Genomic DNA, 57,671 nt, shown 5'->3' with positions numbered 1-57,671 from the left:
GCGGGCGTAGCCATAATAAAGGTGGTGGTTGTAGTCCGTGCCGATGCTCAGGTCGCGGCTGTAAGGGCGATACATCAGCACCTCGGAATATCCGTTGGGATTGGTGCTGGCAAACATGTCGTAATAATCGTTGGCTGGTTCACTGGCACTTTGCTGAATGGAACTGTTGTTGGGCGTCAACTGTACGGCATCAGCCACTTGCTTGGAAGCATCAATGGCTTGGTCGAGGAAGAATGCCACTTCATTCTCCGCACTTCCGCTGGGGAATTGGTAGCCTTTGTTGTATTCCTTCTCTGCTCCCGGCCATCCGCTGCCGTTGGGCACGAGGGCTGTTCCGGCATGATACTTTTCCCAAGTGGCTTCAAAGAGGGCTACGCGGGCTTTCAGTACCAGTGCCGCATTCTTGGTGATGCGGGCTTTGCCGCCGTCGGGATTGTTGGTCAGGTAGCTGATGGCTTTATCCAAATCTTCGAGGATGAAGCGTGCCACTTCGTTGCGCGGGCGGCGTTCGGAGGCTTTGGCCAGCACTTCCTGATTGTCGGGCAATACTTCCTTGACAATGGGGAAATCACCGAGTTTGCGCATCCGGTAGAAGTATTGGTAAGCACGGATGAAGTACCCTTCACCGATGTAATGCTTGATGTTGGTGGCATCACCCTTGATGATACCTGCTTCCAGGTTCTTCTCGGCATTGTTGATGAAGTAGTTCATCTCGTAGATGCGGTTGAACTCCCAGTCGCCACCGCTTGCGCCGACTTTCCATTCGCCGATGAGGTAACGGTTGTTGCTGCTGCGGGTGGTGGCGTTATCGGTAGCCAGTTCCGCACCGTAAAGATTGTTCAGTGAAGGAAAGTTGTCTGTATAATACTTGATGGTGTAGGCAGCCAACTGGCTTTCTTCTACCAGGTAAGTTTCGGGCGATACGCTTGAAGGTGGTGTGATGTCCAGATAGTCGTCACAAGCGGTTGCTGCCAGCAGGGTGCATCCCATCAGCAGGCTTTTCAGTATATTCTTGTATTTAATAGTTCTCATATTCTGATTGATTCTTTAGAAGTTAACACTTAAACCGAATGATATAGTCTTAGACAGCGGATATACGGTTCCGTTGGCATTCGAGTTGCTTTGATAGCCTGCTCCGCAAGTTTCGGGGTCCATGGTGTCGCTGAGGCTGGTGATGGTCAGCAGGTTTTCGCCGGAGACAAATACACGCAGGTTTTGCAACATAATCTTGTTGACCCATACTTTGGGGAAGGTATAACCTACTTGGATATTCTTTAGGCGCATATAAGCAGCGCTCTGTAAGTAGCGGGTCTGGCATTTGTTGTTTTTGGTGTTGAAGATGGGGCGGGGATAGTAGGCATCCAGGTTTTCGCCAAGCGGATGGTCGCTGGTACGGAAGTAATCGAGGTGATCTTTGAACGAAGTGGACCACCATTCACCGTCGGTCACACCCCAGAAGGCCATGTTCGTATCGCCTGCCCACCAGTCGCGTTTCAGCACGCCTTGCCAGAACATCTGCACGTCCCATCCTTTGTAAGAGGCGTCCAGATTGATGCCTGTCATGAAGCGCGGAGTGCTGTTGCCTATCTTCTTCATGTCGCCCATATCGTCTATGGTGTAGCTGCCGTTGTTTATCTTGCCGTCACCGTTGAGGTCGGCATACATGATGTCGCCGGCAGCCCATCTGTTGCCCAATGCGTCTTGTCCGCCGTTAGGCAAGGTAGCGAGGTGCTCTTGCATCTCTTCGTCGCTCTTGGCAATGCCGATGGTGGTATAGCCGTAGATATTTCCGATAAGCTCGCCTTCTATATATTTGGAGAGGCTTCCGGTGGGATTGCCGTAGCGCAGGATTTTGCTCTGCGAGTCGGAGAGGTTCACTCGGACGCCGTACTTCACGTCGCCTATCTGGTCGCGCCAGCCCAGTTGGAGTTCCCAACCGTAAGTCTTCATATCGGTGTTGTTGGTGGCGGGTACATCCGTTCCCAAGGTGGCGGGCAGCTCTACACCGGGACCCATCATGTTCTCGGTCTTACGGATGAAGTAGTCGAAAGATCCGGTCAGACGGTTGTTCAAGGCGGCTACGTCCATACCGATGTTGGTGCTTTTGATTTTTTCCCAAGTCAGGGTGGAGGTCACCAGCTTCGGAGCTTGCGCTGTGTTCGGCTTGACACCGTTCAGAGGCCATCCGCCGTTGGCGGTTGTCACTGTCAGGGTCTGGTAGCTTGGATAGAGGTTATAGATGTTGGCATTGGCCAGTGTACCGTAAGAGGCACGGAGCTTCAAGGTAGAGATTTTGTCGGCAAGAGGTTCCCAAAAGGCTTCGCGGGCAATGTTCCATCCTAAAGAGAAAGAGGGGGAGAGTGTCCAGCGGTTGTCGCGGCGGAAGCGTGAAGACCCGTCGTAGCGGAGGTTGCCTTCCACTAAGTAACGTCCGTCGAAGTCGTAGTTTACACGGCCGAAGAAGCCTACATTCGCCCATTCCTGCAAGTCACCCTCAATACCATAGGACTTGCTGCTGGTAGTCAGGTTCAGTACCGGCTGGTCCAGAGAAATCATGTCGGCGCGTTGTGCGGCAACGTTACGGTACTTCTGTTGCTCTATCTGCATACCGGCTGTAGCGGCAATGCTGTGTTTGCCTAATGTGATGTTGTAGTTGGAGTAGATGTTCGGGTTCAGGAAAAGCGACTTGTAAGCTTTTTCATATACTTTGTTTTCACTCGGTCCGGTCATGGTGGCGGCATACGTCTTTTCGGGGTTGTTGGCGTAGTGTGAGTAGATAATTTTGTGGTCGTAGTGCACCCAATTGTTATCGCTCTTGAAGTTGAATTCTCCGATGATGTTCCAGTTCTTCAGCGGGGTGACGGTGACGCGCAGTTGCTGTGACAGTCCTTCGCTGATTTCATCCTGACGGCCGCCGTTCTGCAAAGCTTCGATGTAGTTGATGTCGGACATGTAATATCCGTTGGGGTCGTATATCGGACGTACCGGGCGGCAACGGCGTTGTACATTATTGTAGAAGTCGTTCCATAATACACTTGGTCGATCGTATTCGTTGCGGGTGTAACGGCTGGAGTAGTCCAGCTTCACATAGTCCGTGATTTGGGCGGAAATCTTTCCGGTCAGGTTGTAGCGTTTGTTGTGTTCTGTTCCGTATCGTAAGAAGCCGTTTTGGCTCAAGATGTTGCCTGACATGTAATAGGTGAATTTCTCGGTTCCGCCACTGATGCTGGCATTGTGCTCCTGTGCGAAAGAGTTGTCCTTGTAATACTCCTTCAGCCAGTCCACGTTGCCCCAGGTATTGTCATAATCCCATTTGCCATTGGCGTTTGCTTTGGCAACGTTGTTGGGCTCCAGTTTGCCGTCCAAGTAGTCTTTTATATTCTGTTTTTGGACAGGGTCAGTAAAGAGATGTTTACTGGTGTTGTTGAACTGTGCGTCGTCAAAGAAGTTCATGAATTCCCACGAGTTCATCATCTCCGGCATCTTTACGGGTGAGTTGAAGCGGAAACTGTTGTTGTAGTTGATGACGGGGCGGCCTTGTTTGCCGGCTTTCGTAGTTACCAGCACCACGCCGAATGGCGCGCGCGAACCGTAGATGGAAGACGCGGCGGCATCCTTCAGCACGGAGATGCTTTCGATGTCCTGCGGGTTGACTGTGTTTAAGTCGCCTTCCATGCCGTCAATCAGGATAAGCGGAGAGCCGTTGGCGTAGGCGTCACCGTTGGAGTTCTTGCCTACCGTGCCGTTACCACGGATGTTGATGCTCTTGGTGGCGTTCAACTCGCCGCCATGCCCGCTGTTGCTGATGTTCAGGCCGGGGATGACACCCTGCAAGGCCTGCACGGCATTGGCTACCGGGCGTGCTTCGAGGTCTTTGGCGGAGGCGGTGGCTACGGAGCCGGTCAGGTTCACTTTCTTCTGTGTACCGAAACCTACCACGACCACTTCGTCCAGCGTCTTGCTGTCTTCTTTCATCAAGATGGTTCCGCCTACTTTCTGTGCCGGAATTTCCTGTGTGATGTAACCCACGTAAGAAATCTGTACCACCGCATTCGGGGCAACCCTTAATGTGAAGTTACCGTCCATGTCGGTAATAATTCCGTTGGTAGTACCTTTTTCATGAATGGTGACACCAATCAGCGGTTCCTTACTGTTGGCATCTTGCACATTACCTCTGACGGTAATGCCGTTTTGGGCGAATGCCCCTAAATCAGAGAGGAAAAGCATGAAGCAGAGAGTAAGCAACTGCATCAACTTCCAAGAAAAAATCTCTTTTCTCATAATAAGTAGATTTAATTAATTAATAAAAATTAGTGCGTTTAAGCGATGGCAAATGTATTATGATATGGCATCCGCCGTCTTCAATCCGTTACGTCCAAACTTGCTCAAGCGTTGTCTTTGATTACTTCTGCACTTTCATTTACTGTTTTTATAATGTTGATATACAGGGGTATGTTGTGTGATAATGCAAATATTTATGTTTATATAGGCAGAGGGGGGAGTATGCATTTGTGTACCTCTGATAATGGCAGAAGTTACGGCTCTATTATGTACAATATAGGGATGAGCACCTCTTTTATCCTTGTAAAGATATGCTTACTGATAAATAATCCTCATTGATGTTCAATCCTTTCAGGAAAAGACATTATCTTTGTTTCGTCAATGATGCATGAAGTTAACCATTATGAATAAAGAAACCTCTTCCCTGCTATTTCTCCTTTTCTTAGTGTGCGCTCCTCTCAGGGCGGGCTGGCAGCGTCCTGTGACAAACTACACCCGACATATTTATAAAGCCGGTACACAAAATTGGAGCATTCAGCAGCACGACAACGGCTGGATGTATGTGGCGAATAACAAAGGTTTGTTGGAATTCGACGGCGTGGAGTGGAACACCTATCCCATCCGCAATGCCAAGACCCGTGCCGTGAAGATGGGGCACGACGGACGGATTTATATCGGTGGAATGGGGCAATTCGGCTATTTCACCCCCAACCGCCTGGGAGGATTGAGCTATACCTGCCTTTCGGACAGCCTATCTCCCAAGACCAATGTGGGCATTATCTGGAATATACTGGAAGATCGCGACAGGGTTTACTTCCAGTCGGACGTATCTTTTTTTGTCTTGAACAAAGGACGGGTGGAGAAGCTCAAGCATCCGTCCGAAATACAGGCTTCCCTTATCCTGAAGAACCGCTTCTATACGGTTTCTTCAGCCGGACTGATGCAACTGAATGGAAAGAACTTCCAACTGCTTGCCACTTCTCTCGAAATGGGGGCGATGGTAAAGGAGGGCGGACTGCTGCCTTACGGTGACAAAATCCTGTTGGTGAGCCGTCAGAACGGTCTGTTTCTGTACGACGGCACTGCCATCCGCAAGTTTGCCACGGCAGCGGATGACTTTTGCCGGAAAAGCCAACTGTTCTGTGCCGCACTGAAAGATTCGCTCCTGGCACTGGGCAGCATACAAGAGGGCGTGTGCCTGCTGAACCTGAAGACGGGAGAAACCGAAGTCGTCTCCATCGGAAACGGCTTGCAGGACAAGACGGTGCTGAACATGGCTTTCGACCGCGAAGGGCAGTTATGGCTCGGTCTGGATAATGGTATCGACTGCATTCATCTCAATGCGCGCCTTGCGTCGCTCTATGGCGGCAGGGCGGTGGTGGGGGCAGGCTATGCGTCTTGTTGCTATCAGGGGAAATTCTATCTGGGAACCAACCAGGGATTGTATCGCACCGCCGTGCCCACCCGCCTTAACGGAACGGAAGCCACGGAATTCGTGGCAGGCACAAGCGGGCAGATATGGTCGCTACATGAGTTTGACGGCAAGTTGTTCTGCTGTTCGGACAACGGTATCTTCATCATGGCAGGCGAGCACATGGTGCAGCACATAGCCAAGCCCCGCGGAGTATGGGGAGTGGTGCAAGTGCCCGGACGTACGGACGTGCTGATAGGAGGAACCTATGGCAGCCTGTTCCTGCTTAGGAAGCAGGGGACAATGTGGGTGCATGACGTGACCTTGAAGAACTTTAACCACTCCTGCAAGGAGATGCTGATGGAAGATGCCTCGAACCTGTGGGTGGCCAACAAGGAAGACGGTGTGTGCCGCCTCACCCTCTCTGCCGACCTCAAAGAGGTGGTCAAATCACGCTATTACAATCAGAAGGATTTCCCTTCGGGCTATGACGCTTGCCCCGCATTGATAGACCATGAAGTGGTGATAGCCTCCCATTATGGAATCTGGCATTACGACCATGCGCGCGATAGTCTGGAAGAATATCCCGGACTGGAGAAGCTGATGGATGGAAAGACCGCCTATACTTATCTGACGGTAGATTCCCTGCACAACATCTGGTATGTGGCGAACGGATCGCTGAAACTGCTGCGCCATGATGCCGCCTCCGGCGGTTATCACCGCTATCTGAACGAAGTCTTCCTGCGCGGATCGCTGATAGAGAACTTTGAAGATGTGCACTTCTGCAATCGCGGTCAGGTGATAGTGGGTACGGAAGAGGGTTTCTCGCTGATAGACATCGACCGCCTGCGTAAACCACAGCCGCCTCTTACGCTGCAAATCCGGAAGGTCTATCTGACAGGACAACGGGATTCTCTGGTCTATGGACGTAGCTACGTATATGACGACGCGCCGTTGATGATTCCCTATTCACGCAATTCGCTCCGCATAGAATACAGCGCCAATAACTACAACCGTTCCCAGCCCACGCTGTATGCCTATAAGTTGGGCAATGGCAGTGAAGAAGGCAAGTGGAGTGGTTATAGCGAGAACTGCGTCAAAGAGTTCACCGGGCTGCATGAGGGGAAATACGTGTTCAGCGTGAGGCTCTTGGCAGACCATGGGCAGCAACCTGTCATCACGAGCTTTGCCTTCGAAGTGTTGCCGCCCTGGTATCGCACTTGGTGGAGCTACTTTATTTATATGGCGGTATTCGGTCTGCTGGTATTCTATGTCTATTTTCGCATCGCTGCCTCCCGCAAGCGTCTGTTGATGAAGCAGGAACTGGAACTTTATCATAAAGAACAGGAGTTCAAGCAGGAACGCGACTTGCAGGATCGGAAGATAGACTCCCTTCAGGCGGAGAACCTTCAGGCGGAGTTGCGGCACAAGTCGGAAGAACTGGTGCAGACCACCCTGAATATCGTGCGGAAGAACGAGATGCTGCTGGACATCAAGAAAGAAGTGCTGGGCATCTCCCATTCCATCAATGAAGAAAATCTGGTCGCTCTCCGCCGCAAGACGCTCCGCCTGCTGGGCAAGATAGACACCAACTTGGAGCATGACGACGGCTTGCAGGCATTTCAAAGCACTTTTGATTCCGTGCATCACGATTTCTTCAGCAAGCTGGAGGAAGCTTACCCCGAACTCAGCAATAAAGAGAAACAACTCTGTGCCTATATCACCATGAACCTGCTTTCCAAGGAAATTGCTCCCCTGATGAACCTTTCCCTGCGTGGAGTGGAGATAGGACGTTTCCGCCTACGCAAGAAGCTGGGATTGGAAGAAGAGGAAAATCTGGCGGAATTCCTGCAACGCTTTTCAAGGAAGTAAAATATAATTAGTTTTCAGATGCAATCATTTATCAAATAAATTCTCTACCTTTGTTAGCTGACAGAACATTATGTTTTTATGCCGACAAGAAAAACTACATATTGCTTCATTTTCCACTTGATTTTTCTCCTTCTTTTAGCAGGTCATACTGTCTCTTTGCCTGCCCAGAACAATCCTTATAAGATAGCCGATTCGCTTTATCCCATTTTGCAGCGTGCCGAACGTCTGCGTGCCGATGCCCGATGCCTTGCCGTGGTGGATACGCTCTATAATGAAGCTGTCCGGCTGGGCGACAAGAAGGCGCAGTGTCTGGCTCTTACCGTTCCGCTGCGCCATTACATCATAACGGGTGACAACAACCGTATGAAAAAAGCCTCGGAGAAACTGAAAGCCGTATCGCGCGCCAACGACTGCCTGCAATACTATTACTATGCCTGGAATCAGGAAGCCATACAACTGCTGAACAGCGGGCATTCACTTGAAGCTCTGCAAAAGGCGGAGGAAATGAAGAAACAGGCTTTTACGGACGATCATCCCTTTGGCATCTACTCCTGCATCCGCAATATGGGCTATATACAGACCTCCCGCAAGAACTTCAAGCTGGCAAACCAGTATTATCGCGAGGCTTTGGACTATATGCTGAAGAACCTGCCCGACCAAGACCCCGCACCTATCTACAACAATCTGGCGTCTTACTGCCTGGGGCGAGACGACAAGCTGGGGCTGGAATATTGCGAAAAGGGCATAAAGAGTGCGCGGATCACCAATAACCGGATTACGGTCATGCTGATGAAATGCCGTCTGCTGTACTCCATGAAGCGGTGGGATGAGTTCAGAGCTTACTGTGCCGAGACGATGCAGGCGGTTGAGCAGAACAAATATCCACAGACCAGAGTCGATGTGCTCATTGTACAGATATATAGCAGTGTATTGGGCCGGAAGTATGAGGAGGCTCATACCTATGCCGACCTGGTAATGAAGATACATCGGGAAGACGGCATTAAATATCATGCGTTCATTTGCGAGAAAGCCGGCGACTACCAAAGAGCCCTTAGCTATCAGACTGTTTATATCCGCGGCATAGACTCCCTCAGCAATCTGGCGCAGGCATCGGACATAGCCGAGCTCAACGCCCAGATAGGCAACGAACGGCTGAAGCAGGAGAATGCCCGGTTGGATTTGAAGAATGCCGGTCTGCTGATGGAGCAGATGCGTCAACAGATAGCCTTGGATCAGAGCAATGCCGAGAACAGCCAACTGCTGCTGGCAAATCGTGAGCTGGAAGTGCGGAGGCTCAAGGCCGAAACCGAACGGCAGCGGGCTGAGACGGAACGGCAGAAAGCCGAAACCGAACGGCAAAAGAGTGAAACCCGGCGGCAGAAGGACTTGCTGAAGCAGGAGCAGGATGCCTCGCTCTACCGGATGACGATTGCCTGCATACTGATAGTATCATTGCTGGCTCTCGTGGCGTTTCTGATATTCTACCTGCAACGCCGCCGCAAGAGTATGCGCCAGTTGCAGAAGAAGAACCAGGAACTTGCCGTGGCCCGCGATGAGGCACAGTCCGCCAACCGCATGAAGTCACTCTTCATACAGAACATGAGCCATGAGATACGCACTCCTCTCAACAGCATCGTGGGCTTCTCGCAGCTCATCGCCAATCCCGACATGGAATTAGAACCTGAAGAACAGCAGGAGTACAGCGAACTGATAGTAAGCAATTCCGAGCTGCTCACCACGCTGGTCAATGACCTCCTGGGCCTCTCCGAATTGCAGAGTGGCAAGTACGTCACCAAGATTGCTTCGCACAGTTGTGCGGATTTATGCCGTGAATCCATTGCCACCGTCACCCACCGCAAGCCGCAGGACGTGAAGCTGTACTACACCTGCGATACACCTCCGGACTATACCATCCTCACCGACGGACAGCGTGTACGCCAAGTGCTAATCAACTTCCTGACCAATGCCGAGAAGCATACCGAAAGGGGAGAGATACATCTGCACTGTTCCCTTACGGAAGTTCCCGGCAGCGTCACCTTCTCTGTGGCCGACACCGGCTGCGGCATTCCTCCGGAGCAGGCGGAGCATATCTTCGGGCGCTTTGAGAAGCTGGACGACTTCTCCCAGGGCTTTGGCCTCGGCCTTAGTATCTGCCGCCTGATAGCCGACTATATGGGGGCTGCGGTGAAGCTGGATACAAGCTACAAGGGAGGAGCAAGATTCTTGTTCGTGCTGCCGGTGAATGATAACTTGTAGAACCGCATTGCGATTCGTAGACCGGGAGGTAATCGCCCCAATCTTCTTTCGGGCTTCTGCGCACGGATTTCTAATTCTGTCAACGGATTATCTGATGTTTAGTTCATCATTTTAAAATAAATTCTCTACCTTTGTTAGCTGACAGAACATTATGCCTTTATGCCGACAAGAAAAACTACATATTGCTTCACTTTCTACTTGATTTTTTTCCTTCTTTTGGCAGGTCATACTATCTCTTTGTCCGGGCAGAACAATCCCTACAAGATTTCCGATTCCCTCTACACCCTCTACCACCGCCTCTTTCTGCTGCGCACCGACGCGCGTTGCATCGCCCTTACCGATACCCTCTTCCGCGAGGCAGGCAAGCAGGGCGACAAGAAGGCGCAGTGCCTGGCGCTCACCGTTCCCGTGCAATATTACGCCTCTCTCCGCGACTATGCCCATAAGAGGGAAGCCATAGAACGGCTGAAAGATGTGTCGCGTGCCAATGGCTATCTGCAATACTACTATTACGCCTGGAACGAGAAGGTGGTGGATCTGCTCAATGCCGGAAACAGCCTCCGGGCCTTGCAGGAAGCCGAGCTCATGAAGAAGCAGGCTTTCACCGACAATCATCCCTACGGTATATTTATTTGTCTGCGCCAGATGGGGCACATACAGATTGCCCGCCATAACTTTGCCAAAGGTAAGGAGTACTATAAAGAAGCGCTGGACTACATGCTGAAGAACCTGCCCGACCAAGACCCCAGCCGTCTCTACAACGATGTCGCAGCTTGTGACTTGGATGTCGATCCTCGGAATGCACTGGAATATGCCGGGAAAGCCGTGGAATGTGCGCGTACCGATGCTGCACGGGTCACGGCTCTGATCACGAAATGCCGTGCGCTGAGCTGGTTGAACCGGCCGGAGGACTTCAATGCCTGCTATGAGGAAGTCCTCAAGTTGGCCCGGAAGATTCATTATCCCGATTCCTCTCCCGGCATCCTTGCCCTGAATATATACAAGGCTATGTACGACAAGGACTTTGCCCGTGCCCATGCCTTGGCCGACAAGTTTTCGGTCAAAGGCGAATCTCTCATGCGCCATTCCGACATCTGTTTCGATGCCGGAGACTACTTGCAGGCTTACCGCTATTTGCGGAAATACCATGCTTATCAGGACTCCATCAATAATCTGACACAAAGTTCGGACATCGCGGAGTTCAATGCATTGATGGGCAACGAACGGCTGAAATTGGAAAACAGCCGCCTCGACCTGAAGAACGCCGGGCTGATGATGGAACAGATGCAACAGCAGATGACCCTTGAACAATATGATGCCGCCAACGATCGCCTGACGCTTGAGAACCGTGAACTGGAACTGAAAAGCCTCCATGCCGATGCCGACCGCAAGGAAGCCGACATCCGTCGTCAGAAAGCCGAGAATTTGCGACAGAAGGATTTGCTGGAGCAACAGGAGGAGACTGCACACTATCGTCTCATTATTTTCTCTATCGTAATTTTCTTCTTGCTGGCTCTCGTGGCGTTTCTGATATTCTACCTGCAACGCCGCCGCAAGAGCATGCGCCAGTTGCAGAAGAAGAACCAGGAACTTGCCGTGGCCCGCGATGAGGCACAGTCCGCCAACCGCATGAAGTCACTCTTTATACAGAACATGAGCCATGAGATACGCACTCCTCTCAACAGCATCGTGGGCTTCTCACAGCTCATCGCCAATCCCGACATGGAATTAGAACCTGAAGAACAGCAGGAGTACAGCGAACTGATAGTAAGCAACTCCGAGCTGCTCACCACGCTGGTCAATGACCTCCTGGGCCTCTCCGAATTGCAGAGTGGCAAGTACGTCACCAAGATTGCTTCGCACAGTTGTGCGGATTTATGCCGTGAATCCATTGCCACCGTCACCCACCGCAAGCCGCAGGACGTGAAGCTGTACTACACCTGCGATACACCTCCGGACTATACCATCCTCACCGACGGACAGCGTGTACGCCAAGTGCTAATCAACTTCCTGACCAATGCCGAGAAGCATACCGAAAGGGGAGAGATACATCTGCACTGTTCCCTTACGGAAGTTCCCGGCAGCGTCACCTTCTCTGTGGCCGACACCGGCTGCGGCATTCCTCCGGAGGAGGCGGAGCATATCTTCGGGCGCTTTGAGAAGCTGGACGACTTCTCCCAGGGCTTTGGCCTCGGCCTTAGTATCTGCCGCCTGATAGCCGACTATATGGGGGCTGCGGTGAAGCTGGATACAAGCTACAAGGGAGGAGCAAGATTCTTGTTCGTGCTGCCGGTGAATGATAACTTGTAGAACCGCATTGCGATTCGTAGGCCGGGAGGTAATCGCCCCAATCTTCTTTCGGGCTTCTGCGCACGGATTTCTAATTCCGTCAACGGATTATCTGATGTTTAGTTCATCATTTTAAAATAAATTCTCTACCTTTGTTAGCTGACAGAACATTATGCCTTTATGCCGACAAGAAAAACTACATATTGCTTCACTTTCTACTTGATTTTTTTCCTTCTTTTGGCAGGTCATACTATCTCTTTGTCCGGGCAAAACAATCCCTACAAGATAAAAGATTCGCTTTATGCCCTCTATCAGCGTGCCGGAAAGCAGAGTGACACGAAGCTGTGCATCGCCCTTGCCGACACCCTCTATCGGGCAGCCTTGGCTGCGGGAGACAAGAAAGCCCAGTGCATGGCGCGCATTCTTCCCGTGCAGCGCTACTTCTCCCTGCCCGACAAGGAGGCGGAGATGGCAGAGGCGGTGGAACGGCTGAAAGAAGTGTCGCGTGCCAACGGCTACCTGCAATATTACTACTATGGCTGGAACCAGAAGATAGCCCAACTGCTGAACAATGCGCATTCGGTGCGGGCGCTCGAAGAAGCCGAACAGATGAGGAAGCAGGCATTCGAAGATAATCACCCCTATGGCATCTACCTCTGCATCCGCGAGATGGCGAACATACAGTTGGCGCGGGGCAACTTCATGTTGAGCAACCGGTACAACCTGGACGCGCTGGACTACCTGCTAAAGAACCTGCCCGAACAAGATCCCGCACCCCTCTACACTTCCATCTCCGAGTACTACCGCGGGCAGGGACGCGACTACCCCAAAGCACTGGACTATTGCGAACAGGGCATCAAGAGCGCCAAGACGGGCTACAACCTTAGCGAATGTCTGATTCAGAAGTGCCAGGTGCTGTTCGAGATGGGACGCTTCAACGACTTCAACACTTGTTACGATGAAGCCATGCAGCAGATAGCCCGCAGTGAGTATCCCTCGGAGCGAGCGCTCTTGCTCCTTTTAAAGCTGAAGAAATGCGTCCTTGACGGAGACTTCGAGGGAGCGCACAAATATGCCGACCGCATGCTGACCCGGATGGATGCCACGAGGCAACATGCTTATGTTTACTACGAACAGGGCGATTACCGGTCAGCCTATCACACCCTCAGACGTGCGCAGGTGATAGCCGACTCCATCCGTCAGGTGACGCGTGCCTCGGAGATAGCCGAATTCAATGCGCTGGTGGGAAACGAACAACTGAAGCTGGAGAATTCGCAGCTCGACCTGAAGAACAGCCGCCTCGACCTGAAGAACGCTGACCTGCTGTTGGAGCAAGTGCGCCAGCAGATGGAACTGGAGCGACGCAACGCTGAGAACAACCAACTGATACTGGACAACCGTGAACTGGATGTACAGCGGCTGAAGGGTGAAGCAGCCCTGCAACAATCCAAGGCCCAGCAGCAAGCCCTTTTGCTCAAGCAGCAGCAGGAAGCCTCGCACTACCGCATCATCATTTTCTGCACCGTCATCTTTTCGATGGCGGTCTTCATCGCCTTTCTTGTCTATCACCTGATACGTCGCCGGCATCACGTCAGACAGTTGGAAAAGAAGAACCTGGAGTTGTCCGTAGCCCGTGACCAAGCCCAGTCTGCCAACCGCATGAAGTCCATCTTCATACAGAACATGAGCCATGAGATACGCACTCCTCTCAACAGCATCGTGGGCTTCTCGCAGCTCATCGCCAATCCCGATATGGAATTAGAACCTGAAGAACAGCAGGAGTACAGTGAACTGATAGTAAGCAACTCCGAACTGCTCACCACCCTCGTCAACGATCTCTTAGGACTGGCCGAACTGGAAAGTGGGAAATACGTCACCAAGCTGGTTTCGCAACGTTGTAACGAGCTTTGTAGCCAGTCCGTCGCCACCACCATTCACCGCAAGCCGGAGAGTGTGAAACTCTATTACACCTCTGATGTTCCTGATGACTACGAAATCCTTACCGACGGACAGCGTGTACGCCAAGTACTTATCAACTTCCTGACCAATGCCGAGAAGCATACCGAGAGGGGAGAGATACATCTGCACTGTTCACTTACCGAAATGCCGGGCTGCGTCACCTTCTCTGTGACCGACACCGGAACCGGCATTCCCGCTGAACAGGCGGAGCACATCTTCGGGCGCTTTGAGAAGCTGAATGCTTTTGATCAGGGCTTCGGCCTCGGACTGAGCATCTGCCGCCTGATAGCCGATTATCTGGGAGCTGTGGTGAAGTTGGACACAAGTTACAAGGACGGCGCAAGGTTCCTGTTTATCCTGCCTGTCAGTCCCCCTAACCTCCCTGAAAGGAAAGAATAATAGTTTTAGTTATAATAATTCCTTGGTACAGACAGCAATATATCAACCAATAGCCGTATCTTTGTACAACCTTTTGAATATACGCCTCTTATGCCGACAAAGCGCCTTACATATTGTCTCTTTTTCCTGTTCCTCTCTTTGACTGGTATTGGCGTAACATTGTCCGCCCAGAATAATCCCTACAAGATAGCCGATTCGCTTTACCCCTTCTACCAACGTGCCACCCGTATGCGCTCGCGCCCCGAAAGTCTGCTGTCGGCAGACACCCTCTATCATCAGGCTGTGAGGCTGGGAGACAAAAAGGCGCAATGTCTGGCACGCACCATTCCCGTGCAATACTACACCGACCACAAGGATGAACAGGCCCTGCGCCGTGCTGTGGAGGATCTGAAGACACTCTCGCGTACCAATGGCTATCTGCAATACTACTATCATGGCTGGAACAACCTCATTGTCTATCTGCTGAACAGCGAACACTCGCTCACCGCCCTGAAGGAAGCCGAAGAAATGAAGCTCCAAGCCTTCGAAGATCACAATGATTACGGTATTTACACCTGCATCAACTCCATTGCCAATATCTATCAGGCGCGCGACAATAACAAGATGGCTACGGGCTACCGCGAGGAACTCCTCAAATTCATGTTGGAGAAGCTGCCCGAACAAGACCCCACACTGCTTTATCTCAAAATAGCCGCCTACTACCGGACCGATTCGCAGGATAGCAGTAAGGCCCAAGAATACATAGGCAAGGCTGTAAGAAGTGCCAAGACGGAAAGCATACGCATACGCGTGCTGGAGGAAGAGTGTATGTACAGTTACGCACAGAAGCGGCATGATGATTTCAACCGCTACTACGACCGGCTGATGAAGGCATTCGATGGACAGACCGTTGACCCCATCTATCTGAACATTTTGATATATAAGAAAGTGCTGGACGGGGATTATGACGAAGCGCATACATTGGCCAATGACGTGTCAAACATTGCTCAGAGGTGGGCGCTGCACGTTCTGATATACGAGGCGGAAGGAGATTATCAGGCTGCCAATGCCGGACGGAAGGCAATGGCCGAGGAAGCGAAGGAGAGAATAGCGCAATTACAATCTACCGACATTGCCGAATTGAACGCCCAGATAGGAAACGAACGCCTCAAGTTGGAAAATGCCCGTCTGGACTTGAAGAACTCCGATCTTCGTCTGGCTCAGGTGCGGCAGCAGATGGAGCTTGAACGACGCAATGCCGAGAACAACCAGCTCATGTTGGATAATCGTGAACTGGAGGTACAGCGCCTCACTGCCCAGACCAAGTTGCAACAGGCCGAAACCGAACGCCAGCGTGCTGAAGCCGAACGGCAGAAAGCCCTGTTGGAGCAGCAGCGCACTTCTTCACACTATCAGATTATTCTTTTGGGCATTATCATTGCTTTTCTTATTCTTATCCAGTTGCGTCGCCGCCACAACATGATGCGGTTGCGCAAGAAGAACGAAGAACTTGCCGTGGCACGAGATGAGGCACAGTCCGCCAACCGCATGAAGTCCATGTTTATCCAGAACATGAGTCATGAGATACGTACTCCGCTTAATTCCATTGTAGGCTTCTCGCAACTCATAGCCAATCCCGAAATGGAATTGGAGCCCGAAGAACAGCAGGAATACAGCGAACTGATAGTGAGCAACTCCGAACTGCTTACCACCCTTGTCAACGATCTCCTTAGCCTGGCCGAACTGGAAAGTGGGAAATATGTCACCAAAATGGCGCCGCAGCGCTGCAACGATCTGTGCCGGCAGTCACTTGCCACCGTCACCCATCGCAAACCGCAGGACGTAAGGCTGTATTATACTTCCGATGTTCCCGATGATTACGAAATCACCACCGACGGGCAACGTGTACGTCAAGTGCTCATCAACCTTCTCACAAATGCGGAGAAGCATACCGAGCATGGCGAGATACACTTGCATTGTTCTCTCTCGGAGACACCCGGCAGCGCCACCTTCTCCGTCACCGACACCGGAACCGGTATTCCCGCCGAACAGGCGGAGCACATCTTCGAGCGCTTTGAGAAGCTGAATGCTTTTGATCAGGGCTTCGGCCTCGGACTGAGCATCTGCCGCCTGATAGCCGATTATCTGGGAGCTGTGGTGAAGTTGGACACAAGCTACAAGGACGGTGCAAGATTCCTGTTTATTCTTCCGGGATAGTACAACAATAGGGAACTTTCGATATACTTTTATTCAGTACCAGCAGACTCTCCGGCCCCATATTGAAAAGCAGGTCGATAATGCTGAGGTTGGGCAAGAAGCCAAGCCTTTCCTGAAAGACCTGGTAATAGGGCTGCACTTTGAATTCAGGGTCTTCTGCCCGGAAGTCTTTCTTAGGATGGATGCGTTCACGGAAGTCTGCTTCGCCTGCCGTGAGTCCCGTACGGTATTCGGCAGTGCGTTTCATGTCCGGCTGAATATCTATCAGGGAACAGACAAGACGGCAGAGTTCTTCGTTGAAGTCGATCAGAAACTCATATTTTTTCTCATAAAAAGGACGGAAGTCATCTTTATAATACTCAAAGAAGGGAGTGTGGTTATAAGCCGATTCGATGGCATTCCAATGCAGATGCCGCCAATTGCCGTGATCGGAGATACGGATATCACACATGGGGCATTTCAGGCTGTCAGGCTTGACGGTAGGTATGGAAAGTGCCAGTTCACCGTCGGGTGCGGCAATGGTGCAACGGTTGCGGTATGTCTGTTTTGCATAATGGTCGTGCTGCTCCACGAATACTTTATCGTAAGCGGACAGTTTGGTATAATATTGCACGGGAGCCAGATAGGCTGAAGAAAGAAGTGCGGTTCTCATCTGTTGTAATTTTCGGTTTGTAATAAGAGAGCCTTCCGGTTACTTTACTGCTCTCCACATCCTGTTCCACCTATATCCCTTCCAAATCCCCGTATCTTTCTCTTTGGAGAACCAGACGAGAGATGCTTTGCCTATGATGTGGTCTTTCGGCACAAAGCCAAACAGGCGTGAATCGGAAAGGTTGATGGAGTTGTTGGCGCTCATCCAGTAATAATCTTTCGTGAAATAACAATGCTGCACAGGACGGCCTTCTATGTAAAGGGTGTCGTTTTTTATCTCGGCACGCTTCTTTTCATGCAGAACCAGAGTGTTTCGTAGCAAAGTCATGTTCCAGGGATATACGCGTATGGCTTTTCCTTTTCCCGGTACTATTAGGGGCTTCAGAGATGTGGCGGTATTTTCTTCGGTGACAGGCACTATCCAGCAATTGCCGGATAGTGCCTGCTCCAGCAGGTAGTACTCGTAGCGACTGAAACTGCGTACATTTTTTGTGGAGTCCTGTCCCATCACTTTGTTGGGAGTAATGGATAGGATGGATAGGAGTGAGTCCAGTTGGCATTCTTTGCCTTTGGGATAGGCGTAAAGAAACTTTTGGTCGGGCGCATTCTTTTCAGAAGGGATCACGGAGAAAAGTGAATCTATCAATAATGTGTCTCCGGGAATTCCAATGCAACGACTGATGAAAACCTCCCGGCGGTCAATGACCGGTTCCGAAAAATTGGCGGGGTTATTGAATACGAGAATATCCTCTTTCTGCACAGGACGCTCTGCCCACCGATGGTAATCCCATAACCTCATGAACGGCAAGCGCAATCCGTAACTCCATTTGTTCACGATAATGCGTTCGCCGCAATACAGGGAATTTTCCATTCCGGTAGAAGGAATCAGATAGGAAGTTGCCACACATCCCCGGAGCAATACGACTATAAGTATCACTCCGGCTACCATACAGGCTGTCTTTCCTATTTTCATCGTTTCACCCGAAATTGATTTATTTGATATTGTCCACCCACTTGAATATCCTGTTCCAGCGTATCTTTCCGTCAAACCATCCACGGTCTTTGTCCAATGACAGCCACACTACAATGGGTTTACCCACCACATGATCCTCTGGCACGAAGCCCCAGTAGCGGGAGTCGGCGGAATTGTGGCGGTTGTCGCCCATCATCCAATAATAGTCCATCTTGAAGGTATAGCTGTCAGTTTTCTTACCATTGATATAGATGCCGTCCGCCTTCTGCTCCAGCTTGTTTCCTTCGTAGGCCACGATGCAACGCTCGTACACGGGCAGGTTGTCCGAAGTCAGCCGGATGGTACTGCCCTTGGCGGGAATCCATATCGGGCCATAGTTGTCGCGTGTCCATCCGGTGTGCAGGTTCAGTGGATACAAAGGGCCGGAGAAATCTCCCGATTCCATGACGATGTGGCTGATGAGCTTCTTGTTACCGGCCAGCGTGTCATGCATTTTTTTGGTAAGTGGCAGGTGATAGACGGGAGTCAGCCTGCCTTGTTCATTGCGGCGGTCCAGCCCCATTTCCATCAGTCCTTCCTCCCAGTTGAGGTCATTGGTCATCAGCATCTGGTCGTCTTTGCTGATGCCTAACTCACGGAACATGTCTTCCTGGATATACGGTCCGGTAGTCTGCACGAAATAGTTGAGCTGCATCTCTTCCGGATTTTTGATGGCTTTACCGTCGATGTAAACTTGCGTGTTTTTTATTTGCAGTGTATCGCCGGGCAGACCGACGCAACGCTTCACGTAATTCTCGCGGCGGTCAACGGGGCGCACCACGATGTTGCCATACATTTGCGGGTTGGAACGTATGAGGTTGCGTCCGGCGTTATAGTAAAGATCGTAAACCGTGCGTTGCTGTTCGCGTGTCAGGCTGTCCATGCTTACCTTGTTGGGATAGACACGCTGTCCGGCATCGTAGGCAAGGCTGTAAAAGTCTGTCTGTTGGTAGTTGAGTGCTACCGTGTCACCGGCGGGAAAATTGAACACAACGATGTCATTCAGTTTGACTTGGCCGAATCCCGGCACGCGTTTGTATTTCCATTGGGGCCATTCGATGTATGATTTTGTATTCAGCACCGGCAATGTATGTTGCGCCAATGGCATGGAAAGCGGTGTATTCGGTACACGGGGACCGTAACTCATCTTGCTCACGTAAAGAAAGTCGCCCACCAGTAAAGACTTTTCCAGTGAGGAAGAAGGTATCTGGTAATTCTGGAATATGTAGATGTTCACGAAATAGACGGCTACCAAGGCAAAAATGATAGCGTCCACCCAGCTCATGATGCTGCGCACAACGGGATTTCCTGACTTCTTCCAGAATCCCCAGGGTATCTTTTTGCTGATATAAATATCGAAGATGAAAGGTAATACAACCAATCCCCACCAGCTTTTTACCCAAACAAGGAATGCGAGATAAAGCAGGGTAATGATACCGAACTTGATCCATTGAGCATGTGTTGCTTTTCTCATAATGTCTTATTTTAAAAAATGAAACAAATCACTCATTCCTAAGAATCCTTGTTCGCCGACTGTATATTCGGCGGCAAGAACGGCGCCCAATGCAAAGCCTTTCCGATTCTTTGCATCATGGGTGATGGTAATGCTGTCCGCTTCAGAGTCATAGCGGATGCTGTGGATGCCCGGCACTTCGCCTTCACGGATGGAGTTTATCGGCAGTTCGTTGGCCGCATGTTGGGTAGAACCGGAGATGCTTCCGTCCGGGGCAAGGAAAGTTCCTTCCACCCATTTGTCTTTGCGGTCGAGGTTTTCGAGGATGCCTTCGGCAAGAGTGATGGCTGTGCCGCTGGGTGCATCCATTTTATGGATATGGTGTGTTTCGCTCATGGTTACGTCATAAGCGGGAAACCGGTTCATGATCTTTGCAAGATACTTGTTTACGGCAGAGAATATAGCTACTCCTAAGCTGAAATTGGAAGACCAGAACAAGGTTTTTCCGCCTTCCGTACAGAGTTTCTTTATTTCCTCACCATGTTCGGCCATCCAGCCCGTACTGCCCGATACCAACTTTACGCCGGCTTTGAAAGTTTTCATGTAGTTGCCGTATGCTACCAGGGGATTGGTGAACTCTATGGCGACATCAGCGCTTTTGAATGCTGCCGATTCGAAGTCTTCCTGATTGTCAACATCGATGATGCTGACGATTTCGTGTCCACGGCTAAGGGCAATCTTTTCTATTTCCTTGCCCATTTTCCCGTAACCGATTAATGCTATTTTCATTGTTTCTATTGTTTTTATTCAGTTTATCAACAAACTATGGGACGCAAAGATAATCTTTTTCTTACATTTGCGCCCTACATTAACGTCTTGTTAACAATGGAACAACTACTGCATTACGTCTGGAAGCATAAAATATTCCCTTTGCAAATGCTTCGGACAACCTCCGGACAGCCGGTCGAAGTGATAGATCCCGGTTTGCCCAACAGGAATGCAGGCCCCGATTTCTTCAATGCCAAGATTAAGATAGGCGGTACGCTATGGGTGGGAAATGTCGAAATACATACCTTGGCGTCCGACTGGCTGCGGCATGGGCACAATTGCGACAAGGCGTATGACACCGTCATACTGCATGTGGTGGGAGAGTCTGATTGCACTGTCTGCCGCACGAATGGCGAGCCTATTCCCCAAATGAGGCTTTCTTGTCCCGAAGATGTTTGTCTGCGCTATGATGAGTTACGGCAGACGGAAATTTATCCTCCCTGCTACTCCATCCTTTCCTCTCTTCCCCAGTTGGTGGTTCATTCCTGGCTTTCGGCTTTGCAGGTGGAGCGTTTTGAGCAGAAGTCACGTGCCATTTCCCAAAGGTTGGAACGCTGCAATAATCATTGGGAAGATGTCTTTTTCATAACCCTTGCCCGTAACTTCGGCTTTGGACTGAACGGAGATGCTTTTGAATCTTGGGCGAGCAGTCTCCCTTTTCGTGCGATTGACAAACATCGGGACAATCTGTTTCAAGTGGAGGCTTTCTTCTTCGGGCAGGCGGGGTTGCTGGAAGAAGATGAGGCCGAGGGTGAAGCCTATTATCAGAAACTCCGGAAGGAGTTCCGCTATTTGCAGCGTAAGTTCGAACTGCCTTCTCCGATGTCTGCCGATCAGTGGCGTTTTCTGCGTCTTCGTCCCGGGAACTTTCCTCATATACGTCTGGCACAGTTGGCGTATTTGTATCACGAGGAACAGATACTCTTTTCACGCATTATGGAGGCTGATGATACGGAGGCAGTGAAGAAAATGCTGGCTGCCCGTACTTCCGCTTACTGGGAAGATCATTTCAGTTTCAGAAAAGTATCTCCGCGACAGGAAAAGCGGGTAGGCAAAAGCGCTCTGGACCTGCTTGTCATCAATACCGTCATCCCTTTTCTTTATTCCTATGGTTTGCACAGAGCCAGTGAGGTGATGTGCGAACGTGCCACCCGTTTCTTGGAATCTCTGAAGGCGGAGAACAATCACGTCACCCGTTTATGGGACGGTGCGGGCTTGCCTGTCTATACGACTGCCGATTCTCAGGCTTTACTCCAGCTCCAAAAGGAGTATTGTGACAAAAGGGATTGTCTGCGGTGTCGTTTCGGGTATGAGTACTTGAGGCATAAAAGATAAATTCCCGTCTTGTTTTGATAAGGATATCAGCAATATCTCTTATCTTTGCCCCTTGAATAATAATGCATATATATGAAGACAATTCATTGCGTTTTTTGTCTGTTTACAGTGCTTATGCTGACGGCTTTGAACAGCCGGGCGGCCGTAGAGGACTTCAATACGTTCCTCCAAAAGTTTACCACCAGCGCTTCATTCCAGTATTCCCGTATCAAGTTTCCGTTGAAGTCCCCCATCACTCTGCTGAAAGACGATGGCGAGACAGAGCAGACTTTTCCTTTTACCCGCGAAAAGTGGGCGTTGCTGGATGAGGAGACTTTGAAAGAGGGAAAAACCACGGAAGAGGAGGGAGGAGTCTATATCTCCCGTTTTACGGTGAACGATTCTGCACACAAAGAGTTTGAGGCAGGTTATGATGAGTCGGAACCTTCTTTGCGTGTAGTATTTGATCTGGTGGGCGACAAGTGGTATGTCACCGATTGCTACAATGATTGGTACAACTTTGATTTGCCCATCGGCGAACTGAAGGAAACCATCCGTACGGTGCAGGAGGAGAACAAGGCTTTTGAGGAATTGCATCCTTAAGAAATGCATATCAGGGGGACGCAGTCCCCTGTCACTATTTTATCCTTCTTCTGTACGATTTATGTCCCTTCTTTTCCGGAAAGTGAGGTTCCTTTGTAGTGTGCTGATTTTTTTAGAATCATTAATACCTTGAAATATGCGACTACAAATTCTTTTTGCAGGAATCTTTTCCTTTTTGATGTTATTGCCGGTTACTCTGGAGGCACAGATTGTGAAGAATGAACGTTTACTTTCCTTTGAAGAAAGGCGTGTCCCGTCATTTGTCACTGCAACTGATTCGCGGCTGACTGTCAGCAACGAGCATTACAGAGACGGCACGCAAAGCCTGTGCTGGTCTTTCGGGCCGAAGTCTATCCTCTCTATAAAGAAAGACCTGAAGTTTGAGCCGAAAGACCCGACTGGAAAAGATACCTACCTTTCCGCCTTCATCGTATGGGTCTATAATGAGCAGGCACAGGACAAGACCATAGAATTCGAGTTCTTGAGAAACGGAAAGAAATGCACTTCCTTTCCTTTCGGAATCAACTTTATCGGCTGGCGCGGGGCATGGGTGTGTTATGAGCGTGATATGCAAGGCACTCCGGAGACAGGTATGGATGAAATCCGCGTTGTGGCTCCGGAGGTGAAGGGAAAACTTTTCATAGATCATCTGATTACCGCCAGCAAGGTAGATGCCCGCCAGCAGACCGCCGACCTACAAGTGCCTTTCGTGAACAAAGGTACTGATAATCACTGGCTGGTAATCTATGAACACTCTCTGTGGAAACCCGACATTGCTCTGACTCCTGTAACCGAAGCGCAAAGGCGGGATATCCGTATCATAGAAGAACGCTTCCGCAACATGCTTTACACTCCTTCCGTCCTTTCGGAAAAGGAAATGGAAGCTATCCGCAAGAAGTACGATTTTTACAAGATCACCGACAAGAATGGAAAAGTTTCAGGACTGCCTATCTGGTTCGTACGCCAGTCCGAAGCATACGAGCGTATGATGCCCGGCTGGGACAAGGATATGTTCGTCCGGCTGGGCGTAGAAATCAGCGATTACTTCAATTTGATGAAGCGTATTTCCATAGCCTACCACAATACCACGGATGCGGCTTTGAGGGAGGAACTGAAGCAGAAGTTTCTTGCCATGTACAACAATGCTACCGACCAGGGCATAGCCTACGGCAGTTGCTGGGGAAATGTTCATCACTACGGATACAGCATGCGCGGGCTTTTCGTTTCTTATTTCCTGATGAAAGACGTGCTGCGTGAGGCAGGCAGGTTGGAGGAAGCCGAACGCACCCTGAACTGGTATGCCATCACCAATGAAGTATATCCTGAACCCACAGCCAACGGTATTGACATAGATACTTTCAACACCAAGCTGCAAGGCCGCATAGCCAGTATTCTGATTATGGAGGACACACCGGAGAAATTACAGTACCTGCGCTCTTTCACCCGATGGCTGGATTATGGTTGCCGGCCGGCAAAGGGCTTGTCAGGTTCGTTCAAAGCAGACGGTGCTTGTTTCCATCATTGCAACAATTATCCAGCCTACGCTGTAGGCGGACTGGATGGAGCGACAAGTATGATTTATCTGCTGAGTGGGACAGAGTTCAGGTTGTCCGAACAAGCACATGAGACCGTGAAGAACGTGCTTCTCACCATGCGCTTCTATTGTAATCTGAAGCAATGGGCACTTTCCATGTCGGGACGTCATCCCAACGGCAAGGGAGAGCTGATTCCTATGCATTATGCCACAATGGCCGTTGCCGGTACGCCGGACGGCAGACAGAAATATGATCCGGAAATGGCAGCCGCCTACCTGCGCCTCGTGGCTTATACGACTGTTCCGGATAAAGATACTCCCGAATATCTTCCTAAAGCCTCTGCCGGGAAAGAAGCGGCGATGAAGAAGTTGCTCGAAGCGCAGGGATTCTGTCCTGAGCCCGATCCGCAAGGTAATATTGCTTTGGGCTATGGCTGCGTATCCGTACAGCGACGTGACAACTGGGCTGCCGTTGTACGCGGGCACTCTCGCTATCTCTGGGCAGCCGAGCATTATCTCCCTGCCAATTTCTACGGCCGCTATCTGGCTCATGGCAGTATGCAGATTCTGACGGGAAAACCCGGTGAAGCGGTTACTTTTTCTACCGGTGGCTGGCAAGAGGCCGGTTTCGACTGGAACCGCATTCCGGGTGTCACGAGCATCCGTTTGCCTTTCGACCGATTGCGTGCAAAGGTTTTAAACGTGGATCGTTTTTCGGGTATGGAAGAGATGCTTTATTCCGATGAAGCCTTTGCCGGAGGGCTGTCGCAAGCGCGCCTGAATGGGAACTTCGGCATGAAGCTGCACGAACACGACAAATATAACGGATCGCACCGTGCCCGCAAGTCTTTCCATTTTTTTGATGGAACCATCGTGTGCCTTGGTACGGACATTGAGAATACCAATACGGACTTTCCTACCGAAACCACAGTGTTCCAATCGGCTGCCATCACTCCCGATGTCCGCCACTACTGGGACACTTACCGGGATAATGGGCAGACTTATATTGATCCTAACGGTGTGGGATATTGTCTTTCGGAAACTTCGATGAAATCGGCGCTTTTTGAAAAGAATTTCCCGCAGGTAACCGTAGGCGAACGCAGTGTCGAGCCGACTTCGGGCGACTGGGTGTCGTTGGTATTGCAGCACGGCAAAGCCCCAAAGGGAGCTTCTTATGAATATGCCGTACTGCCACATACCGATACGGCTTCTTTGAAAGCATTTGCGCGTAAACCCACTTACAAGGTACTTCAGCAAGATCATAATGCCCATATTGTCCGTTCACTGACGGACAGTCTGACTTCTTATGTCTTGTTTGAAACTCCACAGGAACTTCCCGGAGAAGGCTTGTTGCAGAAAGCGGACACTTCCTGTCTCGTCATGATACGCGAGAACAAGGGCAAACTCTTGCTGACCGTCTCGCAACCCGATCTGGCATTGTATCGTGGTCCCAGTGACGAGGCTTTCGGGGAAGACGGCAAGCGTGTGGAACGCAGCATTTATTCCCGTCCGTGGATTGGCAATGACAGTGAGGAGATACCCGTGACCGTTACTTTGAGAGGTTTGTGGAAGGTTGCTGAAACACCTTATTGCAGAGTGCTTTCGGCAGACGGGAAACAGACAGTGTTGCGTTTTAGCTGTAAGGATGCAGCAAGTTTTGACGTGGAGTTGAAGAAGAACCGTGCCGGAGATTGATGATAACCACACTGCTTCTTGATATACAAAATATCCCCATGTTTTATCCTGAAACAAGGGGATGTTTTCACCTAAAACATCTGGATGTTGTGGGTGTTGGATAGCAATGATCCTCCTGTCTGTTATTGGTAAGATCCGAGCAGATTACTGACGGCTGCCTGATAATTAGCCAGTTTGCTTGTCTTATGGATCGTCTTTCGCGCTTTCTTGTCAGCGCCTGGCAACAGATATTCCCAAAAACTTTTCATTTTCATGAGCAACTGTATGTCTCCGCCTTGTAGCTGTTCTTTATAACTGTTGAAAACTTCGGCATGCAATCGACTTACTTTTCTTGCCATTTCATCGGAAGAGAGGGGCTTTCCCTGAAGGTATTCCAGCGCTAAAGCAGGGCTGGCAAGCAGTCCGCGTCCTATGACGATGCCAGCCAGTTGGGGGAAACGTCTGGCGATGGAATGAATATCTTCCGGAGTGTTCAGATCTCCGTTGTATAGCAAAGGTTTACTGCATCCGTTATAGAATGCCTCAAAACCCTTCAGATCTATTTCCCCTTTATATTGCTGTCTGCCCAGACGGGGATGCAGAATGATGTGTGAAAGGGGTAATTCGTTGAAGATAGGCAACAGGGCGAGGCATTCCTCCGGATTGTCCCAGCCTAACCTCAGTTTGACGGAGAAGCTGATGTTCGGATGTTTCTTTACGGTATCAGTCAGCAAAGCTTTCACTTCTTCGGGATAGGGTAGCATGCCTGCACCATTGTGCCGTTTGGCAAGCATCGGGAAGGGGCAGCCTAAGTTAATGTCCGCTTCCTGGTAGCCTTTCTCTGTGAAAAGGGCTGTTATCCGTTCTGCCTTGTCTGCTTCCGATGCTATGAGCTGGGGGATGAGGTGCAGATCCGGGTTGTTTTCGGGCAGGATGTCCCGGATATCCTTCCTCCGGATTTCTCCGTGTTCTATACGCACGAAAGGAGAATAATAGGTTTCAATGCCACCGAAGATTCGGACGTGTGCTCTCCTGTAAACGGCATCGGTATAGCCTTGCAGCGGAGCGAAATGGATGGGTAATAACTTCTCGTTCATGGCTGCAAATATACGCATTAATATCTCAGTGAAACACTCATTCCCGCCATTTCTTGCCGGGGCATTGTGAATGAGAGGGTGACGGGGCTTCCTTTTCGGACGAGGGTGACCCGTACGGTTTCGGGATTCATGGATTCGCAATATGGATTGGCTATGTTGATTTTCTGCTCATTCTCATCCCATAAAAGTGTGCAGGGAGCATCGACCGACAATATGTCTCCGTTATCTGCCTTCAGTTCTCCGGACTGATAGAATACGGCTTCCGTCAGAGCCAGCGTTTCGTGGCGGACGGCTTGGACCTTTTCTGTATTGGCAAGTATTTTGACGGGGATGTTCTTGGCATATTTCATGGCTTCAGAGGCATTTGATAGTCCCGGATGCACCAGATATGCGTATGTTCCGTCTTGTGGGCGAATACCGTGGCTGATGTTCAGGCTGAATAGTGCTGTGTCGCATGCAATCAGGTATTCTGTGCCAGGCAACAGGTTGAAGTAACCTGTCCGTCCATGTATGATCCAGTCTGCATTTGTCTGTGCCTTATCCTCTTTTAAGATGAATTTTTTGCCGTTCTGCATGTATTGCACCTTGCCGTCTCTGTTACATTGGTTAACGGTGGTAAATACTTCGGCCTTGCCTCCGGGAGTCCGGATGCCCACGCCCAAACATATAAACTCATTGTCGAAATAAAACCAGGATTTTCGGGCTTCCAGACCTCTGCGGTTCAATATCATGCCACATGCGCCGTATATGCTGTCGCTGACGCCACCGGCGAATATGCTGCCATTTCCTCCTCCTTCTCCCCAGTTAGGCACGGGTAAGGGATCGTTGTCCTGTTCGGCAGTGATGCCGGGATACTGGCGGTTGTTGAAGCGCTTGAAAAAGTCGCGGTCATACTCTTTTCCGGTAACGAAGAGGTAGTTTACACCATTCGCCGCATAGTAGTTGAACTCTCCGTCACCGTTTCCGGCTTCATTGCCTACGGTGCGGGTGGAAGTCATGCGCGAACTGGTCATATATCGGGTACGGCGGTGAACCATGTAGTCGAAGCGCCAGAACATGCGGTTACCTTCCAGGCTGTTTTCACCTGCAATGCGTTGCAAGGCGAGTTTGATGTTTTTTCCGGTTTCGGGTTTGCTCAGTTTGTAAACTCTTTCGGTCAGTGCCTTGATGGCGGAAGAGTATTGGTCGGGACTGATGAAACGGCCGGCGTTGTTCGGGTCGTATTGTTTGCTATAGAAGATCCATTGCACTCCGTTTATAAAGAGTTTCTGCAACAGTTCTGTTCCGGAGCTTTGGTATTTGGTGTCTTTGCAGAATTCCAGATAAGAGAGCATGGAGTTGACAAACTCTTTTCCGTAGCTGGTGAAGTAGAGTTGGCGGCCGTTTCCGCAGTGCTGTCCGAAAAGATAGTCGGGCTGAATGCCTTCTACATGTTGTATGGTCAATAGCTGTGTCATTTTCTCTTTGAATTCCTCCATTTGTGCATCATTCCGAGTCAGGATACTCGCTGCAAAAGCCCCCATGATGATGTCTGCACCATTGGCGCCCGTCATGTGTGAGGGAGCTGCGTTTTTGTAGCTCCAACGGAGGTATTCCATCGTTTTGTCAAAAAGTTCTTTGTCCGGCATAATTTCCTTGCTCATAAGGATGACTCCGGCAGACATTTCTTTGGGATAAGGAATGTATCGATACCACCAGTTTTTGGCTTGATGGTCGGTTTCTATCCAAAATCTGAGTCCTTTCAGATAGGCCACTTTCAGCTCCTTCTTGTGATGGTATATGTTCTGTGGATGCTGGTAGGCACAGGCCATGGTTATCAAGTTTTGTAGGTGTTTTCGGGGCGATCCGTCGGTAGTGTGGTAGTTGATGTTCACAAAGGCTCCTTCGGAAGTCATGAGTGCTATCAATCCGTCTATGGTTGTTTTGGAGGGATTCTTGGCGAGATATGTCTCGTACATGCGTGAGTATATGATATCGAAGTCGGAGGCATGTGCTTTTGCACTTATGCTTAGAATAAATATGGCGGTTATGATGATAAGTTTGCTTGGATTCATTGATTTCATAGTTATACTGATTGTGTCGCACATTTGTGCGCTGATTGACAATTGAATGGCCTATGACTTTGCATAGACATGGATTGAAAAGAGGAGGGGAGAAGCCGTGAGGCTCCTCCCCGGCAAAATTGATTAAGGTCTGTATGAATATTAAGGTCAGAAGTATTGTGCCGGTCAATGTCATTCTGTTACTACCACTTTGTATTCGCGTATCACGGATTTCTCTTGTTTGTAGTTTCCGTTTGTACCCACAAAAGTGGCTGTATAGGTTCCGGGTTCGTTGTAAGCATATCTATAGGAATTGAGGCTTTGAGTGACATTCTTTATACCTGTGCCGAAGTCGGGGGAGCATGCGTTTACAACAAAGAGGTTGGATACCAGCCAACTGTACTTTAGGGCAGTGTTTGCATTGGAACTATGTATGAAGAAAGTATTCCAGTCTTTGGCATTCCATATTCCGGAAGTATTGTTGGTGACAGTGCCGTAGGCACGGTTGGCAGTCATGCTTTTCTGGTCGGGCAGATTGTGTCTGTTCAGCATGTTGACGGGTGTAAAGCCAAATGAACCGGCGGCGAATACCGTTTTTTGTCCATTGCTCATACTGTTGACTATCTGCATATTGCTGAATGTGAACTTGCTTTGTGCCACATTTTTGTTTTGTCCCTTGTAGCAAATGGCTATTGCGATTCTTTTGCCTATGTAGGACTTCATGTCGATTTCGTAAGTTTTACTCTTGAGAGTCGTAGGGAAGTCGGTTGGTGGAATAAGCACTTCCCAAGAATGCTGTTCTACCAATATGGAGTCGGAGGTAAAATTTCCTTTTTCTATTCCGGGGAAACTGCTTGACACATACATTGTCAGTATGCCAGCAGGATTTCCGTACTGGGGAGTGAGAGTGAACTTCAAGGTGGAGCTTTCTATCTCACTTTCATCAACAGTGGTACGTTCCCTGTATTCATATTTCTTTCCGTTTTCACCGCTGAAGAAAGTAAGAAAATCAGGATTACCGCTGAAAAGGAACTCCACCGGGGTTCTTTTCTTAGCGGTAATGGTCTGACCGTCGAAGTTAACGCTTTCATTGGTCATGACATTCACATTAAGCTCGGCATCTTTGGTGAATTCGCTTTCGCAGGAAGCAAAAGCAAGGCTTGCTATGCTGGCAGCCATCAAAAGTTTATTTAGTTTCATAATTTTGTTCGTTTTAAAATGATTTTGGAGTGGTGATTACCAGCCTGGATTATTCTGAGTGATAGCGTTATTTACGGACATTTCACTATCTGGAATCGGGAAATAATTGTATGCATCGGTAATCTGGAAATAGGTGTAAACGCTGTAATTGGGTCCTGTCGCCCAGTTGGCATTAGCACCTTGCTGTGCACGTGATGACAATTCATTCATGTTCTTCACATATTCGCCCCAACGGATTAAGTCATAACGGCGTGTGTATTCGAAACAAAGTTCCATGACACGCTCATCTTTCACGGCTTGACGAAAGGCTTCTTTGCCGAGGCTGCCTTCCGGATAAGTGGAGATACCCGCGCGTACGCGCACTTTATTGAGACATTGGTAAGCTATGGTGGTAGGCTGGTTGTTCACTTCATTCTCGGCTTCGGCCACCATTAGCAGGACATCGGAGTAGCGCAGCAAAGGAAAGTTGAGAGAAGTGTAATTCTTGTTCTTCTTTGAACCGTAGAGTTCATACTCTCTACGGTATTTGCCGCAGGCGCGGGAATAGTTTTTTTCGGATTCGGCCTCTGGCTTTTCATAATCTCCGGTTTTCTTAGCCATATTCCCTATACCATAGCTATAAGATATGTCCCAGTATTGCTTCTTTACTTCGGCCATTTTGCCGTATTCAAACTGGCGTCCGGTTACTCCCTTTCCTGATACCGCCGCAATGTATTCGAACGGAGCAATATTCCAGTTCATGCGGTTTATGTCCTTGTTGTTCACATAAAGTTCATATAGTTTCGGTGTTGACCAAAAGTAAGCGTAACCGAAACCAGGGTCTTGTTTATCTATCAGTGACTGGTCGCTTGACTGGTCCGGACATTTGATGCCGATCAGGTTGCCAATGCGTCCTTCCGATCTCACCTCGGAGGTATAATCGCCCGCAAACTCTACTTCCCAGATGCTTTCGTTTTTTCCGGTACTGTTGTATTTGTTGGAACAAAGGTCTATGAATACATCCCAGTAGTTATCAGCCAGGTCGTGTCCCTGTCCCATAACTTTCCGGGCATAATTGCTTGCCTGCTTGAAGTATTCCTTGTTGGCTGTTTCGTTGACTGGGGTTTTGTCACGGAAGTGTTCACCTGCTCTGAACAAATATACGCGTGCCAGGATGCCCCATGCCGTTGATTTGGAAACGTGTCCCGGCTTATAGCCCAATTCGGCCGCTGTACTAAGTCCTTCGGTGCATTCGGCCATTTCCGTAATGATGAAATCATAGATAGTTTGTTTGTCTGTGCGCGGGATGTCCAGACCAGTCACACTGTTGGTTGAAGATGTCTTGAAAGGAACGTCCCCCCAACCTTGTACCAGTGTGAAGTAGTAGTAGGCACGCATAAAGCGAGCTTCGGATTTGTATTGCAAGCGCAGTTGGTCAGAGATTCCGTTAGCCTTGTCTATATTTTCAAGGAATGTATTGGCACGGTCGATTCCGGTATAAAGGGTTTGCCAAAGGTTGCTGAATTGCGGTGAACTTGAATTGGCGTTGTTGCAGGCTATCGCACCGCTGCTTTGGGGATTGCGTCCGCCACCAAAGTGCGATAGGTCATCACCGCATACCATGAACATGTATTCGTTTCCATAGAAGTTCTGTGAAGCCAAAGGGGCATATACGGATGTCAGGAAAGAGGCAGCTTCTCCAGTATTGTTAAAATAAACTCCGGGGGTTAGCTTTGTAGGCTCTTTGTCCAGAAAATCACAGGATGTCACTGCCAGACAAGCGAAAGATAATATAATTGTTTTTAAAGTTTTCATGTATTTTGAATGTTTTGTGAGATTAGAAACCTAAATTAATACCGAAACTGACGGAAAAAGCTCGCGGATAGGACGAGAAATCAAGTCCCGGAGTGAGACCGCCCTCGCGTATGGATACTTCAGGATCGTAACCGGAATAGCCAGTGACGGTCCATAGATTTTGTGCAGCCAGATAGAGGCGTGCATTGTCTATTCTGAATTTCTTCAGGAAGTTTTTCGGTACGTTATATCCCAAAGTCACGGTTTTCAGACGCAGGAATGAAGCGTCTTCCACCACACGTGAGGAGATCACGAGATTGGAACTGGAATTAGTAGCTGCCGGAATGTTGCTGTCCGGGTTTTCAGGGGTCCAGCGGTTGGCGTAGCTGGCATACTGGTTCAGTTCCCTTTTCTTTTGGAAGCCACTTTCAAATAATAAGCGGTTGGCGTTCAGTACATCGTTACCGTAAGACCATTGGAAAAAGATGCTCAGGTCGAAGCCTTTGTACTCGAAGTTGTTGGTAAAACCACCGGTATGGATAGGCAAGCCACGGCCGATCATGGTACGGTCATTGGTGTCGATGATGCCGTCGCCGTTCAGATCTCTGTACTTGGGCATGCCTGGCTGGGTATTGCTTTCACTTACATAGTGGGGGATATTCCCTTTCAGAGAGTAAGTGTTGCCGGACTTGTCAAAATCGCCATATTTATAAGTACCTTCATATATGTAGCCATATATCATTCCCATGGGATAACCTATTTTGGCAATATAATTGGGCTGGCTGTTGAAATTCTGGTCAAACTTGGCTGTACTCAACAGTCCAATCTGGTTTTCGGACAGTTCCAATACTTTGTTCTTGTTGAAGGATATATTGGCGTTAGTTGTCCATTTAAACTTCTTGTTATCTATGTTGATTGTATTCAATGTAAGTTCGAGACCGTCATTGCGTACTTTTCCGATATTCTTTATGGCGGTCAGATAGCCTGACGAATAGGGGAGAGTTGCATCCAGCAATAAGTCACGGGTAGTTTTTCGGTAGATATCGGCAGTCAGAGTGATGCGTTCGTTGAAGAATCCGAGGTCGATTCCGAGGTTCCATTGTTCGGTAGTCTCCCACTTCAAGTCTTCGTTGGGTAATGATATGGGAGCCACGCCTACGCTGGCGTTGTTATTGTCAAATGGATAAACGGTGTTGGGCAGTCCGGTGGTGACATGGCTTTTGATCATGTCTAATAAGGCCAAATAGTCATATTCTCCGATACGGTTGTTCCCCGTAAGCCCCCAGCTTAAGCGGAGCTTTCCGCTTGACAGCCACTTTTTATAACTGGACATAAAGCCTTCCTCGGAGAAATTCCACGCCAGTGAGCCTGAGGGGAAGTAACCGTAACGGTTTTTCTTGCTGAACTTGGAGGAGCCGTCGGCACGGAATGATACGGTAGTGTAATATTTGGACTTATAGTTGTAGTTGATGCGGCCCAAATAGGAGAGCATAGACCAAGAAGACAAGGTGGAAGCACTCTTGTCGAAAGTGCCCTGTCCCATGCCTGCCATGCCTAATGATTCATTAGGAATCTGTTTCATGCGGTATGAGTAAAACTCATAGTCTGAGTTTTGTAAAGTAACGCCGACCATCGTATTCAGAAAATGCTTTTTCCGGAAGTTGGTCTGATAGGTCAATATATTTTCGTTCAGCCATGTGAGGCGTTGTTGGCGTACGACTTCCGCATTCACTTTATCGGTGGAGGTAGGGCCACCGTAACGTGTTTTTGAGTTATTGAAAGTATCTGTATGGCGGTTGTCGTAAGTGTAACCTCCGGAAACTTTTAATTTCAATCCTTTGATGAATTCGTATTCGATATATCCGTTCAATTGGAGGTTGTTGATGTAATACTTGCGGTAGGCATTCTTCAAGTCGGCAATCGGGTTGAAGCGATAGTCATTGGAGGCGTCTACGTCATCATCTATAAGATCTTCGAGAAGGGCACTCAATGGCTTTCCTGGATAATTTACCGGACGATAGCCCCATACACTGTAAAACAGGTTGTTCATGCCCGAATAAGAGCTGGAGGAAGGAGAAGCTCCGTTTTGGATGGAACGTGAGAAGTTTGTGTTGAAATTGACAGTCAGTTTGCCACGCTTGACCAGTGTGTTCATACGGGCTTGTAGGCGCTGGTAGTCAGTATTCAGTAAGATACCTTCCTGATCATAATAGGAAAGGGATGCATTATATCGTATGCCTTCCGATCCGCCCGCCAGGCGTATGTTATGGTTTTGTTGCCATGCTGTACGGAAAATCTCGTTCTGGTAATTGTTCTGTGCCGTACCGCGGTAGTCTTCCGGTGTCCATTGGTGGCCTTCATATAGAGGAAAATATTTTTCGGAGGCTCTGGCAGGTTCCACCTCGCTTTGCAGCTTTACATAATCGTAAGCACTCATCATGTCCAGTTTTTTAGATACTGTGGATATACCGAAACTGCCGTCGTAGGTAAGTTGAGGTCTGCCCACTTTTCCTTGTTTGGTGGTGATGATGATGACACCGTTAGCACCTCGGGCTCCATAAATGGCTGTAGCGGAGGCGTCTTTCAGTACATCGGTGGAAGCGATATCGTTGGGATTGATTGCTGCTGCTACGGCCGGATCTTCTACCGGAAATCCGTCAATGATATAAAGCGGTGTATTGTCTTGTGTCAATGAATTATTGCCACGGATGGTGATGTTCATTGTACTGCCTGGCATGCCTTCACCCGAAGACACGTTTACGCCGGCAATGCGGCCTCCCAAAGTCTGGTCGAATGAAGCGGCAGGGGTTTTCAGCAGATCGTCCATATTCACTTTTGATACAGATCCGGTCAGGTCTTTCTTGCGTACTTCCTGATAACCTACTACCACGACTTCATCCAGTGCTTGTGCGTCTTCTGCCAGCGTGATGTTGAAATGTTTTTGGTTGCCTGCTTTTACTTCTTGCGTCTTATAACCGATGAAAGAAAACTGAAGCACATCGGAAGGTTTTACATTCCGTAAGATGAATTGTCCGTTCAAGTCTGTGGTGGTTCCGTTGGTAGTGCCTTTCACTACAATGCTTACACCTGGGAGTTCTCCCATGGCATCGACAACTTTACCTGTAACTTGACTTCCTGTCTGTGCCTGTACCGTAAGAACACAACAGAGAAAAATTGCCAGCAACATCAAGGTTACTTTCTGTTTCATAAATATTAATTCAGTTAATTAGTTATTAATAAAGGTTGGTCTTGCATTTGGTACTTGCAAAAAACAATTAAACCATGCTGCAAATGTATGTGATAGATATATGATAAATATTGGTTAATTGTTCGCAAATGGTGCGAATTTGTACAAAAACAGCGAGCGGCAAGTTGTCGGTGACTTTAAAGAGATGGAGTAAAGCAAAAGAGAAAAGGTCTTTTAAAAGGCCTTTCCTCTTCTTTTATAGTTGTACTATAATTCTGGTTTTGTTAATAGCCTGCGTTATTGGTCCACTCTGTGAGCAGTATTTGCTGGGAGGGGACAGGGAAGTAGTAATGGCTGTTGGCTTTGAACAGAGAACCTTCCCACTCGGTCGGCTTGACTTCAGATAATTTTTGCAAGCGAACCAGGTCAAACCAGCGTTTCATTTCGGCAAAGAATTCCCAACCCCGTTCATCGAATACCGCATTTATAAAAGATTGCGGATCGGTAGTCTTGGTCAAGCTGCTATGTGCGCGGCTTTGTACCTCTTCCAGAGATTTTCGAGCTAACGGGTCTATGGTATTGGTGGCTCTGACCGAAGCTTCTGCATACATTAAGAGTACGTCTGCGTAGCGGTAGATGCAGGTGATTCCATTGGCCTGTGCGCTTTTGCCGGGAGCACCTTCATTGTAATTATAGTATTTGGAGATGGCGGGCAGTCCGTCGGCGCTTTCTTTATAGTTTACTACTTTACTTTTAGAAACGGGCCATTTGACCATGAAGTTATGGGCTTTACGATCGTCATCGGGGTATTTCAGGTAGAAAGATTCGTTGGCGTAATAGTCGGACCAACCTGCGTTGGGGAAGAAATCTGCCGGATAATATGACTTGCCGTAGTTGCTGGCCGTTTTCTGTTTGGCATTGTGATGGAGGGCGAACAAATGCTCATTTGCTTCTTCCTTTTTGTCTTCCATCCACAGGTTGGCATATTTTTCCGTCAGTTTGAGTCCGGAATTGAGAATGATGTCTTTTGCCGTTACGGCAGCTTTGCCGTAATACTCTTGTCCTTTGTTTAATGGCCATCCTGCCATTGTGATGTAGGCGTCTGCCAAACAAGCCTTCGCTGCCCACTGTGAAGGAGTGGAGCTGAAACCGCTACGACTTTTGGAAGGAAGCCATTCGGCTGCTTTTGTCAAACTTGGAATGATGGCCTTATCATAGATTTCGGCAACGGAAGTACGGGGAACACCCTCTTTTATGTCGGCTTTGGTGAGCATTAAGGGCACTTCACCGAACAAACGCACCAGATAGAAATAAGACAGTCCGCGCATGAAGTATGCTTCACCGAGTACCTGTTGCATTTCTTCGGGTTTTGTGGTAGGAATGGGAGTACCTTCTATTATCTTGTTGGCACTGCTGATGACTTTGTAGAAGAAAATCCAAGGGTTTGAGAAGTCTGCATCATTGCCGGATATGCTCGGAGTAAGCGATTCGAATAAACCTAACGGATTGTTGGCTTTGGTCGGTGAATAAGTAATATCATCTGCTGATACGCTTAATCGTTGCAGACGGGTATTGAAGCCGTAGTTTCCGCCCCACAAATCATGATAAAGGGCAGTTACGCCTTTTGCAGTAGAAGCCACATCTTTGGGATATTCGATGTATTCTTCTTCAGTGATGAAGGATAACGGTTCCTGATTTAAATCTACGCAAGATGCCGTTAAAAGCAAGCTGCTTGCGAAGGTCATGTATAATATCTTTTTCATGTTACTTTTTTATTTATTGGATTAGATTAGAATGAGAAGTTCAGGCCGATTAAATAATTGCGGCTGTTGGGATAAGCGGCCCAATCTACACCTTGTGTCAAGGGTGTGCCCATGGCAGCTTCAGGATCCAGACCTGAATAGTCAGTGATGTGAAATGGATTTTGGATAGAGGCATAGATGCGCAGATTATTGATGCCCATAGCTTTGCAGGTATTTGTCGGCAATGTATAGCCTATGGTGATACTTTTCATCTTGATGAAGCTTCCATCTTCCACGAAGCGGTCGCTGAAAACTTTTAGATCTCCCTTGCCATAAACGAAGCCCGGAATGTCCGTGTTTGTATTTTCTTTGGTCCAGCGGTTCAGGAAAGCCTTTTTGGGAGTCACGCCGAATACGTTTTGTCCGTTGATATTATTATATCCTATTTGGTCAGTGGCATTGTATATGTCAAAGCCATGAAAACCTACGATGAAAAATGAGATGTCAAAGTTCTTATAATTGAAACTGTTGTTCCATCCCCAGTTAAATACGGGCTGTCCACATCCGATGATACTTGCATCATTATCATTGTAAACACCGTCTTGATTGGTATCCAGATATTTGGCATTTCCGGCCTGTATCTTGTAGGTTTCACCCACGGTTTTGCCGTTGGCTTTTCCATTTGCATCGACAAAAGGAGCTTTCACTTCGTTTTCTTGCCATACACCAAGATATTTATATCCCCAGAATGTACCTAACTTTTCGTTTTCGATCATTTGGAATAATTGGTTCTCAAAGTTTCCGGCTTGTTGCTGGCGGTGGTTATAAGTGGGAATTTTATTGAAGGTTCCTTTATTATGTGATAAAGTTAAGTCGGAATGCCAACTGAATGCTTTGCCGGTGATGGGATCGGCGCTTACGGTGAATTCGATACCTGTATTCTTTATTTCACCTGCATTTTTCAATAAGCCGGTGAACCCCATGTGGGCCGGTTGGGCTACTTCAAGGAGGATGTCTTTGGATATTTTACTATACCAGTCGGCGTTTATGCGTAAGCGTCCGTGCAGAAAGCCAAGGTCAACTCCTACATTGAACTGGTCATTGCGTTCCCACTTCAGATAAGGGGCGGCAGGACGTCCCACGGAGTAAGATGTGCTACCGTCGGAATTGACTACTGGAGTCATTTGGGAATAGATGCGGTAGGCTGTCACTGATTGGTTGCCTACGGAACCGTAGCCTACGCGTAACTTTAATTGATCAATTACATCCGTTTCCTTCATGAAGCTTTCCTGTTTGATGTCCCAGGCCAGGGCGGCAGAAGGAAAGTAAGCCCATTTGTCTTTTAAGCGTGAGGAACCATCGGCGCGGATGGAAGCAGTCAGCATATAGCGGTTCATGAATACATAGTTTACGCGCAACATGCCGGACATGAGGGTGGTAATGGAAGCTTCGGAACCTATTCTGGCCATATCGGCTTCAGAATAGCCCAAAGCATTCCAGCCTAAACGGTCGGGATATGCTAAATTGGCAGCTATGCCCGTGTGGCTATAATCATTGCCGTATGCTTGCTCGAATACAGCGGTTGCATTGATGCGGTGGTTTGCATTGAACTCTTTTATATAGCTTAGTGTATTGGTGTTTAACCAACCACTGTTCCAATAGCTGCGGGCTTGGGCTTGTGTTTGGTTGTTCTTGAAATAGTTGTAGCTTTTCTCATTTTCTGCCGAACGGTTTAGGCGGTTCTCGAAGGTCACACCCAGTTGCGAACGGAAACTCAGCCCATCTATGATATCGAATTGTACATAACCTTGCATACGGTTATTGAGGGTTTTGTCACAAGTCTTACTTTCCCAGATCATTCCCATGGGATTATAGCTTTTGTTGCCGTCGGGGAAAGTATTGTTGTAACTTCCGTCTTCTTTTTTCGGCATAATGGTATTAGGGAAATACATCGCTTGTTGTATCAAACCGTCGTATTGGGTGATACGGGGTTTTGACGATTCATTGTAGTAACCGTAGATATTCATTCCCGCTTTTAGCCACTTTTTTATTTTGGTATCTACTTTCAAACGCCAACTGTAAACACTGTTTTCTGATTCTTTAATAGTACCTTGGCTGTTTTCATAGCGCAAAGATGCGAGGAAAGTAGTTCTTTCACCACCACCTGAAACAGACATCTCGTAGTTTTGGGTCAGAGCCGGACTTCGGAAGATTTCTTTGGAATAGTCGAAACCGGGATTTGTTCCGTTTTTGAAAGTCTCCAGTTGTTCTGGAGTATAATATACTTTGGCCGGTTTGCCTTGGGATTCAAAATATTCTTTGCCATAGTCATTGGCCAGTTGAGCATATTCGTATGGAGAAAGGTTATCTGGATATTTGGAAACCGTTTTGAGGTTGGCAAAGGTGTTAAATGATACGGTCAACTTATCTTTGTTGGGAGTTTTGGTTGTGACAAGAATCACACCATTGGCTCCACGAGAACCGTAAACAGCAGTTGCCGAGGCATCTTTCAAGACCTCTACGGATTGGATGTCGGAAGGATTCAAGGATTTCAGGGAGCCGCCGATAAAACCGTCGATTACTACCAATGGACCTGTCTCGGCAGTAATGGAATTGATGCCACGTACACGGATGGTGTTGTCGCTGCTCGGGTCGCCTGAGCCCGAAATTACGGACACACCCGCCATACGTCCTTGCAAGGCATCCGAAACATTGCCGGAGGGGGTGCTCTTCAAGGCTTCGGTAGCTTTTACCGATACTACTGAGCCTGTCAGGTCGCTTTTACGTTGCACGCCGTAGCCAACAACTACTACTTCCTCCAATAATTGACTGTCTTCCGCCAATTTCACATTGATCTTTGTTTTTCCGTCCACTGAGATTTTCTGTGTCCGATAGCCAATATAGGAGAATACGAGAATTGCGTCGGAAGATACGTTGTGGAGGGTGTAGTTTCCGTCAATGTCCGTGATGCAGCCGTTGCTGGTTCCTTCTACTTGGATGGAAGCACCTATTACCGGACCTAAGTTGTCGGTTATTGTACCGGTTACCGTTAGGTTCTGTGCATTTGCCTGTGTGGCAAATAGTACAGAAAGTAGCATGATACCTAAGGATTTTAAAAAGATGGATTTTTGTCTCATAAATATTAATTTAATGGTTATTAATAAAGGTTGATCTCTTGTTTATCACTCAGAAAACAATTAAATCACATTGCAAATGTATGGGAAGAGAGGGGTATAAGCATTAGTCAATTGTTCGCAAATTGTACGAATCCGTACAAATCCGCGAACAATTATCTTACCAGTGTTATTTTCTTTCCTTTTGATTCTTAGCTCCTTTAACGTCTTCTAATAGTGCAGAGAGAGCTTTTGCTTTGTCCGGATATTCTTTTGCTACATTGTGTTTTTCAGAAGGATCGACAGATAGATTGTACAGTTGGGGGTTAGGATCGTTACCTGTTTCCGTCCGGGTCCAGTATTCCAAGGCGGGTTTTTCACTGGGTTCTATGTACTTCCATTCATTTCGGATGATAGCCAGTGTATTATTCAGGTTTTGCTGTATCACATAGCCGCATCCGGCAGTATCTGTTCCCATAAAGTTGCCCGACTGGTCGCGGCTGTCCGGTGCAGTACCCGGTTGTAGGGGATGGTTGAGCAGTGCTGCCAGGGTAGCATAAACATCAATCATGGAGAATAGGGCCTGTTGCTTGCCCGGTTTGATTCCATTGGGCCAGCGTACGATGAAAGGAATGCGCGTTCCTGCATCAAAGGCACTGTATTTTCCACCGCGGTAGTGCTTCATCGGGGTATGCCTGTTCAGTAATTCGCGGGCTTGGTCTTGATAGCCATCGTCAATGACAGGACCGTTATCGCTGCAGAATACGAAGATGGTATTGTCTGCAAGATTCAAACTGTCCAGTGTGTGTATAATTTCTCCGACTGTCCAGTCCAGTTGCAGAATGACATCACCGCGTACACCCAGACCACTTTTGCCGGCAAAACGAGGATGAGGAATACGGGGGACATGAATGTCTTGTGTACCCATATATAGGAAGAAAGGTTCGTCTTTGTGGGCTGCAATGAAGTTTTTGGCTTTGTCGGTAATGATGTCAGCAATGTCTTCGTCTATCCAAAGGGCGGATTTGCCGCCGATCATCCAGCCGATGCGTGGAATACCGTTGATAATGGTATTGTTGTGTCCCTGGCTTGGTTTCATTTTCACGAGTTCAGGATTCTCCAGTCCGGTGGGCCAGTTTCCTACTTTGTGGTCATAGCTTACGGTGATGGGATCGTTCGGGTCGAGCCCGTCCACATATCCGTTTTCGACGAATACACAGGGAACGCGGTCCACGGTGGCAGGTATGATATATTCGTAATCAAAGCCTATATCCTGTGTATTGGGGCTGATGCGGTGGTTGAAGTCTGTACCGTCTTTTGGTCCTAATCCCAGATGCCATTTTCCGATAGCGGCGGTTGCATAACCTTCTTCTTTGAACATATCGGCCATAGTGATGCATGCTGTGTCTATGATCAGTTCGGAGTTGCCGGGAGCGATACCTGTATTTTTCTGTCTCCAAGGATATATTCCGGTCAGTAGCCCGAAGCGGGATGGGGTGCTGGTGGAAGATGTTGCATAAGCGTTGGTGAACTGCAGGCCCTGGCCGGCAAGGCGGTCAATATTTGGGGTGCTTATTTGGGTAGCGCCGTAACAACTCAGGTCACCGATACCAAGATCGTCCGCAATCAAATAGATTACGTTCGGCTTCTGGAGCTGATTGTTTTTGGCTTCTTGTTTGGAAGCATTTCCGCATCCGGCTAAAAGTGCTGCGCTTGGAAGTAGAAGTGAAGAAAGATGTCTCATGTTTTCGGACTTTAAAAGTTTGATTTTTGAGTCCAAAGATAAAGCAGAGTTTGATGATGCATGTGTGAAGAAGTACGGAGGAGGGGAGAAAACGTACAAAAGCGTGGTTGTCCTAATGCAGATGCTTCCGGATATATCTCATCCTTTCTCTTCTTTGTCAGAATCTTCACCTTTGCGATAGGCCAGCGGACTGACATGATATACGTCCTTAAAGCATTTCGAAAAGTAGCGTGATGAACTGAAACCTATTCTGTCAGAGATTTCGGTGATGTTCAGTTCCGGATTGTTGCGCAGCATCAATGCTCCTTTTTTCAAACGGATGGTGAGTATGAAGTCATTCGGAGTCTGTCCGGTGATTGCTTTCAATTTGGTGAACAGGTTGGTACGCGCCATTGCCATCTCGCGGGCAAAAACATTGACATTAAATTCGGTGTCATCCAGATGCTTCTCTATGACAATCATGGCCCGGTCTAAAATTTCCTTATCCATGGGGTTGGTGGCAAGCATTTGTGCAAAAGCTTGTGGTTGCCTGCTGAACTTTTCTTGCAACAGGATGCGTGAATTCACCAAATTGTTGCAACGGGATATCAGCAGGTTGGTGTTGAATGGTTTGGTGATATAGTCATCAGCTCCGATGCGCAGACCCTCGATGTTTTGTTCGATGGCTGTACGTGCCGTCAGCAATACTACGGGGATGTGGCAGGTGTTGAAGTCACTTTTAATATGCTTGCACAGTTCTGTTCCTGACATTTGGGGCATAACCACGTCACTGACCACGATGTTGGGCATTTCGCTATGTACAAGGGTGAGTCCTTGCCTGCCGTCTGAGGCGGTCAGCACTTCATAAAAAGGCTTGAATATGTTTGCCAACATTCCGCGTATGGAATCATTGTCTTCTACAATCAGAATTTTGGCATCCGGTAGGCGTTTGTTTGGGGCGTTTTCTTCCAGTTCGGCTTTCAATAAGGCGTCTGTTTCTGGTCTGGAGACTTCTATTTGATGTACGCTGTCTGCATGTTTGTTGATTTGGGCCTCCTCAAACTGCTCGTTGCCCAGTTGCAGGTTTACAATGAAACTGGTTCCTTTGCCAAGTTCACTTTCCACGCGGATGCCTCCGTGATGCAGTTCGACAATACCTTTGGTCAGTGCCAGCCCGATGCCCGTACCGGTTTTGCCCGAATCGGCGGAATCTATTTGCTCTATCTGGTAAAATCGGTCGAATATTTTGTCTACTTCCCCGGCGTCCATGCCGCTGCCTGTATCGGTTACTCGGATCACTGCATTATCGCCTTCCGTCTTGATGCTGAGGGTGATGGTGTCTTCTGCTACCGTATGTTTGATGGCATTGGAAAGCAGGTTGTTAATTACTTTCTGCATTTGTTTCTGATCGTACCACACTTCCAGACTGTCACTTTCTTTTTCAAAGTTGAAACAGATTTGTTTGGTGCTGGCGTATTCCAGAAATAACAGGTAATTCTCATAAAGGAAGTTCACTATATTGTGTGGGCTTACTTTTATCTTCATGTGGCCTTGTTCCTGTTTGCGAAAGTCGAGCAACTCGGTGATCAGTTCTCTCAATTGGATACTGTTTTTGTAGATACTCAATACCTTATTATATATGGAAGGAGTGAAGTTTTGCAATTGTAGCAATGTCTCCACTTGGGCTACAATCAATGTCAAAGGTGTGCGGAACTCATGTGAGATATTGGTGAAGAAGCGAAGCTTCGACTGGTTCAGGGCTTCTACATCCTGAATATGTTTCTGTTCATACTTCAGGGATTCGCGCAGCTTGATTCTTGATTTGTAAGTACGTACTAAGTACCACAGCAATGCTCCAGCCACTACCAGGTAGATAAGGCAGGCAAGGGGAGTTTTATAATAAGGAGGCAGTACATGGATTGTCAGGTGTACCTGCGGACAGAGACTTTCGCTTTTTCTATCAGGCTTGATAATCAGGTTGTAAGTACCTGCATTCAGATTTGTATAGGTGATGGTATGCAGGCCACGGGTGTTGTTCCAGTCGTTGGAGAAACCTTCCAGTTTGTAGATGATGTCGTCTTTATTGGCAGCTACATAGTTGGAGGTGGCAAACTCGATACTGAACATGGATTGGTTGGCATTGAGGGTAATTTCGGACGTACAGTACAATGATTGCCGCAGGATGCCCGTGTTATCTCCTGTCTTTATCTCCGTTCCGTTCACGATGAGACGTGAAAGGATAATCTTGTATGGTTTCGGCGTAAAGTTCAGTTGTTTTTCATGGAAAGAAATCATGCCTTGTGTGCCACCCAGAAATATCTCACCATCATGAGTCACGCAAAGTGCGTTTTCATTGACGGCTGTCAATGGAAAGCCGTTTTCCGTGCTGTAATTCTGGAATTGTTTAGTCCGGTAATTGAAGATGGAGAAGCCTTCATTAGTAATAAGCAGCAGCTTGCCACTGGTTGGTGACTCTTGCGTCTCGTAGATGCAGTCACTGGCAAGCCCGTTTTGTGCCTGATCGAAGTTCTCGAAATCATTGGTGGCAGGGCGGTACATATCCAGTCCGCTGCCTGAAGTGGAGAACCACAAGTTGCCTTTGCTATCTTGCGTGATGTTGTTCACATTGTTATTGCTGATACTGTGCGGATTGTGCGGATCATGGCGGTAGTTGGCCAGCCTTCCTGTGTCAAAGCGATAGCTGAACACGCCTTCTCCCGTGGCTGCAATCCACAGGGTTTCCTTGTCGTCAAAAGTGATATCCGCCACCATCTTTATTTTCTTGCCTTCTTTGGTGTCCTGAAACAACTGTCGGCATTTTCCGTTTTCAGGGTCGAAAAGGCATATGCCATTCTGTGTTGCCACGATAAGGAAATTCTGGTATGGGGCAATGTCACGGATAATGTCTGATGGAAGCGTTTCGGGGTTGTCGGTTTCCATGCGATAGTGCGTGAAGCGTCCGGAAGGAATTTCCAACTTGTTCAATCCTCCCAGATGAGTGCCTATCCAGATTATCTCTTTGGAAGCGTCGTAATAGAGTGCTTTTATGTTGTTATGCGAAATGCCGTTCGGAGTGTATCCGGTGCGGAACCACTTGAATTCTCCTGTATGGCGGTCATAGAAATTGAGTCCGCCGCCTTCTGTTCCTATCCACAGGTTGCCGTTTTTATCTTCTATGGTTCGTCCCACCACCGGATTGCTTAAGCCGGATTTTTCTGTTGGTGAGTAGGTGTAGCGTGTGTAAATCTCGTATTCGGGATTGAAGTAGTTGACTCCGCCGAAGTATGTACCCAGCCACAGAGTACCTTGATTGTCCTTGACAATACACCAGATGGAAGAGTGTGTCAGTCCGTCGCTCTGTGTGTCACCGGCAGTATGGTTCTGGAAGTATCCTGTATTCTTGTCGTAGCAGTTCAGCCCATTGAAAGTGCCAATCCAGATGTTTCCCAGATTGTCCTCGCAGCATGCCCTTACAAAGTCCGAAGAAATGCTGCGGGAATTGTTGGGATCGTTCCTGAAATTGCTGATTTCCCCGTTTGTCTTTACCCTGTACAGGCCTTCTTTCCAGCTTCCTATCCATAACTCGCCTTTGCTGTCCTGATAGATGTTGGTGATATTTCCTTTCAAGATGGGATGGCTCAGTTCTTTGCTGTTCAAATTCAGTCGATATACTCCATTGCCGGTAGTTCCGAGCCAAAATTGTCCTTTGTCCAGATGCATGCAGCAGATCTCCAGATTCTCGCCTGCCAGTTGGTAGTAGAGATTGAAGTTTCCGGTTTGTTCGTTGTAACGATAGAGTTCGTTCTTTTTTCCAATGAAAAGCCCGTTGTTATAGTAGATACTGCTGATATTTCCCTGTATCAGGGTGGTGAATTTCTGTGTGGCAAGGTTGAACTCAGCTACACCTTCCGTACAGAGCAAGTAGATTTTTCCGTTATGATTGCCTGTCAGACGCAGCACTGTATTGCAGAAGAGACTGTTGGGATCGTTCTTCCTCAGCTTGTAGGTTTGTATATCTTCTCCGTCATATCGGTTCAGTCCTTCACGCGTACCGATCCATAAAATGCCGTTTTCATCGGTATAAAGACTGTTGACGGAGAATTGCGACAAGCCGTCATCTGTTGTCAGATGGCTGAAAGTAATATTTTGTCCTTGCAGGGTTGTGGAGACCATGCATACTGAAATTAGGTATAGCCAGATGATGAACTTCTGCACTTTTGAGGTCTTTATTAAGATTTCAGTCACAAATATATGAATATTTTGTGCAAAAGTTTCCGGTTGTCCGTATGTTTTTGAGGTTGTGTCTGCTTAAATGTATTATTTCGGATGCCTGCTGAACGATATTGGCTTTTGGGAAAATCAAGAAAAGTACAGCCGCATATCTGTAATAAATTGGAGCATGGCCGATGCTCTTTCATTTTCGTAATCAGATATTTTTCTGTATATCTGTATATATTGAAGAATACCTGCTGTGTAGGCATTTTCTTGCTCTACATTTCGCTACTATAGGCAAAGAACAGGATGCTTATGACATCGGTACTTTGAGGAGTGTAAAGGTAGCATTTGTCAACATCGGTTTTCTCTACGCACATGTACTTGTCGGTATAGACGGGCACGATAGCCGTATCGGCTCTCGACATGGATCAATAAAAGGAAGGTGCAGCTTGTCTGTTTAATCATGATTCTTCTATTTTATACAAGATTTCCCAATTATTCATCCCTTTTTGTCGATATATCTGTATAAATGTATAAATTTGAAGGCTCGATGGCTTATTGGCCCTCTCGACAGATTGCAAGGAACATATTTATTGTATAATATTTTAAATCATTTAAGTTGTCATGAAAGACCTTTTATCTATTGTATCTCACTTCCAAATGGAAGGTACAGTTCAAGAAATCAAACCTTTGGGAGCAGGACTGATTAATGATACCTACAAAGTATCCACACTCGAGGCAGAAGCTCCGGATTATGTGCTGCAACGTATCAACCATGCTATTTTTCAAGATGTGGAGATGTTGCAGGCCAACATTGATGCCGTGACCAGACACATACGCAAGAAGCTGGAAGAAAAAGGAGAGGCCGACATCGGGCGCAAAGTGCTTCATTTCCTCTCTACTGCCGAGGGGAAGACTTACTGGTACGATGGTGAGAACTATTGGCGCGTAATGGTTTTCATTCCACGAGCCAAGACCTTTGAAACTGTCAATCCTGAATATTCTTATTACGCAGGCGCTGCTTTCGGAAACTTTCAGGCCATGCTGGCCGATATTCCCGATACCTTGGGCGAGACAATCCCAGACTTTCATAATATGGAATTCCGCTTGAAGCAGCTTCGTGATGCTGTAGCTGCCGATGCCGCCGGACGTGTCAAGGAAGTGCAGTATTTTCTTGACGAGATTGAGAGACGTGCCGATGAAATGTGTAAGGCCGAACGTCTGCACCGTGAAGGTAAACTTCCAAAACGCGTATGTCACTGCGATACGAAAGTGAATAATATGATGTTTGATGAAGACGGGACAGTGCTCTGCGTTATTGACCTTGACACTGTGATGCCCAGCTTCATATTCTCCGATTTCGGTGATTTCCTCCGTTCCGGAGCCAATACAGGTCTGGAAGACGACAAGAATCTGGATAACGTGAACTTCAATATGGAGATATTCAAGGCTTTCACCAAAGGATACCTTGAATCGGGCAAGTCCTTCCTGCTGCCCATAGAGGTTGAGAACCTGCCATACGCGGCAGCATTGTTCCCGTACATGCAATGTGTGCGTTTCTTGGCCGACTATATCAACGGTGATACTTATTATAAGATTCAATATCCGGAACATAATCTCGTGCGTACCAAAGCCCAGTTCAAACTGTTGCAGAGCGTGGAAGAGCATACTCCGGACATGCAAAAGTTCATAGCTTCATGTATTTGAGAAAGTTTTTGACGATGATGGTGGCGGCAGTTCTCTGTGCCTTGCCGTTGTCTGCCGATAATCCCCAAAATAGTAAAATGAAAGAATTGAATGTAAAGAAAGTAAGCGCGGTAAATGTGCCGGTAGAATCGGTTCCCGCTTTGCTGGATAAAGAAAAAGTGGCTTTTCAGCCTTTGAAGTCTGTCAACTGGGAGGCAGCTTACCCTTATTGTCCCGATGTGGAATTTCGTATTGCCCATACTGGAGACGCTTTTCTGCTGAACTTCAAAGTAGAAGAGGCAAGTGTTCGTGCGGTGGCCGGGCATGATAACGGATCTGTTTGGGAAGATGCCTGTGTGGAGTTCTTTTCTATTCCCGCTGCTGACGGCATTTATTATAATATAGAGTGCAACTGTGTGGGAACACTGCTTGTAGGAGCTGGAACTGGACGTGGAAACCGTAAACCTGCTCCGCAAGAGGTGCTCGACAAGGTTCAGCGCTGGTCATCTTTGGGTCGTGAGGCTTTTGAAGAAAAGATAGGAGAATGTACTTGGGAGGTAGCTTTGATTATCCCTTATTCCACCTTTTTCCTGCACGATATTGCTTCGTTGGATGGGAAAACCATCCGCGCCAACTTCTATAAATGCGGTGACAAGCTCCGTACTCCTCATTTTCTCTCGTGGAGTCCAATAGAGTTGCCGAAACCTGATTTTCATAGCCCCAAGTTCTTCGGGACGCTGAATTTGGAATAGGAAAAAAATGTTTGGTCGGAGCCTCGTTCTTCATTGGAGAACGGGGCTCGATTTGTTTTTTGGGTGTATGGATAGTAGATAATTGAATAAAAACAGGTTATATATACTAAAAATCACTATATTTGGCGTCATACCTTACTAAAACGAAAAACAAACTATGAACCAAGAACTAACAATGAATGCCAACTTGCTGGTGGCATTCCTTCAGAAACCGTCTTCTGAGTTCACTAAGGAAGACATTATCAACTTTATTCGGCAGAATGAAATTCGCATGGTAAACTTCATGTACCCTGCCGGTGACGGGCGTTTGAAAACCCTGAATTTCGTCATCACTGATTTGGACTATCTGAATGCCATACTTACTTGCGGCGAGAGGGTGGACGGTTCCAGCCTTTTCTCCTTTATAGAGGCAGGAAGTAGCGACCTTTACGTCATTCCCCGTTATCGTACCGCCTTTGTCGATCCGTTTGCCGAAATTCCTACTTTGTCCATGCTCTGTTCTTTCTTCAATAAAGACGGGAAACCTTTGGAGAGTGCTCCAGAGCATACGCTTCATAAGGCAAGCAAGGCATTTACCGAAGTCACAGGAATGCAGTTTCAGGCAATGGGTGAGTTGGAATATTATGTGATAGCTCCCGATGCCGGAATGTTTGAGGCAACCGATCAACGCGGTTATCACGAATCGGGTCCGTATGCCAAGTTCAATGAATTTCGCACCCGGTGCATGTCTTATATCGCACAGGCGGGCGGACAAATAAAATACGGACATTCAGAAGTGGGTAACTTCACGTTGGACGGTTACGTTTACGAGCAGAATGAGATAGAATTCCTGCCTACTCCTGTGGAACAGGCTGCCGATCAGTTGATGATTGCCAAATGGATTATCCGCAATCTGGGCTATAAGCATGGCTATAACGTTACGTTTGCTCCCAAAATAACAGCGGGAAAAGCCGGTTCGGGGCTGCATATCCACATGCGCATGATGAAGGATGGCAGAAATGTAATGTTAGAGGACGGTGTGCTGTCCGTAGCGGCCCGCAAAGCCATTGCGGGGATGATGGAATTGGCTCCTTCCATTACTGCTTTCGGTAATACGAATCCCACTTCTTACTTCCGGCTTGTGCCTCATCAGGAAGCGCCTACCAATGTTTGCTGGGGTGACCGCAACCGTAGTGTATTGGTGCGTGTACCTTTGGGATGGTCTGCTAAGACCGATATGTGTGTGCTGGCAAATCCTTTGGAATCGGAAAGTCATTTCGATACCGGTGTGAAGCAGACGGTAGAGATGCGTTCACCGGACGGATCGGCAGATCTGTATCAGTTGCTTGCGGGTCTTGCAGTGGCCTGTCGACATGGCTTTGAGTTGGATGATCCTCTGGAGATTGCGGAGAAGACTTATGTTAACGTAAACATCCATCAGAGGGAGAATGAAAGTAAGCTGAGGTCATTGGCGCAGTTGCCTGACAGTTGTGAGGCATCTGCCGACTGTTTGGAGAAGCAGCGTGCCGTTTTTGAACGGTATGATGTGTTCAGCCCTGCAATGATAGACGGGATCATTCGCAAGCTCCGCAGTTATAACGACCGTACTTTGCGTGCCGATTTGGCTGGCAGGCCGGAAGCGATGTTGAAGCTGGTGCACGAATATTTCCATTGCGGGTAGCTGCCTCTTGTTTCTGAACTCCCTTTTTTATAATCCGCAAAGGATGTGACTGTAATATTTTTATACCATAAGAAGATTTACGTCTGAGAGGGATTGAAGTTTAAACCGATTCCCTCTCAGAACGCCTTCTGAGGTGGGGGTATTTCAGTATACGACTGAAATACTTTAAGTATTATACTGAGACTATTTCAGTATACGACTGAGATAGTTTCGGTATAAGGCAGAGGCAACATCATCTTCGAAATATCTTTGGAGGCAATGCTTTCTGTCTATGTTTTGTTGAATTTTCTACATGCGTATTCAGAGGCAGGTAGGGAGTAAAAGTCCCGGTTATCAAATGTCGGTGATAACCGGGACTTTTAATTCTTTGTTACTTCACGATGCCTTTAGAATCTTTGATGAAGTTGATGATATTGCGTATCTCATCACTCATCGGCACTTGGTCTTCAATCTTCTGCAAGGCGTCTTGTATGCTGAAGTTACCCTGGTAAACCAGGCGGTATGCATTCACGATGTGGCGCAGTACTCGTTCCGTGATTGGCACTTCATGCTGATGTTGCAGCACTACAGCATTGACACCGTGATATTCTGCCGGATTACCGTTCATGATGACGTAGGGAGGCACATCCTTTGATATGCGGCATCCTGCCTGAATCAGTACCCAGTTTCCGATATGGCAGTTCTGGTGTATAATGACATTGCTGCTCAGGATGGTGCAGTTGTCTATCCGGCATTCTCCGGCAATGGTGGTCTTGATACCCAGCACGCAATGGTTACCTATCTGCACATCATGGCAGAGGTGAACGCCATCCATCAGGTAGTTGTCATTACCTATGCGGGTAGCGCCATCGGTATAGGTGGCCCGGCTGATTACCACGTTTTCGCGGATGTCATTGTTGTCACCGATAATGAGTTGGCTTTCTTCACCTTCGTAGTGGAAGTCTTGTGGTTCGCTGGCCAGCACGGCTCCGTGGTGTATTTTGTTTCCCTTGCCCATACGGGTTCCGTTTAAGACTTTTGCACCCGACATGATGATACAGCCGTCACCGATTTCCACATCCCCTTCTATATAGGCGAAAGGTTGAACAGTTACATTCTTGCCGATTTTTGCGGCAGAATCTACAAATGCTAATGGACTAATCATGTTTCTCAATGTTTAATTATTCTTTCTCTCTTCCTCCTCCAAGTGCCTGATACAAGTTTACTACTGCCTGTATGCCGGCAAAAGTGTCTGACACCTCTGAAAGCTGTGCGCTGAGATAAGACTGCTCGGCAGACAAAACTTCGAGATAGGTTGACGTGCCTAATTTAAACAATTCTTTTGTATCTTCCGCTGCTTTGCGGGCAGAATTTACTTGGATGGTTCGCGCAGTAGCCTTTTCTGTTTCCATTTGATATTTGGATAGAGCGTTGCTCACTTCGTTTCCGGCTTTCAGCAGAGAAGTCTGGAATTGAATCTTGGCTTGTTCTTCCTGTGCCTTGGCTTGCTTCAGGCGTGCGATGTTGGTTCCGCGATAGAACAGGGGCTGTGTCAGCGAACCGATGGCAGAGGCCAACAATTTGCCCGGATTGACGATAGCAGAACCGGCACTGTTGGTCCAGCCTGCCGAACCGCTTAATGTAATCTGCGGGTAAAAGGCGGCACGTGCGCTGTTGGTGTTGTAATATTTGGATGCCAATGCCATTTCGGCTGCTTTTACATCCGGACGGTTGGACAGTAGCTGCAAGGGGATGCCGACAGAGAACTCTTTGGGCAATTGTTGTGCCTCCAATACGCTGCGCGAAATGCTTTGTGCCGGCTTGTTCAGTATCAGGCACAGCGCATTCTCCGTTTCGCGGATGCTTTGGCGTATATCGGGCAAGGATGCTTTGACCTGCGCATAGGCAGTGCGGCTTTGCTCTACGGCAACTGAAGTAGTGCCGTATATGCCTGCGTCTTTCATGGCCTTTACTGTTTCCATGTTTCTTTTCAGGATGTCAACAGTGCCTTCGGTGATTTGCAGTTGACGGTCGAGCATCAATAAGGTATAATACATGTTGGCTACATTGGCGATGACCTGCGTCTGCACGGCCTGTTCGTGAAAACGGGTTTGTTTTAGGGAAACCTGTGCATTGCGTTTCGGATTCAGTAACTGGCCGAAAAGATCTATCTGCCAGCTTGCCGTTACAGGCAGCGAATAGGTTTGTGTAGCTTTATTCTTGTCCCAACTGCTGACAGTTCCTTGCGGGGAAAGTCCCAGCATAGGGGCGTATGCCAGACGGGCAGACATCAGTGCAGCCTGCGCTTGTTTCACGTTAAGGGTTGCATTGCGCAGGTCGGCATTGTTGGCAAGCGCCTGCTCGATAAGTGTCTGTAACTGCGGATCTGTAAAGACTTTCCGCCAAGGTAGATTGCCGAAGTTGGCAGTGTCTGCTGCAAGGGTGTCGTTTACGGCAGCCGTATCGCGGTACAAGCCTTCGGCAGTGATGTCATCGGGTCTGTCATATGATCTGTAGATATGGCAACTGCTCAGTAGGGCAGTTGCACACATCAAGGTTATTATTTGCTTCTTCATTCTTTGATTTATTTAGTGTATTGCTCAATTTCAGGTTCAGCATCCGAGTTGTCCACATCGGCCCATTCCATCGGTTTGAACTTTTCCTGTAAATATTGGAATGCCACAAATAATGCGGGCACTACGAATATCTGGAGAACCATGCCTATGAGCATGCCGCCGATGGCGGATGTGCCCAAGGTGCGGTTGCCGTGTGCCCCGGCTCCGGATGCCATCATCAGCGGAATCAGACCGACAATCATGGCGAGTGACGTCATCAGGATGGGGCGCAGACGGGCGGCGGCGCCCAGTACGGCAGCCCAGGTGATGCTCATTCCCATCTTGCGGCGGTCAAGGGCAAACTCTACAATCAGGATGGCGTTCTTCGCTAACAGTCCCATCAGCATGATCAATGCAATCTGCATGTAGATGTCATTGGACATGGAACCCATTATCATCTTCATGACGGAGATGTTTCCAATGGCACTCATTCCATTGACGAACAGGAAACTGCCGAGCAGACCGAACGGTATGGACAACAGCACGGAGAGTGGCAGTATATAGCTTTCGTACTGTGCGCTCAACAGCAGGTAAACAAATACGAAGCAGAGTACGAAAATGAGTCCGGTGGTACTGCCGCTGCTTTCCGCTTCTTCACGTGCCATACCGCCAAGTTCGTAACCGAAGCCGGCGGGCAGGTCTTCCTTGGCAACTTCTGCAATGGCAGCTAACGCCTGGCCGGAAGTATAACCTTCGGCGGGTGACACCATTACCTTCATGGAAGTGTAGAGGTTGAAACGGCTGATGATGTCCGGACCATAAACCTTCTTGATGTTCATGAATTGTGAGATGGGAGCCATGTCATTGCCGTTGCGTACTTTGATGTTTTGCAAGGACTCAAGGTTGACGCGTGAATTGGGGTCGGCCTGTACCATTACGCGGTACATCTTGCCGAAACGGTTGAAGTTGGAAGCATACAAGCCACCGTAATATCCCTGCATGGTAGTGAGGATGTCACTCGGACTGATGCCGGCACGTTTGCAGGCAGCCGCGTCGATATCTATCATATATTGCGGGAAGCGTGGATTGAAGGTGGTTTGTGCCGTATTGATTTCCGGACGCGCTTCCAAAGCCGAGATATAAGTCTTTACCACATCATAGAACTTGTCGAGGTCACCACCGGTCTTGTCCTGCATGTTCAGTTCGATGTCACTGGATGCAGAGTATCCCGGAATCATGGGTGGTTGGAAAAAGAGTACCTGTGCCTCTTTGATGACTTTCTGCGCACGCATGTAGAGCGAGATAAAGACAATTTGTGAATTCTGCATTGTTCCGCGTTCTTCCCACGGCTTCAGCTTGATGATGAAAGAGCCGTAGGACGGACCTTGACCACCGATGAAACTGTAACCTGAAATCATGGTGCGTGATGACACGGCGGGATCGGCGGCAACCAGACTATCCACACGAGCGAAGACTTCTTCGGCGCGTTCCTGTGAAGTGCCGGGGGGCAAAGTTACGGCTCCCATAATAGTTCCTGTATCTTCGTTTGGAACCATGCCGGTGGGTGTGGTTTTCATAAAGAAGAACAGTAGGATAATGGATGCTCCCACCAGGCCGAAAGTCAGCCATTTTTTCTGAATGAAGAACAGTACACGTTTCTTGTATTTCTTCAGTACAGTGTCGTAGGCGGTGTTGAAAGCCGTATGGAAGCGTGATATAAGTGTGGATTTTTTTTCTCCGTGTTCCTCATGAGGTTTCAGTAGTAAAGCGCACAATGCCGGACTCAATGTCAAAGCATTCAGGGCTGAAAGCCCGATGGCGATGGCCATTGTCAGACCGAACTGGCGGTAAAACGTACCGGCTGTGCCACTCATGAAGCTGACTGGGATGAATACAGACATCATAACCAGTGTGATGGAGACGATAGCTCCACCCAATTCATTCATGGCATCTATGGAAGCCAGTTTAGCGGATTTGTAGCCCTGATCCAGCTTGGCATGGACTCCTTCCACCACCACTATGGCGTCATCCACTACTATGGCAATGGCAAGCACCATCGCACACAAGGTCAGCAAATTGATGCTGAAACCGATGAGTGAGAGTACGAAGAATGTACCGATCAAAGCTACCGGGATGGCAATGGCGGGAATCAGTGTGGAGCGCAGGTCCTGCAAGAATATATATACCACAATGAATACCAGGATAAATGCTTCTATCAAAGTCTTCAATACTTCATGTATGGAAGCAAAGAGAAAGTCGTTGGCATTTAGTGAAATGTTCACTTTCAGGCCGGCAGGGAGAGTGTCGCTGGTTTCTTTCAGCATGTTTTCTATTTCGGCGATGGTTTGCGTGGCATTGCTGCCTGCCATCTGGAAAACGATACAGGTCACGGCATTGTGTCCGTTCACTTTGTTGTTAAGAGAGTAGGACAGGCGGCCCAGTTGCACATCAGCTATGTCTTTCAGGCGTAACACTTCACCATCGGGCAGTGCCTTGATAACGATATTCTCGAATTCCGTCTGCTGTTGTAATCGTCCGCGGTAGCGGATGGTGTATTGGAAAGTCTGGTTACCCCGTTCGCCGAACTGTCCGGGAGCAGCTTCCACGTTCTGTTCGGCCAGCGCGGCGCTCACATCCGAAGGAATGAGCTTATATTGTGCCATGATATCGGGCTTCAACCAAATGCGCATGGAGTAATCTTGCCCCATCACCATAGCTTCGCCCACACCTTTTACACGCTGGATCTGTGGGATCAGGTTGATTTTTGCGTAGTTCTCGATGAACTCGATATCATGTGTATCACTCTCGTCATAAATGGAGAACACCACCAGCATGGAATTCTGGCGCTTCTGGGTAGTGACGCCCACTTTGGTTACTTCGGCTGGAAGCAAACCTTGCGCCATGGATACTCGGTTCTGTACATTCACTGCTGCCATGTCGGGGTCGGTCCCTTGCTTGAAATAGATGTTGATGCTTGCAGTACCGTTGTTGGCGGCAGTGGACTGCATGTACATCATGTTCTCCACACCATTGATCTGGTCTTCCAGAGGTGCGATGACGGAGTTCAATACGGTTTGAGAACTGGCGCCCGTATAAGTGGCGCTTACCGATACGGTAGGAGGTGCGATGTCCGGATATTGGGAGATGGGCAGGGTCAGCAAGCCAATGATACCCAGTATGACTATCAGGATGGAAATTACCGTTGATAGTACCGGACGGTTAATGAATCTATCTAATTTCATTTCATGAAAAAATTAAGGAGTTATTGGAATGCAGTCTTGAGGTTACCGTTTTTTTGGTCTTGCAGAGCCTTCCGGTATTCTGCTTCTTTGTCGGCAGGGGTAACCGGGGTGATGCTCTGCCCATCCTTCAAGTTCTGTACTCCTTCTATCACAATCTTGTCGCCTGCTTTCAGTCCATCGGTTACATAGTAATACTTGCCATCGTTCAGATTGAATATTTTCACCTCAACATTCTTCAGAGTATTGTCGGGCTGCAAGACAAACACGAACTTCTTGTCCTGAATCTCTGTCGTTGCCGATTGCGGTATCATGATGACATTCTGCATCGGGTTGGGGAAAACAACCTTGCCGGTACTTCCGCTGCGCAGCACATTGTGTTTGTTGGGGAAAAGAGCACGCATCGTAACAGAGCCGGTCTTGGGATCGATGACACCGCTGATTGTCTCCACACGGCCACTGTCTGCATACATTGTTCCGTCAATGAGTTGCAATTGTACGTCAGGCATTTTTGCCAAGATCTCTTTTATGCTGCCGCCCTCACGTATCTGTGCCAGGAGTTGTCTTTCGGTCATGGAGAAGTATGCATACATTTCTGAGATGTCGGCAACGGTAGTCAGCGGATTGGCGACAGAAGGGCTTACCAAACTCCCTACACGGTAGGGGATTGTACCTATTACACCGTCACTGGGGCTGGTTACGCTGGTGTATGACAAATTATTTTTTGCATTTACCAACTGTGCTTGTGCCTGTGCCAGTTGTGCTTTGGCTTGTGACAACTGATTTTCGGCCATTTGCAAGTCGTAGTCGCTGATGATGTTCTTCTTGTTCAGTTCACGTTTGTTGTTTACGGTAAGTTCTTGTGTGTTTACTGCGGCTTTGGCTGTTTCAACGGCAGCTTTGGCCGAGTTTACAGTAGCTTGATACTGCACTGGATCGATACTGAATAGTATTTGTCCTTTACGTACTGATGCTCCCTCGTCCACATGTAATTTGGTGATAAAACCACTTACCATAGGCCTGATTTCTACATCTTGTTTACCTTTAATGGTGGCAGGGTAACTGTTTGTCAGGTTGGCAGTGGTGGTTTTGGTCTCAATCACTGCAAACTCAGGTGCTTTACCCATGTTTTTGTCGCCTTGTCCGCAACTGCTTAACAGCACCAGGCAACATACTGATAATCCTAATCTACTCTTCATACTTTTTGTTATTCTCTGTGTATAATTATATTAATTTGAAGGGAAGTTCTGTGTAGTTCATGATATAATAGAGAGTAAGGAATAACAGGAAACTGAATGTCCTTATTTAGTTTTCAACCGCAAAATTATTCTTTTCTTTGTATATAAGATATGAAAAGCATTCTTTTTTAACTATGTTTCATACATAAGTAAGTGCAAAAGCTTGTTTTTTGATTAAAATACTGTAAAGCATACTGCTAATTAACAGATAACCTTTATTTTTGCAGCATGTTAAACTGTAAACATCCTAATAAAGTGAAATTGCTTTTCCGTCGGCTGATGGGAGGTATCGGCATAGCTGTCGCATTATACTCTTGTGCAAGCGTAGGCCGTATAGAAGGAGGCCCTACCGACGAGACTCCTCCTCGCTTTCTTGCCAGCACACCGTCACCGGGCGCCCTTCATACCAAAAGGAACAAGATTGTAATTGAGTTTGACGAATTCATTAAACTTGATAAACCCAATGAGAAGATTGTAATATCTCCTCCTCAAGTACAGCAGCCTGAAATAAAGGCAAGTGGAAAAAAGGTAGTCATTACCCTTCAAGATACCTTGAAGCCCAATACTACTTATACTGTGGATTTTGGAGATGCCATTCAGGACAATAATGAGGGAAATCCGTTGGAAAACTTTTCTTTTTCTTTTTCTACTGGTGAAAATCTGGATTCTATGGCAGTGGCCGGAACTTTACTGAATGCCGCCAATTTAGAGCCGATAAAAGGTATGCTGGTTGGTTTG

The 57,671-nt window shown here is 48.1% G+C and carries 31 protein-coding genes and 1 pseudogene (2 of these 32 only partly in view); 12 read left to right on the top strand and 20 right to left on the bottom strand.

The window, feature by feature from the left end; genetic code table 11:
- Both BACHE_RS03035 and BACHE_RS03030 read right to left on the bottom strand, forming a co-directional pair.
- Positions 1-1,032, bottom strand: the 5' portion of a protein-coding gene (locus tag BACHE_RS03035; protein ID WP_013546236.1) for a RagB/SusD family nutrient uptake outer membrane protein. The gene continues 1,002 nt to the left of window position 1, outside the view; the window shows 1,032 of its 2,034 coding nt (coding positions 1-1,032); it begins with the start codon at positions 1,030-1,032; its stop codon lies off the left edge, out of view.
- A 15-nt stretch (positions 1,033-1,047) separates the two neighbouring features.
- Entirely contained in the window at positions 1,048-4,281 is a 3,234-nt protein-coding gene (locus BACHE_RS03030; RefSeq protein WP_013546235.1) for a SusC/RagA family TonB-linked outer membrane protein, read from the bottom strand.
- A gap of 403 nt (positions 4,282-4,684) precedes the next feature.
- Here BACHE_RS03030 and BACHE_RS03025 point away from each other — a divergent pair, with 403 nt between their 5' ends.
- The 5 genes from BACHE_RS03025 to BACHE_RS03005 all read left to right on the top strand — a co-directional run bounded on the left by BACHE_RS03025 (position 4,685) and on the right by BACHE_RS03005 (position 16,663).
- On the top strand, positions 4,685-7,564 hold the full coding sequence (locus tag BACHE_RS03025; RefSeq protein WP_013546234.1) for a ligand-binding sensor domain-containing protein: 2,880 nt from the start codon (positions 4,685-4,687) through the stop codon (positions 7,562-7,564).
- A gap of 78 nt (positions 7,565-7,642) precedes the next feature.
- Positions 7,643-9,820: a sensor histidine kinase gene (locus BACHE_RS03020; RefSeq protein ID WP_013546233.1), complete on the top strand. Its 2,178-nt coding sequence runs from the start codon at positions 7,643-7,645 to the stop codon at positions 9,818-9,820.
- 159 nt (positions 9,821-9,979) lie between these two features.
- Entirely contained in the window at positions 9,980-12,130 is a 2,151-nt protein-coding gene (locus BACHE_RS03015) for a sensor histidine kinase (protein WP_013546232.1), read from the top strand.
- 159 nt (positions 12,131-12,289) lie between these two features.
- On the top strand, positions 12,290-14,467 hold the full coding sequence (locus tag BACHE_RS03010; protein WP_013546231.1) for an ATP-binding protein: 2,178 nt from the start codon (positions 12,290-12,292) through the stop codon (positions 14,465-14,467).
- 90 nt (positions 14,468-14,557) lie between these two features.
- Positions 14,558-16,663, top strand: coding sequence for a sensor histidine kinase (locus tag BACHE_RS03005; RefSeq protein WP_013546230.1), 2,106 nt, complete (start codon positions 14,558-14,560; stop codon positions 16,661-16,663).
- Here the strand turns inward: BACHE_RS03005 and BACHE_RS03000 are convergent.
- Genes BACHE_RS03000 through dapB form a run of 4 tightly spaced genes read right to left on the bottom strand, consistent with a single transcriptional unit; the run spans position 16,647 to position 20,568 of the window.
- The gene (locus tag BACHE_RS03000; protein ID WP_013546229.1) at positions 16,647-17,315 is read right to left on the bottom strand and encodes a WbqC family protein; all 669 of its coding nucleotides are present in this window, start codon (positions 17,313-17,315) and stop codon (positions 16,647-16,649) included. The two genes, BACHE_RS03005 and BACHE_RS03000, sit on opposite strands and share 17 nt — an antisense overlap.
- 39 nt (positions 17,316-17,354) lie before the next feature.
- Entirely contained in the window at positions 17,355-18,287 is a 933-nt protein-coding gene (lepB, locus tag BACHE_RS02995) for a signal peptidase I (RefSeq protein WP_013546228.1), read from the bottom strand.
- A gap of 19 nt (positions 18,288-18,306) precedes the next feature.
- Entirely contained in the window at positions 18,307-19,800 is a 1,494-nt protein-coding gene (gene lepB, locus BACHE_RS02990; RefSeq protein ID WP_013546227.1) for a signal peptidase I, read from the bottom strand.
- Between the two features lie 6 nt (positions 19,801-19,806).
- Positions 19,807-20,568: a 4-hydroxy-tetrahydrodipicolinate reductase gene (gene dapB, locus BACHE_RS02985; protein ID WP_013546226.1), complete on the bottom strand. Its 762-nt coding sequence runs from the start codon at positions 20,566-20,568 to the stop codon at positions 19,807-19,809.
- Between the two features lie 96 nt (positions 20,569-20,664).
- Here dapB and BACHE_RS02980 point away from each other — a divergent pair, with 96 nt between their 5' ends.
- The 3 genes from BACHE_RS02980 to BACHE_RS02970 all read left to right on the top strand — a co-directional run bounded on the left by BACHE_RS02980 (position 20,665) and on the right by BACHE_RS02970 (position 25,753).
- Positions 20,665-21,942, top strand: coding sequence for a DUF2851 family protein (locus tag BACHE_RS02980; RefSeq protein ID WP_013546225.1), 1,278 nt, complete (start codon positions 20,665-20,667; stop codon positions 21,940-21,942).
- A gap of 72 nt (positions 21,943-22,014) precedes the next feature.
- Positions 22,015-22,524, top strand: a complete 510-nt coding sequence (locus BACHE_RS02975) for a hypothetical protein (RefSeq protein ID WP_013546224.1) — start codon at positions 22,015-22,017, stop codon at positions 22,522-22,524.
- 136 nt (positions 22,525-22,660) lie between these two features.
- The gene (locus BACHE_RS02970) at positions 22,661-25,753 is read left to right on the top strand and encodes a chondroitinase family polysaccharide lyase (protein WP_013546223.1); all 3,093 of its coding nucleotides are present in this window, start codon (positions 22,661-22,663) and stop codon (positions 25,751-25,753) included.
- A gap of 122 nt (positions 25,754-25,875) precedes the next feature.
- Here BACHE_RS02970 and BACHE_RS02965 read toward each other — a convergent pair whose 3' ends face one another.
- The 10 genes from BACHE_RS02965 to BACHE_RS17515 form a co-directional block, all read right to left on the bottom strand.
- Positions 25,876-26,847, bottom strand: coding sequence for a tRNA-dihydrouridine synthase family protein (locus tag BACHE_RS02965; RefSeq protein ID WP_013546222.1), 972 nt, complete (start codon positions 26,845-26,847; stop codon positions 25,876-25,878).
- Entirely contained in the window at positions 26,847-28,892 is a 2,046-nt protein-coding gene (locus tag BACHE_RS02960) for a polysaccharide lyase family 8 super-sandwich domain-containing protein (RefSeq protein WP_187289285.1), read from the bottom strand. Before BACHE_RS02960 ends, BACHE_RS02965 begins: the two co-directional genes overlap by 1 nt.
- A gap of 171 nt (positions 28,893-29,063) precedes the next feature.
- Positions 29,064-30,071 carry a DUF5017 domain-containing protein gene (locus tag BACHE_RS02955; protein ID WP_013546220.1) on the bottom strand — a complete coding sequence of 336 codons (1,008 nt, stop codon included), beginning with the start codon at positions 30,069-30,071 and terminating at the stop codon, positions 29,064-29,066.
- A 36-nt stretch (positions 30,072-30,107) separates the two neighbouring features.
- Positions 30,108-31,865: a RagB/SusD family nutrient uptake outer membrane protein gene (locus tag BACHE_RS02950; protein WP_013546219.1), complete on the bottom strand. Its 1,758-nt coding sequence runs from the start codon at positions 31,863-31,865 to the stop codon at positions 30,108-30,110.
- 22 nt (positions 31,866-31,887) lie between these two features.
- A complete protein-coding gene (locus tag BACHE_RS02945) occupies positions 31,888-35,052 on the bottom strand; it encodes a SusC/RagA family TonB-linked outer membrane protein (protein WP_013546218.1) in 3,165 nt (1,054 codons plus the stop codon).
- Between the two features lie 263 nt (positions 35,053-35,315).
- Positions 35,316-36,794, bottom strand: a complete 1,479-nt coding sequence (locus tag BACHE_RS02940; protein WP_013546217.1) for a RagB/SusD family nutrient uptake outer membrane protein — start codon at positions 36,792-36,794, stop codon at positions 35,316-35,318.
- Positions 36,795-36,820: 26 nt separating this feature from the next.
- A complete protein-coding gene (locus BACHE_RS02935) occupies positions 36,821-39,910 on the bottom strand; it encodes a SusC/RagA family TonB-linked outer membrane protein (protein WP_013546216.1) in 3,090 nt (1,029 codons plus the stop codon).
- 166 nt (positions 39,911-40,076) lie between these two features.
- Positions 40,077-41,630 (bottom strand): sulfatase family protein, encoded by a 1,554-nt coding sequence (locus tag BACHE_RS02930; protein ID WP_013546215.1) that lies wholly within the window; start codon positions 41,628-41,630, stop codon positions 40,077-40,079.
- A gap of 138 nt (positions 41,631-41,768) precedes the next feature.
- Positions 41,769-45,824, bottom strand: a complete 4,056-nt coding sequence (locus BACHE_RS02925) for a hybrid sensor histidine kinase/response regulator transcription factor (RefSeq protein ID WP_041579599.1) — start codon at positions 45,822-45,824, stop codon at positions 41,769-41,771.
- A 275-nt stretch (positions 45,825-46,099) separates the two neighbouring features.
- Entirely contained in the window at positions 46,100-46,249 is a 150-nt protein-coding gene (locus BACHE_RS17515; protein WP_187289284.1) for a hypothetical protein, read from the bottom strand.
- Between the two features lie 199 nt (positions 46,250-46,448).
- On the opposite strand from BACHE_RS17515, the gene BACHE_RS02915 reads away from it, so the two are divergent.
- The 3 genes from BACHE_RS02915 (at position 46,449) to BACHE_RS02905 (ending at position 49,922) form a co-directional block, all read left to right on the top strand.
- Positions 46,449-47,531, top strand: a complete 1,083-nt coding sequence (locus tag BACHE_RS02915; RefSeq protein WP_013546212.1) for a phosphotransferase enzyme family protein — start codon at positions 46,449-46,451, stop codon at positions 47,529-47,531.
- A complete protein-coding gene (locus BACHE_RS02910; RefSeq protein WP_013546211.1) occupies positions 47,522-48,262 on the top strand; it encodes a carbohydrate-binding family 9-like protein in 741 nt (246 codons plus the stop codon). Before BACHE_RS02915 ends, BACHE_RS02910 begins: the two co-directional genes overlap by 10 nt.
- Positions 48,263-48,419: 157 nt before the next feature.
- Positions 48,420-49,922, top strand: coding sequence for a glutamine synthetase family protein (locus BACHE_RS02905; protein ID WP_013546210.1), 1,503 nt, complete (start codon positions 48,420-48,422; stop codon positions 49,920-49,922).
- Positions 49,923-50,292: 370 nt separating this feature from the next.
- Here the strand turns inward: BACHE_RS02905 and lpxA are convergent, their stop codons facing one another.
- Genes lpxA through BACHE_RS02885 form a run of 4 tightly spaced genes read right to left on the bottom strand, consistent with a single transcriptional unit; the run spans position 50,293 to position 56,894 of the window.
- A complete protein-coding gene (lpxA, locus tag BACHE_RS02900) occupies positions 50,293-51,066 on the bottom strand; it encodes an acyl-ACP--UDP-N-acetylglucosamine O-acyltransferase (protein ID WP_013546209.1) in 774 nt (257 codons plus the stop codon).
- A 16-nt stretch (positions 51,067-51,082) separates the two neighbouring features.
- Positions 51,083-52,477, bottom strand: a complete 1,395-nt coding sequence (locus BACHE_RS02895; RefSeq protein ID WP_013546208.1) for a TolC family protein — start codon at positions 52,475-52,477, stop codon at positions 51,083-51,085.
- Between the two features lie 8 nt (positions 52,478-52,485).
- Positions 52,486-55,698, bottom strand: coding sequence for an efflux RND transporter permease subunit (locus tag BACHE_RS02890; protein ID WP_013546207.1), 3,213 nt, complete (start codon positions 55,696-55,698; stop codon positions 52,486-52,488).
- Between the two features lie 20 nt (positions 55,699-55,718).
- Positions 55,719-56,894 (bottom strand): efflux RND transporter periplasmic adaptor subunit, encoded by a 1,176-nt coding sequence (locus BACHE_RS02885; RefSeq protein ID WP_013546206.1) that lies wholly within the window; start codon positions 56,892-56,894, stop codon positions 55,719-55,721.
- Positions 56,895-57,161: 267 nt separating this feature from the next.
- Here BACHE_RS02885 and BACHE_RS02880 point away from each other — a divergent pair.
- Positions 57,162-57,671, top strand: a pseudogene (locus BACHE_RS02880) (Ig-like domain-containing domain) (it continues 1,469 nt past the right edge of the window).

The sequence above is a fragment of the Bacteroides helcogenes P 36-108 genome, assembly GCF_000186225.1.
GTDB classification, from domain to species: domain Bacteria; phylum Bacteroidota; class Bacteroidia; order Bacteroidales; family Bacteroidaceae; genus Bacteroides; species Bacteroides helcogenes.
The sequence above is the reverse complement of the archived record's forward strand: the minus strand, read 5'-3'. Positions and strand labels throughout refer to the sequence as shown.

What these genes read in the sequence shown, in the direction of transcription:
- BACHE_RS02910 (WP_013546211.1), top strand. Translation starts at nt 47,522, where the DNA reads ATGTATTTGAGAAAGTTTTTGACGATGATGGTGGCGGCAGTTCTCTGT.
- BACHE_RS02945 (WP_013546218.1), bottom strand. Translation starts at nt 35,052, where the DNA reads ATGAAACAGAAAGTAACCTTGATGTTGCTGGCAATTTTTCTCTGTTGT.
- lepB (WP_013546227.1), bottom strand. Translation starts at nt 19,800, where the DNA reads ATGAGAAAAGCAACACATGCTCAATGGATCAAGTTCGGTATCATTACC.
- lepB (WP_013546228.1), bottom strand. Translation starts at nt 18,287, where the DNA reads ATGAAAATAGGAAAGACAGCCTGTATGGTAGCCGGAGTGATACTTATA.
- BACHE_RS03000 (WP_013546229.1), bottom strand. Translation starts at nt 17,315, where the DNA reads ATGAGAACCGCACTTCTTTCTTCAGCCTATCTGGCTCCCGTGCAATAT.
- BACHE_RS02890 (WP_013546207.1), bottom strand. Translation starts at nt 55,698, where the DNA reads ATGAAATTAGATAGATTCATTAACCGTCCGGTACTATCAACGGTAATT.
- BACHE_RS02960 (WP_187289285.1), bottom strand. Translation starts at nt 28,892, where the DNA reads ATGAAATCAATGAATCCAAGCAAACTTATCATCATAACCGCCATATTT.
- BACHE_RS02935 (WP_013546216.1), bottom strand. Translation starts at nt 39,910, where the DNA reads ATGAGACAAAAATCCATCTTTTTAAAATCCTTAGGTATCATGCTACTT.
- lpxA (WP_013546209.1), bottom strand. Translation starts at nt 51,066, where the DNA reads ATGATTAGTCCATTAGCATTTGTAGATTCTGCCGCAAAAATCGGCAAG.
- BACHE_RS02915 (WP_013546212.1), top strand. Translation starts at nt 46,449, where the DNA reads ATGAAAGACCTTTTATCTATTGTATCTCACTTCCAAATGGAAGGTACA.
- BACHE_RS02955 (WP_013546220.1), bottom strand. Translation starts at nt 30,071, where the DNA reads ATGAAACTAAATAAACTTTTGATGGCTGCCAGCATAGCAAGCCTTGCT.
- BACHE_RS03015 (WP_013546232.1), top strand. Translation starts at nt 9,980, where the DNA reads ATGCCGACAAGAAAAACTACATATTGCTTCACTTTCTACTTGATTTTT.
- BACHE_RS03025 (WP_013546234.1), top strand. Translation starts at nt 4,685, where the DNA reads ATGAATAAAGAAACCTCTTCCCTGCTATTTCTCCTTTTCTTAGTGTGC.
- BACHE_RS02965 (WP_013546222.1), bottom strand. Translation starts at nt 26,847, where the DNA reads ATGCGTATATTTGCAGCCATGAACGAGAAGTTATTACCCATCCATTTC.
- BACHE_RS02970 (WP_013546223.1), top strand. Translation starts at nt 22,661, where the DNA reads ATGCGACTACAAATTCTTTTTGCAGGAATCTTTTCCTTTTTGATGTTA.
- BACHE_RS02950 (WP_013546219.1), bottom strand. Translation starts at nt 31,865, where the DNA reads ATGAAAACTTTAAAAACAATTATATTATCTTTCGCTTGTCTGGCAGTG.
- BACHE_RS17515 (WP_187289284.1), bottom strand. Translation starts at nt 46,249, where the DNA reads ATGTCGAGAGCCGATACGGCTATCGTGCCCGTCTATACCGACAAGTAC.
- BACHE_RS03010 (WP_013546231.1), top strand. Translation starts at nt 12,290, where the DNA reads ATGCCGACAAGAAAAACTACATATTGCTTCACTTTCTACTTGATTTTT.
- BACHE_RS02975 (WP_013546224.1), top strand. Translation starts at nt 22,015, where the DNA reads ATGAAGACAATTCATTGCGTTTTTTGTCTGTTTACAGTGCTTATGCTG.
- BACHE_RS02905 (WP_013546210.1), top strand. Translation starts at nt 48,420, where the DNA reads ATGAACCAAGAACTAACAATGAATGCCAACTTGCTGGTGGCATTCCTT.
- BACHE_RS02895 (WP_013546208.1), bottom strand. Translation starts at nt 52,477, where the DNA reads ATGAAGAAGCAAATAATAACCTTGATGTGTGCAACTGCCCTACTGAGC.
- dapB (WP_013546226.1), bottom strand. Translation starts at nt 20,568, where the DNA reads ATGAAAATAGCATTAATCGGTTACGGGAAAATGGGCAAGGAAATAGAA.
- BACHE_RS03030 (WP_013546235.1), bottom strand. Translation starts at nt 4,281, where the DNA reads ATGAGAAAAGAGATTTTTTCTTGGAAGTTGATGCAGTTGCTTACTCTC.
- BACHE_RS02940 (WP_013546217.1), bottom strand. Translation starts at nt 36,794, where the DNA reads ATGAAAAAGATATTATACATGACCTTCGCAAGCAGCTTGCTTTTAACG.
- BACHE_RS02980 (WP_013546225.1), top strand. Translation starts at nt 20,665, where the DNA reads ATGGAACAACTACTGCATTACGTCTGGAAGCATAAAATATTCCCTTTG.
- BACHE_RS03005 (WP_013546230.1), top strand. Translation starts at nt 14,558, where the DNA reads ATGCCGACAAAGCGCCTTACATATTGTCTCTTTTTCCTGTTCCTCTCT.
- BACHE_RS03020 (WP_013546233.1), top strand. Translation starts at nt 7,643, where the DNA reads ATGCCGACAAGAAAAACTACATATTGCTTCATTTTCCACTTGATTTTT.
- BACHE_RS02885 (WP_013546206.1), bottom strand. Translation starts at nt 56,894, where the DNA reads ATGAAGAGTAGATTAGGATTATCAGTATGTTGCCTGGTGCTGTTAAGC.
- BACHE_RS02930 (WP_013546215.1), bottom strand. Translation starts at nt 41,630, where the DNA reads ATGAGACATCTTTCTTCACTTCTACTTCCAAGCGCAGCACTTTTAGCC.